We start from the raw sequence: 55,268 nt of genomic DNA on the forward strand, positions 1-55,268 counted from the left end.
CCGATAGACGCATTGGCGCCAGGATCGATCGGAAAGAACAGGCCCATGTCGCGCAGATGTGTGTTCAGTTGCTCGCGCGTGACCCCGGCCTCCACCGTGCAATCGAGATCCTCGGCGCTGATGCGGACGATTTTCGACATGCGCGACAGATCGACCGAGACACCGCCACGCACTGCCGTTAGATGGCCTTCGAGCGAAGTGCCGGTGCCGAAGGCGATGACGGGAACACCTTCAGCGGCGCAAAGCCGCACGGTTTCCGCCACATCATCCGTGCTCTCGGCGAAAACGACGGCATCGGGGATCGCCGGCGTATGGTGGGATTCGCCACGGCCGTGTTGTTCCCGCAATGCCTGCGCGGTGGAAAAACGCTCGCCGAAACGGTTGCGCAAAGCGTTCGAGAGAGCGGGAGGCAGTGCGCTCATCGCGATACTCCGCGCGAAGAGGGCGGGAAAAGAGACATGAGAAACTCCACGGGAATGGTCTGGAGAGAGCCATGGCCGGGTTGCGGCCACGGCGTGACAGTCACCCGGTTTTCGGCTGGGATCAGGCGGCCAGTTTTTCGCCCTTGAGATGACGTTCGAGGAAAGGCAGGCTGTCCTGTCCCCAATACAGTTCGTCCTCGTAGCGGAATGTCGGAAGCCCGAACACACCGGCTGCCTTTGCGGCCTCATAATTGGCTTTCCGGATGTCTTCCACGGCATCGCTTCCGCCGCGTTCGTCCAGCGCCGCACCGTCGAAACCAGCTTTGTCAGCGATTGCGCGGCGAACTTCGGCATTGCCAATATCTTGGCCTCCTTCCCAGAAAGCTTCCTGAAGCGCCTTGGTCAGCCTCAACCAGTCCTCGCGCGCATCGATCGCGGCAATGACCATGAAGCCGGCCGGCGTGGGATCGGAAAGGGCGGCGCGATTGTCGAAGTTAAGGGACTTGCCGCGCAACGCCGCCCATCGCTTCAAATCCTTCGTCCAATAGGCGCGGCGCGCTTCCGGACGGTTGCGTGAGTAGATGGCGCCATTATCCTCGATCAGCGGGATGACATAGGGCCGTATCGTGGCGTTGTGCTCGGCGGCGAGCGCGGCGAAAGGCTCCAGGCCGAGAAAGGCCCAGGGGGAGCCGATGCCGAAGAAGTAGTCGATGGTCTTGGTCATATCTTGTCTCCTGAGGATATCTTGCCGGTGGCGAGATCGAACACCGAGAGCGCACAGTCCCGGGCGATGAGTACGGCATGCGGATCGCGCCCGACCGCGACCGTGGCAAGTGCGCCTTCGTAAAGAAGCGAAAGGTGGGAGGCGGCCTGATCCAGTCGCACCCCCGCTTTAGACATGACGGTCTCGAAAATATCCCGCACCATTCTTTTGTGGGTTCGAGCTACGGTGACGACGCGTTCGGAATCGCCGTGTTCGGCAACCGCGAGTGCAAAGGCGCAGCCCCTGAATTCAGGGCTGTCGGCCTTCTCGTAAAGCCGCTCGAAAATCACCTGCAGCTGGTCCCTTGGATCAATCGTCGCCGTCAGAACATCCTTCAGCGAGCGAATGACACGATCGTGGCGATCCTGAAGATAGGCCGCGACAAGATGATCCTTGGACGGAAAATGCCGATAGAGAGTAGCTTTTGCGACCTTCGCTTCTTCGATGATGCGGTCGATACCGACCGCCCGGATACCTTCGGTATAAAACAGCGCGCCGGCGGCGGTGAGAATCTGGTCTGGAATGGCTTCTCTCATTTTATCGCTTCAGCTTGGTGGTTTCATGGGAAGAACGGGTCGCACGCATCATTGCGCGGCGGCGAGACCGGTTTTGTCGCGCTCGTGGAGCTGCCCGACAAAAGAAAGGATCGCGTCAAGCGGCACCGCCTTCGAGAAGCCGCCCTGATGCGCCAGCCTGCCGCCAAGAGACTGGATAGCCTCGTTATACGGTGTCGCGACGTTATGCAGACGGCCGAGCAGCACAATCTCACCGTTGAGAAAGTCGACCTCGCTGGAAGCGCCCCGGGCAAAGCTCTGCCAGGTCGATTGCTGGCCGGGCTGAATGCCGCTGTTTTGAGCGATGCTCCAGCCTGAAATATCGACAGCCCGTTCAGAGGGAGAGGCGAGATTGTAGCCTGCTATCTCAAGCGTCTGGCGGGCTTCATTGACCAGCGCTTCGGCAATCGATGCTCGCAGATCGTCTTCTCCGTCGAACAGATCCAGCGCGTTGCGGACGTTATGAAGCAGTTTTGCCGATTTCCAGCGGCGGATATCGCTGCTGGTTTCCGCAAGATAATTGGCGCGTGTGAGGTCTGCGGCAATCTCCTTCGCCGTTTCATCGGAACCGGCCGGGAAGCGCCCGATCGTGACCACGCCGACCTGCGGATTGCCGGCCGCCGCAACCGCGCCGGTTTGTGTAAACCGGGCAGGGGTCAGAATACTGGCGCCGTAGACATTGGCGAAGGTCCTGAGCGCCAGCGCTTCCGTCGCCAGACCGTTCTGAAAGGTAACCACCGGCAACTGCGTGGCTGTTAGACCTTCCACGCCGGATACCTGTCGCCATGACCAGTCTGCCAGAGTGGCTGCCGCATCCTGCGTTTTGACGGTCAGCAGCAGGATATCGTCGGGCGCCAGGTCCGGCGGAGCGGATACGTCGAAGGCGTTCAGCCTTATTTGCTGCGTGCCTGAGGGGCGTTGGTAGCTCAGCCCCTGTTCAATGATGGAGGCAATTTGTGCGCCGCGTCCGACCAGAGCATATTTGATGCCGGAAAGCTCGAACTGTGCGGCAAGGCTTGCGCCAACCGCGCCTGCGCCAATGATAACGTATCGTGTCACCTTTTCCTCCAATTCTACCGGGCCGATAATGCGCCAGTATCAATTGCAGCGGTGCAGTTTGCTGGATCGATACGGGATTTCGCTCAACATCGGTCCTCCCTGACGGCGACCAATGATGACAGCTAAACTAGGCATGAGGAGCGCCTCAAGAAAGACAGGTCGTTCTTTTTCTATCTATTTTATAGAAAATAATTCGGCGTAGGGAAAATTTGCGATCACCTTATTCCCGACAGCAGTCCTGGCGCGGTGAAACCCTGGAATAAGCCCCAACGAAGCACACCGTCAGCGCGCATGGGAGAGCATCAACTCGCCGGGATTTTTCAGGAGGCCGCCTTGAAGAGAACCGTGACGACGGTTCCGCCGTCTTGTCGCGGATCTATCTGCAAATCGCTGTCATGCGCGCTTGCGATCGCTCGAGCAATCGACAGGCCGAGGCCGGTGCCACCGGTCTTACGTGCACGCGACGGCTCTGTGCGCCAGAAGAGTTCGATGCCGTGTGCCTCGATGCCGGGGGGAAAACCCGGCCCCTTGTCTTCGATTGTTATGAAGGGACGTCCTTCCCGGACTCCGGTCGAGCAGAAGAGGCTCTTCCCGCTCGCCGCATAGCGGCGTACATTATCCATCAGGATGAGCAGTAGCTGTTGAAGGCGTTGAGGGTCGCCGCTAATTGGAGCCGTCTGCAGCGACATATCGAGACTAATTCCTGCCTCTTCGAGAAGAGGCCGTGCCGCCTCCGCCACGGCCGCGCATTCGGTAGCGAGATCGAGTGGCCGCATCTCCGTAACGAGACTGTTGGTTTCTGCCAGCGAAAGCGTCCGCAGATCGTCGACGAGACGCGCAAGTCCTTCCACATGGCCGATTAGGTGGCGAATGGCCTGCTTGTCGAGCGGAAAGACGTCATCGGCAATGCCGTGTAAACGGCCTTGCAGGATGGTCAGCGGGGTGCGCAGCTCGTGGGCTACCGCCATGGTGTTGAACTTCAACCGGCGCTCCATCATCTGAAGCTCCTGCGTCAAAGTCTCGAAACTGTCGACCAGAAATCCGACTTCGGCGATGCGGCTCGCCTTGATCTTTGCGCCTCCGCTGAAGTCGCCCGTCGCCATGCGCCGCGCCGCGTCGGCAAGTTCGCCGAGAGGTGCTGCAATGCGCCGGGAGATGAAATAACCAAGCAAGCTGCACAGGAAGACACCGAGCAATCCGAAGAGGAACACCGATTTGAGAAGTTCGCTATCTGCCTGGTCCTCCAGGCCCGGTAAAACCTCGATAAGGGCCTGAAGCTGGCGCTGATCCGGCATCACGCCCCGGTCAATATCCGAGAAAGCCTTGGCGGCATCAGGCGACAGTTGGGCAAGGATGCGCTCCTCAATGGTGTCCGAATACCAGGAAACGCCGAAATAGACCAACGCAACCGCAAAGATGAGCATTGTGGTGATTGTGATCGCCGTCATCGTGCGCAGGCGGAGCCGCCGGAACCTCATGATGTCTGCTCCCTGGCAAGTCGGTAGCCGATGCTGCGCACCGACACCAGATAACCGCCAGCACCGTGATCCGTCAGTTTTTTACGCAGATTGGCGATGTGCGTATCGACCGTGCGTGCCAGCGCATCGCTTTCCGGCAGGCAGGCATCCAGAAGATCGGCCCGCTGAAAGGCATAGGTGGGGCGACGCGTCATATGGGCAAGAATTCTGAATTCGCTGAGCGTCAACGGCAGAACGGTTCGTCCCGCATCGCTGCAAACAGCCGCGATGTAAGCTTCGGTATCTATTTCGATGGCGCCGAAACGCAGGATCCCTCCGCCAGTTGGCTGACGCGAGCGTTTTAGAACGGCATTTACCCGGGCGACCATTTCCTGCGGGTTGAAAGGTTTGACGATGTAGTCGTCGGCACCCAGGCGCAGACCGGTCAGCTTGTCCATATCTTCGGCAAGGGCGGTGACCATGATGATCGGCGTATCACGCTCCCGCCGGATGCGTGTCAGCACATCGATGCCATCGAGCTTCGGTAGCCCGATGTCGAGAAGAATGAGATCCGGCCGCAGCATGGAGAAATGCGTCATGGCCGTCTCGCCATCCCCGGCTCTAACGGTTCTGTATCCGTCACGAATGAGATAGGCGTCCAGAATCTGCATGATGTCGGGGTCGTCTTCGACGATGAGAATGAGACCTTTGTCCATGCTGACCTTACGAACTTACTGATATTACCGCTTTATTGCCGGGACGCTAAGCCGACGCAAAGCGCCGGGCAAGAGCCGTCTCACGAGATAGATGCGGCAGGCACGCTTTTCCTCTCAGTCTTGGGACTTCCTCCGCAGAACCTTGACATTTCTACGGAAGAAAGCTGGCCATGCACCAGTATCTCTCCCATAAGACCGAACAGAAATGGCCAGGCCGGCCCGAAAAGCCGAAGTTCCGCTTTGCCGTCATCCCCACGGCGCGCCAGACTTTCGCATGGGTTTCCGGCAGCCCATCTCTGCTCGCGCTTTCGACCACGCTTGCAATGATGGTCTTCTTCACTGTCAGGCCGGATATCGATCTTGACGCCAGTCGCTGGTTCTGGACAGATGGTTTTCGTCTTGGCGAGGATCAATTCTTGATTTCCGTCCGCGATCTGAACCGCGCACTTCCCGCCATTTTATTGTCCACGCTTGTCTGCCTGCTCCTTGCAACGCCATTTGTCTCCGGCGTGCGGCGTGCCATCCGCCCTCACAAACTGCTACTTGTTCTCACCTTTTATGCGCTTGGGCCGGGTGCGACCGTGCATGTGCTGAAAAACCTGTTCGGACGTGCCAGACCGCGGCATATCAGTGAATTCGGGGCAGATTTGTTTTTTACGCCCGTTCTTTCCCTCGATGGCAGCTGTTCGCGCAACTGCTCCTTTCCGTCCGGCGAAAGCGCGTCCGCAATCGCCCTGCTGGCGTTCATCATCTTCCTGCCGGAAAAATTCCGCCTGAGCGCCACGGCGATCTTGATGCCGTTCATCGTGCTTTGCTCCCTAAACAGGGCAGCTATGGGCGCACATTTTCTCTCCGATGTCCTGATTGCATGGCCACTGATGCTCGCCGTGTTCCTCTCACTGCATCGGCTGTTCACGAAGCATGCGGACACAATCGACACTGCGTTTCTGCGCTAATTCATGGGAATACGGCATAGCGCCGAACAAAGGTCATGCCCTGAGCAATAAATTTGTGTTCGGGGTTCGTCCGCCGCCTGCTCAAATCGCACATGCCCGTGCCTGTGGTCTGGTACGGGCATGTGCAGACGAGGACTGCCTTATTTCACCTGGGCTACGACCAGCTTGCCATCCGCACGTTCGGCAATGAACTCGATGTTCGCGCCTTCCTTGAGCTTGGCGAGCAGGGCATCGTCCTTGACGCGGAACACCATCGTCATGGCGGGCATGTCGAGGTTCTTCAGTTCCTCATGAATGATGGTGACTTTCTTGGCGGTAGCGTCGACCTTCTTCACCGTACCCTTGGTGAATTCCTGTGCGAATGCGCCAAAGGGGGCTGTAAGCAACAGAGCGGCTGCAAGGGTAATTTTAACGATCGTCTTCATGGTCAGATTCCTTTTTTCGATTGGTTACTTGGCCGAAACTTTGAGATCGCCGCGCATGCCGGCCTCGTAATGTCCGGGCTTCAGGCAGGCGAATTCGAACATGCCGTCATTGGTGAATTTCCAGATAATTTCGCCACTTTCGCCCGGCGCAAGGCTGATTGCGTTCGGATTGTCGTGTTCCATCTCCGGGGCCTTTGCCATGGCGGCCTTGTGCTCCAGATTTGCGCTCTGTTCGTCGAGAATGAATTCATGGTCCAGCTCGCCGACATTCTTCACGGCAAAGCGAACGGTCTTGCCCTTCTTGAATTCGAACTTGGCGGGCGTGAACAGCATCTTGCCATCAGGCGTTTCCTTCATGGTGACCTGTATGGTCTGGGTTACCTTGGATTTGTCGCCGGGTTCGCCGATCGCCATCGCTTCATGGCCGCCGCCGTGGGTGCCCGATGCGAAGGCGGGTGTGGCAAGAGCGGTGAGAAGCAGTGCAAGTTTCAGTCTGGTCATCGAATTTTTCCTTGGTTCTGGTGGGGATATGGTCTGCACGATCAGCCGTGTTTCATCGGTTTCGGCGTGATCTGTGTTTTCGGATCATTGGTCTTTTCGGTATCCGGCACGTCGCCGGTCCATTCCCAGGCCTGGGTACCGGGCGGGTTTTGGTACCAGCCGGGATCTGAGTAATCGCCCGCGGAAATGCCTTCGCGGACCTTCACCACGGAGAACATGCCGCCCATTTCGATGGGGCCGTGCGGACCCCAGCCGGTCATCATGGGAACGGTGTTCTCAGGGATTTCCATCTCCATCGCGCCCATATCGGCCATGCCGGCTGTACCCATCGGCATGTATTCCGGCCGCACCTTGCGGATCTTTTCGGTGACGGTCTTCTTGTCGACGCCGATGAAGGTTGGGACATCGTGTCCCATCGCATTCATCGTGTGGTGCGACTTGTGGCAATGGATCGCCCAGTCGCCGACATATTTGGCGTCGAATTCATAGGCCCGCATGGCGCCGACGGGGATGTCGATGCTGACCTCCGGCCACCGGGCCTCGGGCCGCACCCAGCCGCCATCCGTGCACGTCACCTCGAAATCATAGCCGTGCATGTGGATCGGGTGGTTGGTCATGGTCAGGTTGCCGACCCTGACACGCACCCGGTCGTCCTTGGAGACCACCAGCGGATCGATGCCCGGAAATACCCGGCTGTTCCATGACCACAGATTGAAGTCCGTCATGGTCATGATTTTCGGAACGTAGGAGCCGGGATTGATGTCGAAGGCGTTGATCAGGAACACGAAGTCGCGATCAACAGGCATGAAGGTCGGGTCCTTTGGATGGACCACGAAAAAGCCCATCATGCCCATCGCCATCTGCACCATCTCGTCTGAATGCGGGTGGTACATGAAGGTGCCGGACTTCACGAGATCGAACTCGTAGACGAAGGTCTTGCCAACGGGGATATGCGGTTGCGACAGGCCGCCGACACCGTCCATGCCTGATGGCAGGATCATGCCGTGCCAGTGGACCGTTGTATGTTCCGGCAGCTTGTTGGTCACGAAAATCCGCACCCGGTCGCCTTCTACGGCCTCGATGGTCGGGCCGGGTGACTGGCCGTTATAGCCCCAGAGGCGGGCGGTCATGCCCTCCGCCATCTCGCGTTCCACTGGCTCGGCGACAAGGTGGAATTCCTTGACGCCATTGTTCATCCGGAAAGGCAGGGTCCAGCCGTTGAGGGTGACGACCGGATTGTAATCGGGACCGGTAGTGGGCTTGACGGGGGCTTGCGTTGCTGCCGTTTCCATCACGGCAGCTTCCGGCAGGCTGCTATTCGATGTCTTTGCCCAGGCCGCCGTGGAGACCATTGCGGCGCCGACGCCCAGAAAGTTTCTTCTATTGAACATGGTCGTTTCCTCTCTCAGTGTCCGCCACCGCTGCCGCCACCAGTGGCGGCAACTTCGGTCTCCGCGCCTGCCGTACCCGCGCCACCGCCGTAGATGGCGGGCGCAAGGCCGGCTTCCGCGAGCCAGAAGTCACGTTTGGCATTGATGGCGAGCAGGTTCGAATTGACCTTTTCGCGGCTGTCGGCGAGCAGTTCGAAGGTGTTGGTGAGCATGCCGTTATAGGTCAGCAGCGACTCCTCCTCGATCTTGGTCCGCAGCGGCACCACGCTGTTGCGATAGTGCCGGGCGATGTCGTAGTTCGAGCGATAGGCCTGATAGGCGGAGCGGGCTTCGGAGCGGATATTGACCGCTTTTTCGGCCAGCAGGTTTGCTGCGCGCATATAGGCGAGTTCGGATTCCCGCATTCTTGCCCGACCGGAATCGAAGATCGGAATGACGAATTCCAGCTCGGCATTGCCCGTCGTCTGTTTGTGTTTTTCGCCGTCTTCAAGTTCGCGTTCGGTCTCGAAGCCGGAACGAAGTTCTAGATCGGTGACGTATCGGGTGGCTTCTGTGAGTTTGAACGACCGGGCGGTCGATTCCAGATCGAGCTTCGCCATCTGCAAATCCACCCGGCGCTGCAGCGCCTCAGCCTCGATCATCTCACGTTTGGCCAGATCCTTTGGAAGCTGGGGCAGGCGGTTGGGGATGGAGTAGTCTATGTCCGCGCCCCACAGGCCCATCAGCCTTGTCAGTTCCTCCTTCGCAAGCCGGGCTTCAAGCCGCGCCTTGGCGATCTGGCCGGTCAGTTCGGCATAGAAGACCTGCTCGCGAGCCTGGCCTTCCTTGTTCAGCGAGCCTGCTTCGCCAAGCTTCCTCGCAAGTTCCGAGGCGGCATCCGCGGCTGTCTGGGCCTGCGCCAGCTGGCCGACATTTTCCCAGGCAGCAACCGCCGTGATCCAGGCGCGGCGGGTATCTGCCGCCAATTGCAACGTCTTCAGCGCGGCTGCGAGCTGCGCCTTTCGGAAGCCGGTATCGGCAATCTCGACATTCTGTTTGAGCGTGGCCAGTGCCAGAATATTGGTGACGATCACACCCTCGATCGCCTTGTAGGCCCGGAGCCCCGGAGTGCCGATCCCCGTCAATCCGATGCCGACCCTCGGATTGACCAGCATGGTCGATTGCCAGGCGGTTGCGGCCGATTCACCCAGATCGGCATAGGCCGCCTGAAGGCCCTTGTTGTTGAGGAGCGCGACCTGAACCGCCGTCTCGACATCGATTGTTTTCGCTGACATCAGCGATTTGACGCGGGTTGCGGTTGCCTGCGCCTCGGCCCGGTTCTGTATCCAGACAGTCTGCTTTCCTGTCGCCTCGGTCGCCCTGGCCGAAACGGTGGTGAAGCCTGCGTTCTTCGAGGTGTAGTCGGTGGCCGTGACGCAGCCGCCAAGAACGAGCGGGACGGAAAGGACGGCCGTGAGTTTGATCACGCGTAGCGTCATGATGCGTCTCCTTTCGGAGCCTGCGCATCGTTCTGATTACGCCAGGGCTTCGGGTCCACCGGAGCACGGTGCGAGTAACCTGTTACCGGTGTCTGATAACGCAGAGGGGTGACGCCGAGCGACGGGTTTGCCGCGTCTTCATACGAGGCGGCCTCGTTCATCGAGGATGTGGCTGTGCAGCCGCCCAGCAAAAGGGGCGCTGCAACCACGATGTAGATAGGGTTCATGGTAATTTCCGAACAGGAGATGCAACGGCGCGACGGCGCTAAAGCCGTTCACGCACGATCATTGCCCGAGAGACGGGCTTTGCCTGTTCAGATATTCGGTGGACGGTGAAGCAGCGGGATCTGGCCCACGGTCTTGCTGTCGTCAAGGAAGGAACGGATGGAATTGACGACTGGTCCGCCAAGGGCGTCATGCGCAATCAGTACCGCCATGCCGAGACAGAAATCGTTGCAGCATTCCGGCTTCACGGGCTTTTTGACGCCGCTGTCGTGGTCTGCCGTATCCATATTATGGTGGTCGCTGGACATCATGGCCGAACCGCCATGGTCCATCATCGCGCCATGATCCATCATCATGGCGGATTGGGTGGTCTGCATTTCCGCGGTATCGGGACCATGCATTGCGGCATTGACGGTGGAAACGCTGTATCCCGCCAGTGACAATATCATCACCAGTCGAAACAGCAGTGCCGTCAATTTCGATGTTCGCAACATCCCACGCATGCCCTGTAGAAGAGCCGCAGTCCTGAAGTTTGTCAATGGATATCGCTCATAACCATCAATAAATAGCACGTCTGCCGGTTCTTAAACCTTACATTGTCTCCATAAAGGCATCGTCGAGAATGAGGAGTTTACGTGCCTGCATGCGGGCATATTCCTCGTAAAAGCCCGTGGAGATCCAGAGAGCGGAACGCCCCTTCCGTCCGCTCCAGCCGATGCCGCCGATCAGTTCGGCCGCGCCAAGCTTGCGCCTGACATGGATTCGGGAAAGGGAGAGCGATGCCGCCAGTTGCGATGCTGTTTTCACATCCGTCAGGTGTCTGCCCTGTTCTGTCGGCTTTTCCCAGTCGATCCCGGCGATCAGGCGGTCCATCAGCAGCCCGCCCGCGTCGAACCAGTTGAAGATGATGGACAGCGGGCCCGGGCAACGTACCTCCGGATTGGAAAGCAGCGCCTGCGCCACGCGGGGATGGATGTGTGCGAGCATGGTTTCGGACCGCTCGATGAACCGAGAGGCCCTGAACCCCTCATCGATGAGGTCCAGCGCCTGAAAATGCACGTCGTACCATTGGGCAAGCATCGCCAGGGTGGACGGTGAAGGCACCACGCCATCGGCCGGCTTTTCGCCGGCTTGGTGCGCCGGTCTCGTCAGGCCGCGTTTCAGCGCCTCTTTGAAGAAGGCATAGGCGACATCATGGCTTGCAAGGCCGTGTTGGAGCGCGAGTTGGCCGAAATCTTCCCGCGTCAGGGCGGGTTCGTCCGTTCTGGTCTTGCGCTTTTGAAAATAGAGCGCCAACAGCGCGTGGCAAAGAAGCCGGCTCTGGCGCGTGGCGAAAAGCGCGGTCATGTCGGGTGAACCTTCGTAGAGGGTGATGAAACTTCCCGCCAGCAGCCGTAGTGCTGCCGCGAAAGCACCCGTTTGAAGCAACCGGTCGATTTCGCTGGGTGGTAGCCTGCGGCCAACGGTAGAGGCGTCCGGCAACCCGGAGATCGCGAAATCGAAAAAATTGGTCATGGGCAGCGCTCCTCGAATTGCCGGCACCACCCTCCTTGCGGAGTGTAATGAGGATTGGATGATCCATCGGCCTTACAGGGGTCGGGATGAGGCGTCTTCTCATTGCGCGCAGAGGTGACACTTTTAGGCCGTCGGCATGCCCGTGGCGCGGGCTTCGCCGGGCGTCATGCCATAGGTGCCGCTGAACACCCGGTAAAAGGTTGGAAGACTGTCGAAGCCGCAGCCATACGCGACCTGCGTGATTGGCAAGGCGGGAGATTCCAGCAGCAGGCGTCGCGCTTCCTCGATCCGCATGGAGGCGAGCGTGCGGGAAAAAGACAGCTCCGCGCCTTCGAAAACGACGTGCAGTTGCCGAAGCGAAATGCCCAGTTCCTTTGCCACTGCGGCAGGCGTGAGGTTCTGCCAGGACTTTTTGCGCATCATGATGTCCTGGGCCGCATAACAAAGCCCGGTGCGGAGTGCGGCGCGCACTTCCGGCATTGCAGGCGAAAGCCGTCCACGCGCCGTCATGGCTAATCGGGCGATATGCGTCACATCGCGCACGGGATCGATGAGCCTGCCGCGTTCGGCGTTCAGCGCGTTGAAGAGCGCCCGGAACGGCCGGGAGAAGGCGGTATTGTCGGCGTAACGCGTGGCAAACAAGTCATCAGCCGGTCGGCCAAGCATGACTTCGTCGTCGACAGGGATCTTGAGCATCTTGTAGTGAAAATCCGCCTCACCGCCGGGTATCGCGTCATAGGGCAAGTCCGAATAGTTGATGGTGAAATCACCGCCGCTGACGGCATGGATCCTGTCTCGACCGGCATGCAGCAACCCCGAACCCTTCACCTGCAAGCCAATGCAGAGGCTGTCGCCGGCAATGCGGGCAATATCGGCTTCCGTGCGGTTGACCCGGTATGAGGAAGCGCGCATTTCGCTTACGACGGCGCCTGCGACAGAGCGCGCCTGAAAAGACCCGCTGAAGGCCCGGCGGCGATCCGGCGCAAGCTCGATCGTTACGCCAAACAGGCTTTTGCCGCGCACTTCGCGCCATTGGTCGAAGCGGTGCTCGGGCCGAAAATCCTCGGTTGCGAAACGGATGATGGTGTTCGTGGCTTGCTCCCCCCAGATGAGCCATGTCCCCGCGGCTTATTGTTCGGTTGCGCGAAACCCAAGATGGACGAGCGGATAGGGCCGTCCCTGCCCGTCGAGGTCGGAGCGTCCCGTCGGCTTGAACCCGAGCCGGCGATAAAAGCCCATGGCCTGCGTATTCTGTTCGTTGACATCGGTTGTCAGCGCGGGGTGTGCGGTAAGCGCTGCCTGCACGAGCGCCTTGCCGATGCCTCTGCCGTGATAATCCGGATCGATGAAAAGCGCTTCCATGTGCCCTTCATGCAGAAACATGAACCCGAGAGGCTTATCCGACGCATCGACGGCTAGCATCAAAGCGGCCTCGGGAAGAAAAGCCGTCACTTCTTCCTCGATTGCGGCGCGATCCGCTCTGTGAAGAAAATCATGGGTAGCGTCTACGGCCTTACGCCATATTTCAAGGATGCGGGCCGTGTCGCGAGCGTTGGCGGGACGAAATGTGATCATCCCTCACCCTTAGCAATTGCGGCGTTTTTGCGCCATGGGTCTTTTCCGCAAGGCGTTTTCCCATTCGCTAAATCCCCGCAGCCAAACGCCGCAGTCTTATCCCGCATATTTCTTCGATCTCCGGTGCCTGACGTTTTTCTCGAAAAAAGTCCTTGCAAAAGGGTCCGATAAAAAAATAGATAAAAATAAGTTCTATCTATTTATTTGAAGGGAAAATCGCCGGATGAATCAGATTATCACAGAAATTGAACAAAATCAGGCGCAGATTCCCTCAATCAAAGCGGATTCTTCACTCGAAGAAGCAAAAATTATCTATAATTTACCATTTAATGACCTCCTGTTCCGGGCACAGCAGGTGCATCGTCGCCATTTCGATGCCAACGCCATCCAGATGAGCCGGCTTTTATCGATCAAGACCGGCGGCTGCCCGGAGGATTGTGGTTATTGCAGCCAGTCCGCCCGCAATCCAACAGGTCTGAAGGCTTCCAAACTCATGGAGGTGGAGCGAGTACTGGCAGAGGCGCGCAAGGCGAAAGAGGGCGGGGCGACGCGCTATTGCATGGGGGCGGCGTGGCGCAACCCTAAGGAGCGCGACATGGAGGCGGTGGTGGCCATGGTCGAAGGCGTCAAGGCGCTCGGCATGGAAACCTGCATGACGCTCGGCATGCTGACGCCGGAACAATCCGAACGTCTCGCTCACGCCGGGCTAGATTACTACAATCACAATGTCGATACGTCGGAGCGGTTCTATTCGGAGATCATCACCACCCGCACCTTCGAGGATCGGCTGGAAACGCTCGCCAATGTTCGTGATGCCGGCATGAAGGTCTGCGCCGGCGGCATTCTCGGCATGGGAGAAACGGTCGAGGACCGTATTTCCATGCTGGTAACCCTTGCTAATCTGCCGGTTCCGCCGGAAAGCGTGCCGATCAACATGCTGATCCCGATCCCCGGCTCGAAGCTTGCCAAGGCCGCTCCGGTTGATCCGATCGACTTCGTCCGCACCATTGCGCTTGCGCGCATCCTCATGCCCCGTTCGCATGTGAGGCTTTCCGCCGGACGTACCGAAATGAGTGATGAGACGCAGGCGCTCTGTTTTCTGGCCGGGGCGAATTCCATCTTCGTCGGCGAGACGCTGCTGACGGCGGATAATCCGGGGGAAGATCACGATACGGCGCTGTTCCGGCGGCTGGGCCTGAAGCCGATGGCGTTGCAAACGGCGGAAGCGGGAGAGACCCGGTGAATTCGTCGGCGCTCTCCGCCTATGAGCTGAAGCTTGCCGGTCTGCACCGCAAGTCGCGCCTGCGGGCGCTAGCGCCCCGGCAGGGTATCGACTTCACCTCCAACGACTATCTCGGGCTTGCCGATGCACCCCGGCTGAAGGCGGCGATCACTGACGCAATCGAGAGCGGCGTGCCTGTGGGTGCCGGTGGTTCGCGGCTGCTTCGCGGCAACCATCCCGAACATGAGGCGCTTGAAACGGAGGCGGCGGTATTTTTCGGCGCTGAGAGGGCGATCTATTTCGGTAGCGGATTTGCCGCCAATGTCGCACTTTTTTCCGCACTGCCGCTGCGGGACGACCTCGTTCTCTACGATGCGCTGATCCATGCCAGCGTGCATGACGGCATTGCCGCCGGCAAGGCGAAGGCGGTCGCTGTGCCGCATAATCAGGTTGAGGCATTCGAACGGGAAATAAACCGATGGCGGCAGGCGGGCGGCAAAGGTCGCCCGTGGATCGCGGTGGAGAGCCTCTATTCCATGGATGGTGACCGGGCGCCGGTTGCTGCCCTTGCCGACCTCGCCGGGCGACATGGCGGCTTTCTCGTCGTCGATGAGGCGCATGCCACCGGCGTGTTCGGGCCGGGCGGGCGCGGCCTGGCCGCTGAACTGGAAGGTCGGGGTAATGTCGTGGCGCTGCACACCTGCGGCAAGGCGCTTGGTCTTTCCGGCGCGCTTATCAGTCTGCCTGCGGTTCTCGCCGATTACCTCACCAACCGCGCCCGCGGTTTCATCTATTCGACCGCGCCGTCACCGCTGATGCCGGCGGCTGTGCGTGAGGCCTTGCGGATCGTCGCCGACGAGCCCTGGCGGCGCATCCGTCTGGAAGAACTGATAAATTTGGCCAGCGAACAATTACGATCCCGGCTGGGCGTGACGCCCGGCGGCTCGCAGATATTGCCGGTGATGATTGGTGACAATGCGCGTGCACTGAAAATCGCCACGCGTATGCGAGACGGCGGCTTCGACGTGCGCGCCATCCGCCCGCCAACGGTACCGGAAGGCACGGCACGCCTGCGCATATCCATTACGCTCAATGTCGAGGAAAGCCAGATCGCCGATATGGTCGGGCTGCTCGCCTTCGCCATGGAGGAGGAACGATGAGCCTCCGTTTCATCGTCTCGGGCACCGATACGGGTATCGGTAAGACGGTTTTTTCTGCGGCGCTTACTCACGCATTGCAAGCCCATTACTGGAAGCCGGTGCAATCCGGGCTCGAGGAAGAGACCGACAGCGAGGTGGTGGAGCGGATGGGTGGCGTGCCGCGCACGCGCATCCTGCCGGAGGCCTATCGCCTGAAAATGCCGGCCTCACCGCATCTTTCGGCCCGCCTCGACAATGTCACGATCGAGCCCGAGCTTTTGCTGCCGCCGGAAACGGATGGGCCGCTGGTGATCGAAGGGGCGGGCGGTCTGCTGGTGCCGCTGACCGACACATTGCTGTTTGTCGATATTTTCGCCCGCTGGCGAATTCCGCTGATCCTGTGCGCCAGAACCTCACTCGGCACCATCAACCACACGCTGCTGTCGCTCGAGGCGCTGCGGCTGAGAGCCATTCCGGTGCACGGCGTGGTCTTCATCGGTGATGAGAACCGGGAAAATCAGCGCATTATCGCCGATATAGGCCGAGTTCGCTCGCTTGGCCGCTTGCCTCGCATACCGGAGATGACTGCCGAGGCGCTGCACCATGCATTCGCTCAACAATTCGATCTCGCCGATTTCCTGGAGGTGCCGGCATGAGCCGTTCCCGCGTCTGGCATCCTTTCACCCAGCACGGGCTGGAACCGCCGATGAAACGCATCGTCTCGGCGGAGGGCGCCTATCTGGTCGATGAGGATGGCCAGCGGTTGTTCGATGCAATTTCATCCTGGTGGGTCATCACTCACGGCCACCGGCACCCGGCAATCATGTCCGCCATCCGCGCAGCGACCGAGACCTTCGACCAGATCATTTTCGCCGAGTTTTCGCACGAGCCGGCCGAAACGCTGGCCAAAGGGCTGATCGAACTCGCGCCTGCCGGCTTGGAACATGTGTTTTATTCCGATAGCGGTTCGACCTCGGTGGAAGTGGCGCTTAAAATGGCGCTCGGTTATTTTCACAATTGCGGTGAAAAGCGAGATCGCATCGTGGTCATGGAGCACGGCTACCACGGTGATACGATCGGCGCCATGTCGACGGGCGAACGCGGCGTGTTCAATGCTGCGTATGAAACACTGCTATTCGGCGTCGACCGACTTGCTTTTCCGGAAGCGGATTGTGAGCAGGAGACGCTCGACATGTTCGAAAGCTTTTGTCGTTCGGGCCGAGTCGCCGCCTTGCTGATCGAGCCGCTTGCTCTAGGTGCCGGTGGCATGAAGATTTACCGCGCGGACGTTCTCGCCGGACTGAAACAAATTGCCGAACGCTACGGTTGCCTTGTCATCGCCGACGAGGTGATGACGGGCTGGGGCCGGACAGGAACCATGTTCGCCTGCGAGCAGGCGGGAGTTTCACCGGATATTCTGTGCACCTCCAAGGGGCTGACCGGTGGCTCCCTGCCGTTGGCAGCGACCTTGTGCAGTGGCGAAATCTTCGACGCGCACTTCTCGACCGATCGCCGCAAGACCTTTTTCCATTCGAGTTCCTACACCGCCAATCCGATTGCCTGCGCTGCCGCTGTCGCCAATCTGCAGGTTTGGCGCGATGAGCCAGTGGTACAGCGCATCGGCCAACTGCAAGAAGTGCTGCGCGACAATCTCGGGCGATTTGCGGATGACAGGCGCTTCACCAACATACGCCAGATTGGAACCATCGCAGCGCTTGACCTCGTCGTGCCCTCTGGCGGTTATCTCGCGGAGGCGGGGCCACGCATGCGGCAATTGTTCCGCGAGCGCGGGCTCATCATCCGCCCGCTCGGCAATGTGCTCTATCTGATGCCGCCCTATTGTTCGACGGCGCAAGACCTCACCCGTGCCTTCGACGCGATGGACGAAGTGGCCTCGATCGTGACTGAAGCCGCTCCGGGGGAACCCGGCGCGGCCGCGATCAAAAACCGTCTCCGAAAGGCCTGACAATGCAGACCCGTTCTTCCCGCATGGCTGGCTTCGGGCATGCCGTGCCAGCGCGATGTGTCCGCAACGCCGAGATTGAGACGCGTCTTGGGCTGGAGGCTGGCTGGATAGAGCGTCGGACGGGGATCCGCACACGTTATTGGGCGCAAGAGGACGAGACGCTGAGCGGCCTTGCCGAAAAAGCCGGCCGCATGGCACTGGAAAACGCGAAAATTGGCGCCAAGGATATCGCACTGACATTGCTTGCGACCTCCACACCAGACCATCTTTTGCCGCCTTCGGCCCCGCTGCTTGCGCACCGGTTGGGCCTCACACAATCCGGGGCGATCGATCTTGCCGGGGCCTGTTCCGGTTTTCTCTATGCGCTCACTCTTGCGGATGGTTTTGTCCGCACCCACGGCCGCGCGGTGCTGGTTGTTGCCGCCAATATCTTAAGCCGTCGTATCAATCCGGCGGAAAGGGCAACTGCGGTTCTGTTCGCCGATGCTGCCGGCGCCGTCGTGCTTGTCCCCTGCCGGGATGCGCAGCGCGGCTTTTTGTCTGCCGATCTCGTTTCGGATGGGAGCGGTTACGACCTGATCCAGATCGCGGCGGGCGGCAGCAGCCAGCCTTTTTCCAATGATACAGAGGCTGAAGATACCCTTATGACGATGCGGGACGGCCGCGAGGTCTTTTCCCGTGCCGTCGCAACAATGACGCAGACCTCACAGCGCGCTCTGCAACGCGCAGAAATGACGGCCACCGATATCCATCGATTCTGTGCCGCATCAGGCCAATGCCCGCATGTTCGATGCCGTCTGCGGCAATATCGGCATCGACCGGCAAAAGACGGTACGTACAGTCGAAACCTTCGGCAACTCTTCTGCCGCCACTATTCCGCTTTCGCTTTCCGTTTCCAATGCTGAGCGGCCCATCACGGAGGGTGAAACGCTGTTATTGACGGCGGCAGGGGCGGGGATGACTGGGGGGCGGTGGTGTATCGAGGCTAGGCCAGCTGGATACGGAAATGTCTGATTCGGATCGAGCCGCGCGTACAACGTTGGCAGATATAGGCAGAGCGCGGTGATGCAGCTCAAGTGCTCGAAACAGTTTGATTTTGTTTGGAGAAATTTGGCTGGGGAACCTGGACTCGAACCAAGATTAACGGAGTCAGAGTCCGTCGTTCTACCATTGAACTATTCCCCAAAAGCCCGAAGCGGGTTACCGCGTTCGCTTTGGTGGGTCGTCATATAGATGATTTCTTGCGAGGCGCAAGTCGAAAAAATCGAAAAATGCGTTTTCGTCGCTCTTTTGCGTCTGTCTCCTGCGTCAGAGCCGCGCACGGGTGGAGCGTGGGGTGGAGAGCAGAAGGCTGGTCTCGCTGCCGGTAATGCCAGGGACAAGGCGGATACGGCGGAGCACCGCGTCGAAATCGCTGAGAGTGGCGGCGTTAAGTTCTACGATCAGGTCCCAGCGACCGTTCGTGCTGTGAATTTCGGATATTTCCGGGAAACCGCCGAGCGTGCGGATGACGCGGTCCGTCACATGGCCTTCAATCTCGATCATCATGATGCCGCGGATCGCCGCCTCCACCGCATCGGCACGCAGGATGACGGTGTAACCGATGATAGTGCCGTCATTTTCCATTTTTTCGATGCGTGAGCGTACCGTTGCGCGCGAGGTTTCCGTCTCGATCGCCAGATCGGAAATGCTGCGTCTGCCGTTATGCCTCAAAAGGGTCACGAGCCGTTCGTCGAGATCATCCATTGGTAGCCATTCTGATAAATAGATTTGACCAAATCGATAGCCTATTTCGATAATATTGCCAATATTTGATGTTCATTCCGCCATGTCTGTGTGGTTTAGTGAGGTTATCGGTTGATAAAAGCGAGGGCTCAAATGGATATCAGGCTGATCGGTGCGCCGTTGCAAATCGGAGCCGGGCAATTGGGGTGTGAGATGGGGCCGAGTGCGTATCGCATCGCCGGTCTCACGCGGGCGCTCGAAGATTTGGGCCATCGGGTGGTGGATACCGGCAATGTGACGCCGGCGCCGCTGAGGGAGTTTAGCCACCCCAATCCGGCGGTGCATCATCTCGCTGAGACGGTGGCCTGGACCGAGGCGCTGACGGAGGCGGCCTATCGCGAAAGTGCTGCCGCCGTTCCGATCTTTCTTGGCGGCGACCACGCAATTTCCGCGGGAACCGTCGCCGGCATGGCGCGGCGGGTGGCGCAGAGTGGCCGGCCGTTTTTCGTGCTCTGGCTCGATGCCCATACCGATTACCACACGCTTGAAACGACGCGCAGCGGCAACCTGCATGGCACGCCGGTCGCCTATTTCAGTGGTCGCGACGGATTTTCGGGTTACTTTCCGCCGCTCTCGCATGCGGTTCCTGAGGAAAATATCGGCATGATCGGCATCCGCAGCGTCGATCCAGCCGAGAGAGCCGCACTGGAAGACAGCGGCATCACCGTTCACGACATGCGCTCGATAGACGAGCATGGTGTCGCGGTTCTGCTGCGCGCGTTCCTTGCGCGGGTGCAGGCGGCAAACGGCCTGTTGCATGTCAGTCTCGATGTCGATTTCCTCGAACCGTCGATCGCGCCTGCGGTCGGCACCACGGTTCCGGGTGGGGCGACGTTCCGTGAGGCGCATCTGGTGATGGAGATGCTGCATGATAGCGGGCTTGTGTGCAGTCTTGATCTCGTGGAGCTTAACCCGTTTCTCGATGAGCGCGGCAGGACGGCGACGCTGATGGTCGATCTGGCTGCCAGCCTGATGGGCAAGCGGGTTATGGACCGCCCGACACGGGCCGGCTGAGGGGGATGATGCAATGACGATTATACCGAACCTTAATATCGTACCTTTCGTCAGCGTCGATCATATGATGAAACTCGTTCTGCGCGTGGGGATCGATACGTTTCTGCGCGAGCTTGCCGACGTGGTTGAAGAGGATTTCCGTCGCTGGGAAAGTTTCGACAAGACGCCGCGCATCGCATCGCATTCCCAAGAGGGCGTCATCGAGCTGATGCCGACCAGTGATGGAACGTTGTATGGCTTCAAATATGTGAACGGCCATCCGAAAAACATGAAGGAGGGCCGCCAGACGGTGACCGCCTTTGGGGTGCTTTCCGATGTCGGCAACGGCTATCCGCTGCTATTGACCGAAATGACCATTCTGACGGCGCTGCGCACCGCTGCTACTTCGGCTGTCGCTGCAAAACACCTTGCCCGCAAAAATGCCCGCTCGATGGCCATCATCGGCAATGGCGCACAGAGCGAGTTCCAGGCGCGGGCCTTCAAGGCCATTCTCGGCATCGACACGGTGCGGCTTTTCGATATCGACCGGACCGCCAGTGAAAAATGCGCCCGCAATCTTGCCGGGCAGGGCTTTACCATCGAAATTTGCGATAGTGCGCAGAGCGCAGTGGAGGGTGCAGATATCATCACCACCGTTACCGCTGACAAGCAATATGCGACAATCCTGACCGACAACATGGTTGGTCCCGGCATTCACATCAATGCCGTCGGCGGCGATTGTCCCGGCAAGACGGAACTGCACCGGGACATTCTGCTGCGGTCGGACATTTTTGTCGAATACCCACCGCAGACGCGCATCGAAGGTGAAATCCAGCAATTGCCCGAAGACTACCCCGTCACTGAGCTATGGCAGGTCATATCGGGTGAAAAGCACGGGCGGGTAAACGACAGGCAGATCACGCTGTTCGACAGCGTCGGTTTCGCGACCGAGGATTTTTCGGCGCTGCGTTATGTGCGCTCGAAACTGGCCGCCACCGGGCTTTATACGGAACTGGATCTGCTGGCCGATCCGGATGAGCCGCGCGACCTGTTTGGAATGCTGCTGCGTTGCGAGGCGACTCTCGCCTGAGAGGACGTTCAACGGGAATGACGTCAGTCAGCCCGCCTGCGTTCCCTGCGGGCAACGGCATGTTCCCGCCAGATGGTAAAGAGACCGGCGGCGATCACGATTGCAGCACCCAGAACCATGTTGGATGTCACGACCTCGCCATAGATGGTAACGCCGATGATGGAGACGAGCACGAGCTGGTAATAGGAAAACGGCTGCACGGAGGCCGCATCCGCCAGCTCGAATGCTTTGATCAGGCAATAATGGCCGCTCATGCCGGTAATGCACAGCGCCAGCATCCAGCCCCAATCCTGGGGTGCGAGGCTAACCCAATAAAACGGACCCACCAGCGTCAGTGCTGCCGCACCGGCCACGCCGGTATAAAAGAAGCTCGTCATCGCTGAATCGCTCTTGCTGCCAAGGCGGGTCAGGACGCTGTAGAGCGCAAGCATGAAGGCGGCGATGAAAGTGATCAGCAGGCGGTTGTCGAACCCTTCGCCATCAGGTTTCAGAATGACGAGAACGCCGATGAAGCCGACAAAAATGGCGCACCAGCGCCGCCAGCCCACATGTTCGCCAAGCAACGGCACGGACAGTGCGGCGACGATCAGCGGCGCCGAAGCGAGGATGGAGTGGCTGTGCGCCAAGCCGACAACGGCGAAGGAGAAAATGGAAAAAACAATCTGTACGGCAAGAAGGACGCCGCGGCTGATCTGCAGCCACGGACGGTTGGCCATGACAGCGCCCCGAATGCCGCCAGAGGACCTTGCAGCCATCAACAAAACGAAGACGGCGAAGGCCCAGTATCGAAGCATGGCGACGAAAACGGGCGGATAAGAACCGCCAAGATGTTTGGATATGCCATCCTGCGCTGCAAAGATCGTGAATGCTATGAGCGCATAAAGATAACCGGTCTTGGGTGATGGCATAAATAAACCACTGTCCGGCTGTTGCCGGCAAAAAGAGGATCTCGGCCTGAATAAGGTGAATAGCAGCCATATGGTCTGGCCGTATCTTGTCAGACAACCTTATTTTCCGAATAGCTGCCATGCAAGTCCGAAGACTGCCTCTGCCCGGTCAAGTTCACGGGTGGCGCCGATGCTGGCGGAAGCTTTGCGAATAGCTGTTTTCCTGTCCGCCATGCGTTAACGCACCGCGGACAGGATGTCGGTTACGGAGTGATTTCTGCGTCGATCAGCCGATCGTCACGGCCGCCTTCGAGGTGACGGATTTCAGCGCAGCGTCGGCCAGTTTCAATGCGATCAGCCCATCCTTGATGGAGGGTGAAGGAGCCACATTGTTTTCGATGCAATCGATGAAAGCGGTAATTTCCGCCGCGTAGGCCGCCGTATAACGCGTCATGAAGAAATCATGCAGCGGCGGGCGGGTGTAGCCCTCAGCATTGGCGATCTCGATGGAGACCGGCCGCTGGTTCTCGGCCGCAGCCGAACCGAGCGAACCATGTACTTCGATACGCTGGTCGTACCCATAGGTCGCGCGTCGCGAATTCGAAATGCTGGCTTGCCTGCCGCTTTTCGTCGTCAGAATGATGCTGGCGCTATCGAAATCGCCGAGTGCACCGATCTCCGGATTGACGAGAACGGAACCGGTGGCGAATACGCTTTCCACTTCCTCGCCGAGCAGGAACCGCGCCATGTCGAAATCATGAATAGTCATGTCACGGAAAATGCCGCCGGAAACCTTGATGTATTCGGCTGGCGGCGGGCCGGGATCGCGGCTGGTGATGGTCACCATTTCGACCTTGCCGATGCGGCCATCCTCGATTGCCTTGTGCACGGCCTGGAAATGCGGATCGAAACGCCGGTTGAAACCGAGCATCACCTTTGCACCGGTTTCCTCAACCACCTTGGCGCAGGCTTCCGCACGGGCCACATCCAGATCGACGGGTTTTTCGCAGAAGATGGCCTTGCCGGCACGGGCGAAACGCTCAATCAGATCGGCATGGGTGTTGGTCGGCGTGCAGATGATGACGGCATCGATCGTCTTGTCAGCCAGAACCTCGTCGATTGTGCTGACCTTGCACTGCGCTTCGCGGGCGATTGCTTCCGCAGCACCGGCAACGGCGTCCACAACGGCCACCAGCTTCGCACGGCTGTCGGTGGTGATCGCCTTGGCGTGGACCTTGCCGATCCGTCCAGCGCCGAGCAGTGCCAATTTCGTAACCATCTTTCCTCCGGTTCCTCACACCCGTCTTCCACTCCCGGAAAGACAGAATATGAACGCAAACAATGTTTCGATATGGAATATATGTTCTATTTTGCTAGATCGACATCGGAGGCGTGTCAAGCGTTTTGACGACGGGCAGGGCAGCCGAAATCATCTCTTCCGGAGGTTGTGCAGCACGGGTGAGCGCTGCGTTGAGAAAGCGTTGAAACGGGAACAAAGTCCTGACCGGCAGTCAGTCGACAGGGGGTGCGAGGACCTCCTGTTGGGGAAGCGCATAAACCTCGACCGGGGTTTCAAGGCCGCGCAGGAGCCATGGGCCAAGATTGTCCAGCTTGTCCTCATGTCCGGCCATACGGACGAATTCTTCGGAAAACAGGACGTTGCGGCCGGTTTCCTTGGTCAGGGTTTCAAGCCGTGATGCGATGTTCACGGCCGGACCGATGACGGTAAAATCGAGGCGGGTTTTCGAGCCGATATTGCCATACATGACATCGCCGACATGGACGCCGATGCCGTAACCCAGAGGGTCATGGCCTTTCTGGCAATTGATGTCGTTGAGGGCAACGAGACTTTTCTGTGCGCTGGCAATGGCTTTCAGCAGGTTTTCACAAGCCTGCGGATCGCTGAGCGGGAAAATCGCCAGCAGCCCATCGCCCATGAATTTCAGGATTTCACCACCGAATTCCTCGATCGGATCGCACATCGCGTCGAAATAACCGTTCAGCAATTCGATCACATCATCGCGCGGCCAGAGGTCGGAAATATGGGTGAAGTTGCGCAGGTCGCAGATCAGGATCGCCGCGCCGACCGTTATGCCGCTGCCGCGCGTCGTTGCGCCATTGAGGATTTTTTCGCCCGCATGCGGCCCGACATAGGTCTCCAGCAGGGTGCGCGTCATGCGGTTTTTCAGGCGAATTTCGCTGACCAGCGCGAGCGCCGGTAGCAGGTTTTTCAACGCAAGGACTTCCGCTTCCAAAAAGCCACCGGGCCGATCGCTGGAAAAAGTGGCGACATGGCGCTTGCCGAACGTATGTTCGATCGGCCAGGCGAAATAATCCGTCAGCCCGTCGGCGCGCAATTCCTCATAGATCGGATAAGCGGATGGCTCGATTTCGTCGCCGGTCAGCCGGTGGCGGATTTCGGTTGCGCCCTGATGGATGTCGTTGATGGGGCTGTTCAGATATTCGGGCGAGCTCTCCGCCCCATAGCCATAGGTGGTGATCTCGGCCGACGATATGCCGGCCTTCCACAGGATGCGCGCGCCAAGCCATTGCGGGTGACGAATGCGGAAGGCAAGTGCGCCCCGCGCTATGGAAATTCCACTTTCGCGCAACCTGCTACACAGCTCGAAGAATATCTCATCGATAAAGCGCTCGTCCTTCGTGCCGGTGACGAGCCAGTCGAGAATTTCCGTTTTCTCCGTTGGCCACAATTCATCCAATGCTGAAGAAACCCGTTCTTCGGTGTTAAGGCTGAGTGTCATGGCAGGATTCCGGAAATTATTGGTGCTCTCGCGCAGGCGGGCCACATGGCGAACATGTCCCGTGCGGACATCATGTGGTGCCGGATAACGGAAATGTTAAGAGAGCGGAGCGGAAAATGTTCCGGAGAGACTTGTAGCGTTCAAACCGTTACGCGCGCCGCCCGGATGTTGCGTGAACATCGTCCCCGGCGGCGCTGAGATTTGGTTCGGATCGTTGTGAACGATCAGATAACGGTTTCGACTGGAATATGCAGGGCGGCGGCAACGCGCCTGATGCGCAGAGGATCGCTGTCTGAGCCGTCTTCCAGGGCGCGGATTTCATTGGCTGTCAGGCCGCAGGTGATGGCAAGCTGATCGACCGTATATCCGGCGAGATTGCGCGCCATCAGGACTTTTCGGGCGAAAGGAGCATCTGTTTCCTGATCGGAATCGAGTTGTGAGACTGAAATTGTCATTTTTTGCATCTCCCTCATGGTGGACACTTTAATGCGGATGGCAAAGAAAGGTTGCCGGAGCCGAATGCGACCGCGTTACCGGAGAAAAATCGTGTTGCAACGCAGCGAGAACATAGCCGCTTCATCCACCTACGCAATAGTTAAATTTTGTTAAGATTCGTGATCGCAGGATTCCTGCGGGATTCATCGCAGGAACAAGGGGTTGAGAAAAATACTATTTTTCCGGGGTTTAGGCGGATGAAGACTGGCGGCTTGTGCTATAGCATGCCCCAGGCACGGGAAGCGGCCGCGGCCCGTAACCTCCCTCAACTCCAGTTGATTGGCGAGCCCTATCGCGCCCTGCGGCGTGGTGCCGAGTTCCCTGACGATCATGGCCGCCGAAACCACCGGCCGGGAGACGACAAGCTCCACCAGGTCTGGAAGACGCGAAGACGAGCGTCGGCCGGCCAGCTTGCGCATCATGCGTTCTCTGGCGTGGGTCAGCCTGTCATGTTCCTTCATGCTGGCCAGTCCCGCCTCGTAAAAGCTGTCGAGAAGGGCGACTAGGCGTTGCGTCTGGTTTCTGGCGTGCCGGCGCTCGCGCGGGACGGCACGAAGACCAGCGCTGAGCGCCGGCAGGTGGTCGGGAGAGACAGCCCCGTCGCGCAGAAAAGCGGCGGCCATGAGCCTGCCGAGCCAGGGGCTGCGTTGCAGAACCTCGATCATATTCCAGGCATCCAGCAGGATCGCGGTGCGCAGGATTGGGGGCAGCTCCTCCGTCTGGCCAAGGACCTGCCGCCATTCCTTCAGCCTTTCCTCCTCGTCCCAATCGGGATCGTTGATCATCGGATGGGCCTCCTCCCGATGTGTCACCGGCGCAAGGGTGGTGCCGGCGGTGATCGCGTCCAAGGTCGCGGCGCTTCGCGCCAGAAGTGCGTCCAGCTCTGAAAAGGCCCCATCCAGCGGTGTCTCGCCGTCTGCATCAGACTCTTCGTTGCCGGAATGATCCACCGTTTCCGGGGTAAATGCCGTCGCGTCGGCGGCAATTCCCATTCTTCCGCGCAGACGGGAAAGGCCTGGTGCAGTGAAGGCCCAGCCTGGCGCGTTTGAAAAAATCAGCCGCCTTGAGCGGACGATCCGGTGCGCCGCCGTCATTTCATGGGTTGGCGCCCGCACATCCATATGGGCGTCATGCAGGACCAGATCTTCCATATGGACAAGTTCGCCATCCACCCACATGGAGGAAATCGCGTCGGTAAAGTCCTGCCTTTCGATGAAGCCGTGTTTCATCGGCGACCGGCTTATCCTCTCGTCCAGTCGTGCCAGCGCTTCACCCGCGCGCGCGGCGGGGATGAGAAGCTTTTCGATATAGATGTCCGATGTATCGTAAATCATTGATATTTTTTAGTTTGAGCACGGCCGGGTGACAAGGCGTATTAGAATGGTCCGGCGCGGAAGATGGCGAGTAGACGCTGCCATTGCCATGCTGCGATGCGGCGTAAACTTGCGCATTGCAATATGGCGGGTATATACCCCCTCCGAGAGCGACAAATTATCACACCTTCCGTTCGCCCTTCCACCTCCAGGCGAGATGAATTGGAGTTTACCGTGAATATTATGGCAAATGGTCCCGCTACGGCACCGGATCAGAAAACCCGTTTGAAATCCATTATCGGCGGATCGGCGGGCAACCTCGTCGAATGGTACGACTGGTACGTTTATTCGGCCTTCACCCTTTATTTCGCGCCGGTGTTTTTCCCTTCCGGAAACCAGACCGCTGAATTGCTGAGCGCGGCCGCCGTTTTTGCCGTCGGATTTCTGATGCGGCCCATCGGTGCGTGGTTCATGGGAACCTATGCCGACCGCAAGGGCCGCAAGGCCGGCCTGACCTTGTCCGTTACCTTGATGTGCCTCGGCTCGCTGTTGATCGCAATTACACCCGGCCACGAGACGATCGGCATTGCAGCGCCTGCCATTCTGGTGTTTGCCCGCCTGCTGCAGGGCATCAGTGTCGGCGGTGAATATGGCGCCAGCGCGACCTATCTCAGCGAAATGGCCGGCAAGAATCGTCGCGGCTTTTTCTCCAGTTTCCAGTATGTGACGCTGATTTCCGGCCAGCTTCTGGCGCTGGCGGTGTTGCTGGTTCTGCAACGGGTTCTGACACCCGAGCAGCTCGGCGCCTGGGGCTGGCGCATTCCCTTCTTCATCGGTGGCGTTCTTGCAATTGCGGTGTTTTACATCCGTCGCGGCCTTGCCGAGACGCAGTCCTTTGAAAATGCCAAGGCGGGCAACGCGGACAAGCCGAAATCGAGCGGATGGGCGCTTTTCAAGCACTACCCGCGGGAAGCGATGATGGTCATGGCGCTGACATCAGGCGGCACGCTCGCCTTTTACGCCTACACGACCTATCTGCAGAAATTCCTCGTCAATACCTCCGGCTTCAGCAAGGAAAGCGCGACCGAAATCACCACGGCAGCCCTCTTCGTCTTCATGCTGTGCCAGCCGATTGCCGGTGCACTGTCGGACAAGGTGGGTCGCAAGCCGCTGATGGTCGGCTTCGGCATTCTTGGAACGCTGTTCACCTATCTCATCTTCACGACGCTGGCGACGACAACCGACCCGATCATGGCTTTTGCTCTCGTTCTGGTCGGCCTGTTGATCGTCACCGGCTACACTTCCATCAATGCGGTGGTGAAGGCGGAAATGTTCCCCGCCCACATCCGGGCGCTCGGTGTGGCTCTGCCCTACGCGCTGGCGAACACGATTTTCGGGGGAACGGCAGAATTCGTAGCCTTGAAGTTCAAGCAGATCGGCCACGAAAACTGGTTCTTCTGGTACGTTACGATCATGATTGCGCTGTCGCTGGTGGTTTATGTGAAGATGCGCGATACGCGCGACCATAGCCATATTCACGAGGATTGAGCGGCCAAAATTATACCAGCGAAAGCCCCGCCCCCTGGCGGGGCTTTTTGTTTTCAGCGGATTCAGGCGTCTTCGACCGGAAGCACGATGCGGGCCTCAAAACCGTCCTGTCTGCCGGGTGCAGGGGAGGATAGCACGAGTTCGCCGCCAATCTGTTCCATCAGGCTTCTGACGATAGCGAGGCCAAGCCCGGTGCCATCAGCCTTGGACGGGCCTCGGACAAAGCGCGTCGTCAGTTTGGGAAGAAGCGCTTTGTCGATCGCCGCGCCGGAATTGACGACGCGGATCGTGCCGTTCTCTTCGGCCAGTATGTGCACCGGGCTTTCCGGCGGACTGTGGATCAGGGCGTTTTCGAGAAGGTTGCGGATGATGATGCCGAAGGCATCCGTGCCCAGCTTGCAGTTCAGGCCGCCTTCGCAGCGATTGGTGAAGCGGATGCGGGACGTGCCGATCGCCGTTCTGCTCATATCGTCGATGATGAGCTCGAGAATGGGGATGAGGTCGGTCGCCGTGTCTGTTACCCCGATCCTTGCTTCCGCGCGCGACATCTGCAGCAGTTTTTCGGCGAGATGGCCGAGATGCATCAGGGCTTTCTCGATATTTTCCACGCGCGGTGCAAGTTCAGGCGGAATATCGGCGTGCAGTCGCTGCGCCTGCGCCAGCGCGCCGGCAATCGGCGTGCGCAATTCATGGGCGCTGTTGGCGGTAAACTCCCTTTCCGCTTCGATTGTCGATCGCAGCCGCCTCAGCAGCAGATTGACCGAGCGGGCAATCGGGTGAAGTTCAGCCGGAAACGGCAGGGTTTCCAGCGGCGCGAGATTGCCGCCGTCTTTTTTCCCGATCTCGTCGCGCAAGGTCTGTATCGGTTGCAGGGTTTTGCGCACCACGAAGATAACGGCAAAGATGCTGGCGGGGATAAGAATGAGAACGGGCAGCAAAATTGCTGTGCCGGCTTCCTCGATTGCCTCACGCCGGTTGGCGAAGGCATCTGCGACCTGAAGGAAGTAATTCCCGTCCGGTGTCGCCACCGTGTAGATGCGCTGGGTCGCCGTTTCAGAAAAACCGGGGTCGAGAGAGACTTCGAAAGGTTCGGTCGAACTGTCATGCGAATGCAGGACGACCTGTCCTTCCCGGTCGCGAACCTGATAGGTCAGATATTCCGCCGCATGTGCAGACTGGTTGAGTTTTTGCGAGGCGGGGCCCGTGTTGTTTTCCCTGAGATCGTCCACCAGCAGTGGCAGCAGTCTTTCGGCTGTTTCCTCAACGCCAGCGTCGAAAATTTCAGCGAACTCGTCCTGCATCACCATGACGCCCAACCCGCAGGCGATAAACCAGGATATGGCGACAACGCTCGTCAGCGCCGTGACGAGCTTGCGGGTCATGCTGGTTGGTCTGGCCATTTCTGTCTACCTGATGGTGTAGCCGACGCCGCGCACGGTCTCGACGCGGTCATGGCCGATCTTCTTGCGCAGCCGGCTGATATAGACCTCGACCGTATTGCTTTCTATTTCCGCGCCGAATTCGTAGAGCGTGTCGTGCAGTTGAGATTTCGAGACGACCGCACCGGGATGCTCGACCAGCTTTTCCAGCACGGCCCATTCTCTGGCGCTGAGCGTTTGCGCTGTTCCGTCAACGACGATATTGCGCGCCACCTGGTTGATTTCGATGCCGGGCAGGCGAATGACGGGGGCGGAGCGCCCCTCGTACCGCCGCGAGACCGCCAGCATGCGTGCCGAAAGCTCGTTGAGATCGAAGGGCTTGACCAGATAGTCGTCCGCTCCGGCATTCAGTCCGGCAATCCGGTCGGACACCTGGTCGTGCGCCGTCAGAATGATCACCGGCGTCGAGTCATCGCGATTGCGCAGTGATTGCAAAAGGGTGATGCCATCGCCGTCCGGCAGCCGCATGTCGAGCAGGATGAGCCCGTAAGCCATGGTCAGCGTCGCCGCCGTGGCGTCGTCGAGCAACTTAAACCAGTCAACGGCGTGGCCTGCCGCGGCGACATGGTCTCGCAGCGCCTCTCCCAGCACATGATCGTCTTCAACAAGCAGAACCCGCAAGACAGCTCCTTTATCGCGTCGTCTTGCGTATCGCTTTCACGGGATAAGCGTCAAGCACTGTATGTTCAGCTATTCTGGCGCTGGGTGCAGCCGCCGAACACGTCCTGCGCGGAATCGTAGACGGAGGTGGAGACGTTCATCATTCCAAGGATACTGTGGAAATAATTGTCGTGCGAGCGCCCGCCCTTTGCTGCGCCTTTTGCAAGGCATGCGCGATCCAGCCCCATTGATTTGGCGAAATCATCATCGAACCAGACGAGAAACGGCACATGGGTCTGCTGGTCGGGTGCCAGCAGATAGGGTGCGCCGTGCAGATAGACGCCGTTCTCGCCAAGCGATTCACCATGGTCCGAGGCGTAGATCATCCCCGTTGCCAGCGTGTTGGAACGTGCCTTCAGCTTGTCGATCACGGTCGACAGGAAATGATCGGTGTAGAGAAGCGTGTTGTCATAGGAATTCACGATTTGCGCGTCCGTGCAATTGCCAAGCTCAGCGGTTCGACAGTCCGGGGTGAACTTCCGGAATTCGTCGGTGTAACGCAGATAGTAGGTCGGCCCATGGCTGCCCATCTGGTGCAACACGATGACACTGTCCTTCTTGACGTTATCGAGCCATGCGTCGAGCTTGTCGAAGAAGATATCGTCGCGGCATTCTCCGCCAGTGCAGAAGCGGGTGTCGTTGGTGGAAGGCAGGTCGAAAAAGGGAATGCGGTCGGCCACGTTCTTGCTGCCGGTGTTGTTGTCCAGCCAGGTTGCACCGACACCGGCATGGACAAGAACATCCATGACGTTCTCGTTGGCGAGCGCCTTGTTGTGGCTATACTCAGAACGCGGGAATTTCGAGAACATGCAGGGAATGGAAATCGCCGTCGCAGTGCCGCAGCTGGTTGTATTAGGGAAATAGATCACGTCGCGCTTTGCCAGTTCCGGGTTGGTGTCGCGCCCATAGCCGTTCAGGGAAAAGTTCGCAGCGCGCGCGGTCTCACCAGCCACGATGACGGTGATGCGTGGCTTGTGGATGCCACCCAGCGCCGGCAGGATTTTCGCATCCTTGCCGATCGGGCTCACCTGTATGTCAGCTTCCTTTTCCGCCTGCGTCAGATAGTGAATGGTGGATATGATCGGCGACAAGGGATTGACGCTTTTGACGATATCCTTGTGCTGGCGCACGGCGGTAGTGAATGTTTTGGAATTCGCAAAGCTGATGATGCCGGCAACGGTGAGGCAGATCAGGATGCTGACGGTGTTCCACAGCAACTTGTCGATGATCGGCCGATGCCGAACCCGGACGGCGGCGATGACGAGCGACGGCACCAGCCCATAGATCGTCAGATGCCAGAAAAGGCCAGGTGTCATCAGATTGCCCGCTTCCGCGCGCGTGGTCTCCACGGCGTTGCGGATCATGTCGCTGTCGATGATGATGCCGTAGCGGTCCATGAACCATGAAGCCGCCGCGGCCGCGAATATCAGCAAGATAAGAAACGGCTTGATGAGATATTTGGCGGAAAGAATGGTGATGAGCGCACCGAAAAGCGCCGCTATGGCGACATAAAGCGCGACGATGGCAACCGGATAGGCGGAAAGATAGGTGTGAACCTTCGACCAGAATGTCCGGTTCGTGAAAAACAGCAGATAGGCCGCCGTCAGCAGGCTGAGCGGCACGCTGCCGATCTCCGGACGATACGTTATTGTTCCCGTCGCTTTCGCGGTAAAAAGAGCCACTGCGAGATCCACCAGATTTCCGATAGGCCGGCGGCAACGAAAAAGGGGCGGGAACGCCGCTGTCCAAGCTGCCGCATGGGCCGATCAATGGCGGATGCTTCATTTTGCTGACATCAACCTGAAAGCTTGTCATGAAAGTGTCACACTCCTTGGTGGGCTTCTGGCGAGGGCTGCGTTTCAGATCGAGGAGATCAGCCGGCGATGGAGCGCTCAATTGAGCCCCAGAATGCCTGTGGCGGTGGTGCGGGTTGCAAATATGCGGGTGGCCCTGACCGGCAGCAGGCTGCCTGCGGGCAGGTTCTGGAAGGTCACCGTCGCGCCGGAAAGCAGGGTCAGGCAGAGATGACCACCATTGCCCACATAGATGGCGCGCGTGGGGGAAGGAAGCGGGTTCGTATCATCAGGAACAACCTCGAAAGCATGGGATGCCGGGGATTCGAGGCCTGCGGCGTGGTGTTCGTAAGTCTCAGCCATTGCTGTCTCCCGTAAATCGAAATCTGCCGCGATTATACGGTGCGCCGCGGCTGCGGGGAAAAGCGGGAACAGAAAATATCCGGACGGGATTTAGGCCTTGCTTCCGGTTTGCCGAAAAGAGCGCCATTCTTTCCGTAATCTCATGTGGTTGCGTCGCTTGGCCTGTTGCCACCGATGCCGCGGAAACGGACGATGACGGGTTTTTCGTCCACGGGATCGGCAGCCGGGTCGTGGATATTCAGCGCATGGGCGGGTGCGGTCGCGTCAATTGCGGGTATGGAGAATGAAGGCCCTGACGGCGGGAGAGGCTTCCGTTTTCCGGTGGGCGATGGCGAGGTCGGAAGTCGTGGCGCTTGCTGCAAGCGGCACGTAGCGCACGCCGGGCAACCGCAGACAATCGAGCGAGCGCGGCACCAGCGCCACACCGAGGCCGATCGCCACCATGCTGGTAATGGTGGTGTAATCCCGGCCTTCCGGGCTTATCGTTGGCTGGAACCCGGCCTCGTTGCAGGCTTCTATCGTATTGTAATGAAAGCCGACATCCGGCGGCTGCCGCGGTGTGATGAAGGTCTCGTCGGCAAGGTTCTTGAGGTCGACCTGCAGCGCAAAGGCCAGGGGATGGTTTTCAGGAAGTGCGGCCACCAGCGGTTCGCGCAGAACCACATGGGTTGTGACACCTTCCGGAACGGGCGCAGGCGGGCGGATGAAGGCAAAATCCAGATTTCCGTCGGCGATCTTGGCGAGTTGCAGCCGCATCTCCATCTCGATCAGTTGCAGTTCCACATCGGGATGAGAGGCGCGGAAACTGGCGATGGACTGGATCATCAGGCCGGAATAGGCGGCCGAAGCGACATAACCGATGGAGATGCGGCCCGTCTCGCCGCGATCGACGCGTTTAAGCGCCGCAAGTGTCGCCTCGGCATTGGCGAGAATTTTGCGGGCATCCTCATAAAGAAGCTGGCCAGGCGTGGTGAGCTTCACCGATCGCCGTGTCCGGTCAAGCAACGGCATGCCGACGATCTGCTCGAGCGCCATGATCTGCTGGCTCAAACCCGGCTGGGCAATGCCGAGGCGGGCGGCGGCGCGCTCGAAATTGCGCTCATCCACCAGCGTGGTGAAATAGCGCAGGTGCCGCAGCTCGAACGCGTCCGCCCGGTTTGCCGGTTTCCTGCCCATCATCACTGCCTTTCCTGACGGATTTGAATAATTCCAAGCTATTATCCGTAAGAATTTTCATAATCAGTAGTTCTGAAAAAATCCAGTTTCACTTATTGGATCACAATCCGCTCCTTGCGTAATAAGATGACTTAAATTCTCCAGAAAAATAACCGTCTCATGGCGGCGCGGTTGATGAAGGGTCTTGGCGTGCAGGGAAAATCTAAACACATTTCCATTCTGGCGGGCGGTTGCGCTGCCATCGCCTATGTGGCGTTCGTGACCTCCGGCGTTGCCCTTGCGCAGGAAGCCGGAACGACGGTGCTGCAGACCATCACCGTGGACGGCGCGAAAAATCAGGACTCCAAGGCGCCGGTGAAGGGCTATGTGGCAAAAACCAGCGCCAGCGCCACCAAGACGGGGCGATCCCTGATCGAGACGCCGCAATCGGTTTCCGTCATCACCAGGGATCAAATGGATGCGCAGAATGTCCGTAATCTCAGCGAGGTGCTGAATTATGTGCCTGGCGTCGTCGCGCAGCCGTTTGGGGCGGATCCACGTTTCGATGCGCCGCGCATTCGCGGCTTTCAGGGTAACCAGCTGCAGTTCCTCAACAGTCTGCGGCTGATGCGCACGGCCGGTGCGCCGTCTTATGAGGTCTACGGTCTGCAGCGGGTGGAAGTCATTCGCGGGCCGGCCTCGGTGCTTTACGGTCAGGGTAATCCCGGTGGCCTCATCAATCTCATCAGCAAGCGGCCGACTTTCGAGCGTTTCGGCGAAGTCGGAGCGCAGATCGGCAGCTTCGATTATTACCAATCGATGTTCGATATTGGTGGGCCGGTCGCGGATAGCGACAGTTTTGCCTATCGCCTGACCGGCCTTGCCCGCAACGCCCATCTTCAGACGGACAATCTGCAGAACGATCGTTATTTCATCGCCCCGGCGCTAACATGGCAGCCCGACGAGGATACGAAACTGACGGTTCTCGCCTCCTATCAGCACGACAATCCGAGTTCGCCGTCTGGCCTGCCGCCGGCGCTGACCTATCTGAGACCAGGCAATATGCTGGACCGCAGCTTTTATGTCGGCGATCCCTCTTTCGATACCTCAAGCCGCAAGTTCACTAATATCGGCTATGAGTTCGAGCACCGTTTCGACGAGACCTTCACCTTCCGGCAGAATGCGCGTTATTCCAATTTCGACTGGTCCTACCGCGCGCTCGGCATGTCTTCGACCAGCGGCGGCATGATCGGCAATCTCATCCGCCGCAATGCGACGTTCCAGGATGAATTGCTGAACACCTTCAACATCGACAACAGCCTGCAGGCGGAGTTCTCCACGGGACCAGTCGACCACACCCTGCTTGTCGGGCTGGATTACCGCTATTTCGACAATAACGTCAAAACCGAATTCTGGGCCGCAACGCCGCTCAATCCCGTCAATCCTGTTTATGGCGGGCCAATTAGTCTCACCTCGCGCACGCTTTATGCCGATGTGAAGACGGATATTTCCCAGATCGGTCTTTATGCGCAGGACGAGATGGCCTTTGAGAACTGGCGGGTCACCGCCGGTCTGCGGCAGGATTGGGCAAGCACCGGCGGCACGACGTTCAACGGAACGACCTACCGCACTCTCGACAAGGACGACCATAAGCTGACGGGCCGTGTCGGGGTCAGCTATCTCTTCGATGGCGGCATCGCGCCGTATGTCAGCTACGCGACCTCCTTCGAGCCCGTGCCGCAGCCGGCTGTCGGTGATGCGCCGAAACCGACCACGGGCGAACAATGGGAAGCGGGCATCAAATATCAGCCCGAGGGCTTTGACGGTTTCTTTTCCGCGGCGATCTACGATCTGAAACAGAAGAACGTCACGACGACGGTGGGCGGGGTGACGCAGCAGATGGACGAGGCGCATGTGAGAGGCCTCGAACTGGAAGGCGTCGCAAGCCTTGCAGACGGGCTCGACCTGCGGGCGGCCTATACCTACATGGACAGCGAGGTCTCCGGCCGTGTGAACAACGGCAAGGAGCTGGATAGTACGCCCCGGCACGCCGCCAGCCTCTGGCTCGACTACACCTTCCCGGAAGATACGGCGCTTGAAGGTTTCGGCATCGGCGGCGGTGTCCGTTATGTCGGAAAACGTTATGGCGATGCGGCCAATGCCTTCGAAATGAAGGGCCTCGCCCTGCTCGATCTCGGCGTGCATTACGAGAAGAACGGCTACCGCGCCTCGCTTCTGGTGCAAAACTTGACTGATAAAGAATATATTTCTAGTTGCTCCACTTTCGGATGCTATTACGGTGACGGCAGAACCGTTATGGGCAAGCTGACCTACCGTTGGTAACGCCATATTAAAGTGAAGCAGCAGGGGCATGACGCGTAAGGATCGATGGATTTCCCCCCTCTGGGGGCGGCGGGAATTTTTAAGCCTGCTCGCCGCCTCGGCTCTTGCGGGCAAGGCGCGGGCAGCAGTGACGCCGCGCATCGCCGCCATCGACTGGGCCATGCTGGAAACATCTGTGGCGCTCGGCGTCATGCCGGTGGCGGCGACCGAACTCATCCAGTTCCGGTCCGGCGCGGTCGAGCCTGATATCCCTGAAACCGTCGCCGATCTCGGCCTGCGCGGCGCTCCGAATTTCGAGCTTCTGCAGCTCACCCGGTCGGAGCTCATTCTGATTTCGCCTTTCTACACACGTTATACCGGCAGGCTGGAAGCGATCGCCCCCGTCTTTTCACTGCCCTTTTACGTGAAGGGTGAGCCGCCTTTCGAAAAGGCGCTGGCGGCGGTCACCGCGCTTGGTGAAAAGCTCGGGCGGGCCGAAGAGGCGCGCAAGGTTCTGGGTGAAACGGAAGCGGCACTGCACGCCATGCGGGCCCGTCTTGCCGGGTTTTCCGCACGGCCGACCTATGTCATCAACATAGGCGACGCCCGGCATTTTCGTGCCTTTGGTGCGGATAGCATGTTCGGGGATGTTCTTGGCCGTCTGGGGCTGACCAATGCCTGGGTGGATCGGTCGCAATTCACCTTCGCGGCCCCGGTGCCGCTTGAAAACCTCGCCGCCTCATCCGATGCGCGCATCGTCATCGTCTCCGATATTCCGGTGGAGGCGCGGGAAACTCTGCGCAACAGTGCCATCTGGCGTGCGCTTCCGGCCGTGCGGGAAAACCGGGTGGTCACCCTCGGTAATGTCAGCCCCTATGGCGGTATCACCGCAGCCATGCGTTTTGCGCGGCTTTTGACCGAGGCTCTGGCAACCCACGGAGAGGCATTGTGACGGCACGGCCTCTCCAGCTTTTCTTCGGCCTCGTCTTTCTTCTGGCCTGCGGGCTTTCCCTGCATGCCGGATTGCTGCGGTTACCCCTCGGCGCTTGGCCCGGCCTGCCGTTCGATGCCGCGTCCATGTCGATGGATCAGGTCATTTTCGCCTTCAGCCTGATGCCGCGTGTGGCGGTTGCCATTCTGGCGGGGGCGATGCTGGGATTGTCGGGTGCGCTTTTCCAGCAATTGCTGCGCAATCCGATTGCCGACCCCTCCACCCTTGGCATCTCTGCCGGCGCCCAGCTGGCAATCGTCATCGCGACCCTGTTCTTCCCCTCGGTGCTGGATGGCAACCGCGCATGGGTGGCGCTCGCCGGCGGTACCGCTGCGGCCTCCGTGGTGTTTCTTCTCGGCTGGCGGCGGTCCTTCGAGCCCGTCACCATGGTGGTGTCGGGACTGCTGGTCGGCATCACCGCCGCTTCCGTTGCCGCCGCGCTGACGCTTGCACGAGGCGAATATCTAATGTCGCTTGTGGTCTGGAATGGCGGTTCCCTCAGCCAGCAGGACTGGTCGAATGCGTTTCTGCTTGCCGCCCAACTTCTCGCTGGTCTGGTTCTCACCGGGCTACTGATAAGGCCATTGACGGTTCTGGGTCTCAGCGATTCCAGTGCGCGATCGCTCGGCGTATCGCTCTTTTCGATCAGGCTGGCGGTGGCTGCCGTCGCCGTGATGCTGTCGGCATTCGTCGCCGCCGCCGTCGGTCTCGTCAGTTTTATCGGACTTGCAGCACCTGCGCTTACCCGTGCGCTGGGTGTGCGACGTGCATCTTCCGTGCTGTTCGTTTCGCCGCTTCTGGGCGGTCTGCTGCTCTGGTTCTGCGACGGTCTCGTGCAGCTTCTGGCGAGTACGACAGCGGAAGTGTTTCCGACGGGTGCGGTCACGGCTCTCATCGGCGGGCCTTTGCTGCTTTGGCTGCTGCCGAAAATCCCGCCTACGAATATCCATCGCAATGAGGGCGGCGATCTCGCGATCAGACGCAGGCTTGCCTCCCTGCTGCCGGTGCTTGTCATCATGGCCGGGCTGGTTTTTGCAGCCCTCGCCATCGGCAAGGGGCCGGAGGGCTGGACGGTGCTGAAAGCTGGCGACCTGCAAAGCCTTCTGCCCTTTCGTTGGCCGCGGTTGATGGCGGCTTGTGCTGCCGGTGGTTTATTGGCGATGGCGGGCGCGCTTCTGCAGCGGCTGACCGGAAATCCCATGGCAAGCCCGGAGGTGATCGGCGTCAGCGGTGGCGCGGGTCTTGGTTTTGCCGCCGCCATCACGCTCTTTCCGGCCGCCGGGCTGTTCGAACTGTTTTGCGGCGCCGGCCTCGGCTCGGCAGCCGTCATGATGCTCGTTCTGTTCTTTTCGGTGCGCCGGCATCTGGCGCCTGAAAAAATACTGCTCGCCGGCATTGCCATCAGTTCGCTCTGCTCGGCGGTACTTTCGGCACTGCTTGCCATTGGTGATCAGCGGGCCTGGCAAATTCTCTCCTGGCTCAGCGGCTCGGGTTCGACGGCGACATCAGGTTCGGCGATCTTTCTTGCGGTGCTTTCCGTCGTGCTCCTGGCCGCTGCCCTGTCGGTGACGCGCTGGCTGGTGATCCTGCCGCTTGGCCGGGATGTGCCGCTCTCACTAGGTCTGCCGCTCGCTACGGCGCGTATTGCAGTCATCGCAGTGGCCGGCATTGCCACCGGTGCGGCCTCACTGCTGGTCGGTCCGCTGAGCTTCGTCGGGTTGATGGCACCGCACATTGCGCTTCGGGCCGGTTTCACCACACCGCGCGACCACCTGTTTGCATCGTTCCTGTTCGGTGCGGTGCTGATGGCGCTTTCCGATCTCGGGGCAAGAACCGTGACCTTTCCTTACGAGTTGCCGCTTGGGCTTTTTGCGGCTCTGGTCGGTGCGCCCTATCTGATCTGGCTTTCAGGCAGGCGATGATGATTTTTCTGAACGATTTACGGAGATGAGAACAATGGGTCAGGCCGCACCTGCCGTAGATTACGACGATATCCCGCTTTTCTTTCTGGAAGCGGTAACCATGGAGGTTCCGGGCAGGACATTGCTGCATCCGCTGACGGCAAGCTTTGCCACCGGCAAGACCATCGGTCTTATCGGCCATAACGGTTCGGGAAAATCGACGCTGCTTAAGATTCTCGCGCGCATGCACGAGCCGACGGCGGGCAAGGTGTCGTTCGAGGGGCAGCCGCTGGGGAGCTGGGGCAACCGCGAATTTGCGCGAAAGCTCGCCTATCTTCCGCAATATACGCCGGCTGCGTCCGGCATGCTGGCCAAGGAACTGGTGGCGCTTGGCCGTTACCCCTGGCACGGCGCGCTCGGCCAATTCACCAAGGCGGATCAGGAGAGGGTGGACGAGGCTATAGAGCTGACCGACACCGTGGCCTTCAGGGACCGGCTGGTGGACACGCTTTCGGGTGGGGAGCGCCAGCGCGTGTGGCTGGCCATGCTGGTTGCCCAGAACGCCGAAAGCCTGCTTCTCGACGAACCCATATCGGCGCTCGACATGGCACACCAGCTCGAGGTTCTCTCGCTGGTGCAAAGACTGTCGCGGGAAAAGGGTCTCGGCGTCATCGTGGTGCTGCACGATGTCAACATGGCGGCGCGGTTCTGCGATGAGATCGTCGCACTGCATTCCGGTAGGCTTATCGCAAGGGGAACGCCGAACGAAATCATGACGCCGGAAACGCTGGAGCGTATCTATGGCGTCCGTATGGATGTCATGACCCATGCTGCGACCGGCTTTCCCGTAGCACTGCCGCTTTGACATCGTTGCAGCAAAACAACGCCCTGACGTACTCGCCTTTAACAGGAATTCCGCAGGCGTTTCCCGCCCTAACAATGTCTTAATGGCATCCTACCGCCAGTAGACATTGTTAACCGTTTTGCTTTCCTTGCACCCAATTCAGTTGTTTTGGATCGATTTCGGGGAACAAACGTTAACAGTGCGGAATTCAATATCCGGAGAGGGCAAGAAGGGCTGCTGCGGGTAGGAATAAAACAGGAGAAAATCAGATGAAAAAGGCTGTTGCCGTAACTTTTGCCGCATTGACGATGGGTCTCGGTGGAACCGTGTCCGCACTCGCTGCCGACCTTGCAAGATATGAGCCGGCTCCGCAGGAGCAGGACGAACGCAATGGCGTCAAGATCGGTTACCTCACCTGCGATATCGGCGGTGGCGTCGGTTACGTAATCGGCTCGGCCAAGGAACTGGATTGCACCTTCCAGTCCACCATGGGCGCGCGTCGCACCGACCATTATACCGGCGCCATCCGCAAGATGGGCGTTGACCTTGGCTTCACCACGCAGGGCCGTCTGGTCTGGGCCGTTTTCGCCCCGACAGCGGGTTACCACCGTGGTTCGCTCGGTGGCCTTTATCAGGGCGCCACGGCTGAAGTAACCGTTGGCCTCGGCGTTGGCACCAACATCCTCGTTGGCGGCACCTCGGGCTCCATCCAGCTTCAGACGGTCAGCGTGACGGGTCAGGTTGGCCTCAACCTCGCCGCAACCGGTACATCCGTGACGCTCACTGCGATGAACTGATCATCGACGTACTGCCCGGCTTATAACGCCGGGCATTCTGTCGCATGTCAAAAAACGCCCTCTTCGTTGTCAGACGGGGAGGGCGTTGTATTATGCGGGGCATGATGATCTCGGCATTCAGAACGCTTCCGGCTTCAATGGCTTTTTTCCTCTGTATTGCTGCGCCGGCATTGGCCGAAGGCGATGCGGTGCACGGGGAAAAAGTTTTCAGCCGCTGTTCCACCTGCCACAGTATCGATGCGCCGCGCACCCGCATGGGACCGCATCTGATGGGCGTGGTGGGCAGGCCGATAGCCTCCGTGGCTGGTTACGGCCATTATTCGCAGGCGCTGAAGGATGCCGGTGCCGCGGGTCGGGTGTGGACGGAGGAGGAGCTGCAAAGTTTTATCTCGAGCCCAAAAAAGGCGATCCCTGGAACCTCGATGCGCTTTTTCGGGCTGTGGAGCGAAACGGATATCGCGGATCTGATCGCTTATCTGAAAACGCATCCGATGCCGCAATAACCTTTAAAGCGGTGCTTCCGAGACGATCTCTTCTGCCTCTTCCACCGTCATCGCCATCACCTTCGCGCCGATTTCGAAGCCGAAGCCGTTGCGGGCGAAGGCAGAAAATTCCTTCGACTTGCGTTTTTCATCAAGCTCGACACGGCGAAAGGGACCGAAGGCGCGCTTGCGCGCAAAGATGACGGCCGCCACCAGATCGTTGGTTTCCTGCAGTGCGACTGCGGCCGTTTCCCGATCAATGCCCTTGATCTGAAGTTTCTGCGCAAGCCCGCGCTTCGACTTGCCGCTGCGCTGGCCACTTCGCACGGCAATTTCTGCATAAGCCGTATCGTCGAGCGCCTTGATGCCATAGGCGAAGGTCACGGCGAATTCGCCAAGCGCCTTTATCTGAGCGGGGCTGATATCCTCGAATTTTTCCCGCGCCTTGCGGGTGATCGCATCGCGCAGCTGCTTTTCCGTCATCATGCGCTGTTCCAGCCGGTAGAGAGCGGAATTGCGCGCCCATGACAGCATGCGGCTGGTGGGTTCGATAGCCTGCGTTTCGCCATCCAGTGCCATGTCGTCGGTCAGGAAGGGGCTGGAATCATCGGTCATCCCGCTTTTATAGCGCAGTGAAGCCGTCTTGCCAGTTCCCGTCTGCTACATGCCCTCCGGTTTTTCCAGCGTATCAGGGCGTCTGCGCGCCGGTTGCGGCGACGTAGACCGAATAGAGCGATTTCGTTGCGGTGATGAACAGGCGGTTTTTCTTCGGGCCGCCGAAGGTGAGGTTTGCGACCGTCTGCGGCACCTTGATCTTGCCAAGCAGCGTACCGTCAGGCGAAAAGCAGTGCACGCCATCGCCGGCACTGGTCCAGAGATTGCCCGCTGTATCCAGACGGAATCCATCAGGCAAGCCATTGTCGAGATTGCAGAATTCCCGGCCGTTTGTGAGCTTCACGCCGTCCACGACATCGAAAACGCGGATATGGCGTGGGCGGGATACATCATGGCTGTAGGAACTGTCTGCGACATAGAGCTTGGTTTCATCAGGCGAGAAAGCCAGACCGTTTGGCTGCACGAAGTCATCGATGGCGATCTTGATTTCACCGGTTGCGGGATCGAGCCGGTAAACATTGCGCGTCTTCTGTTCGGGTTCCGCCTTGTAGCCCTCATAATCGGAAAGAATGCCGTAAGTGGGGTCGGTAAACCAGACGCTGCCATCGGATTTCACCACCACGTCATTAGGCGAGTTCAGCCGCTTGCCGCCGTAGCTGTCGGCAAGAACGGTGATCGAGCCGTCGACTTCGGTGCGGGTGACGCGACGGCCGCCATGTTCGCATGAAACCAGCCGTCCCTGCCGGTCGCGCGTATTGCCATTGGTGAAGTTGGAGGGGTGGCGGAATACCGAAATCCCGCCATTCGGCACCCATCGCAACATGCGCTCATTGGGAATGTCGCTGAACAGCAGGCAGCTCAGATCAGAAAACCACACCGGGCCTTCCGCCCAGCGGCAGCCGGAATAAAGCTCTTCCAGTTCCGCATTGCCGACAATCAGAAGGCGGAAGCGTTCATCGTGGATTTCGTAAGGGGAGGCGTTGTCTGTGGTCATGAGCGTGGTCCGCTTGAGGGCTTTTCGTTCGGGGTTCAGCGTGTGGCCTTGGGGCCGCTAGCCAGAAGAATGACGGAAATGATGATGAGGCCGGTGAGGATGAGGCGGATGCCCGCGCCGAAACCATAGGTGTTCAGCATCGAGACCACCAGGAACATGAACAGCGAAGCGCCCCAGATACCGGGTACGTTGGAATCGCCGCCCGCAACCGCCGTGCCGCCGATCACCACCACCGCGATGGACATCAGCAGATATTCCGATCCCATGTTGAGTGCTGCGCCGCCGGAGAAGCTGGCGAGCAGATAACCCGCGATCGCCGCCAGTACCGCGCAGAGCACATAGGTGACGAAGCGTGCTCCATCCACTGGAATGCCGGTCATGCGGGCGGCGAAAGTGCTCTGGCCGATGGCGGAAATCCAGCGTCCGTAAAAGGTGCGGTCGAGCAGCAGCCAGGCGATGACCGAGAGGACAAGGGCGACGAGGGCAACATTCGGAATGCCGAGAGAGCTCGACGTGGCAAAGGTGGCGAGTGTTTCCGGCGGCTTGATCCGCAGGCCGCGGTTGGACCAGATGGCGATAGACTGCACGATGAAGCTCATCGAAAGCGTCGCGATGATCGGTGGGATGCGCAGAAGCTTGATCAACGTATAGTTGCCGATGCCGATGGCGATGCCGATCAGGATGGCGATCAGCAATCCCGGCAGGATGAGACCATCGGACACATCCATGAATTTGAGCGCCAGCGTGCCTGATAGCGTCATCGTGGCGGGAACGCAGAGGTCGATATTACCCGGCCCGAGCGTGATGACGAACATCTGGCCGATACCGACGATCACGGAAAAGGCCGCGAAGGTCAGGGCTGCGTGCGACAGGCCGAAGGAGCTGGCGCCGCCGGTGAACATGACGGTAACGATCCAGACCGCGGCCGTTGCGGCGAACGACCAGATCCATGGTTTTTTCGAGAGAGACGAAAGCCCGTTCATTGGTTTTTCTCCCGCTTTTCGAGACGGTTGAGCAGGATGCGGAGCGCCAGCACGATGATGAGGATCGCCCCTTGTGCGCCTATCTGCCAGTCCGGCGAAATGCGCATGAAGGACAGGAACGAGCCGGCAAGGGTGAGCGTCAGCGCGCCGATGACAGCACCGATGGGCGAGACCCGACCGCCGACGAATTCGCCGCCGCCCAGAATAACGCCGGCAATCGACAGCAGCGTGTAGCGAAGCGCGATATTGGCATCTGCCGATGTCGTTAGCCCGACGAGCGCTATGCCCGACAACACCGCGAAGAAACCGGCCAGCGCGAAGGTGGCAGCACGTATGCCGATGACCGACCAGCCGGAGCGCTCGACGGAGCGGAAGTTACCGCCGACGCCGCGCATCAGCACGCCGAAGGAGGAGCGCATGACGATGTAGTGGGCGACGACCGCAATCACGATGCTGGCAACGATGGCAATTGGCACGAGCGGCGGTTTTGCCGTCATCAGCGCCCGGATGAAGGCTGGCGCCTGGCCGCCGGGTGAGGGGAGGATGAGGACGGCAAGGCCGCCCCAGACAAAGCTCATGCCAAGCGTGACGACGATTGAGGGCAGGGCGCGGATGTGGATGATGGCGCCCAGCATCGCATAAACCGCAATCGCACCGGCGAAGATCGCGATACCGAGCAGTGGCGTCGTTTGCAGGAAGGTGGCGGTGACGCAGGCGCAGAAACTGACGAAGGTACCCATCGACAGATCGAGATCGTTGACGGACATGATCAGCATCTGCGCAATGGTGGCAAGTGCAATCGGCACCGCCAGATTGAACAGCAAGTTGAGTCCGTTATAGCTCATGGCGCGCGGCTGCATGTAAAAGACGGCGGCGAGCAGGAAGGCGAGCGAGGCGGCGGGAATGATGAGACGAAGGGCACTGGCGGAGAGTTTCATGCGTGGTCCTCTCCGGAAAAGGAAGCGGCCAGCACATTCTGTTCGGTGATGTCCTCTCCCACCAGTTCCGCCTGAATGGCGCCGTCGCGGAAAACATAGACCCGGTCGCAAAGGCGGATTTCATCCATCTCGGTGGAGTACCAGATGAAGGTGCGGCCGTGGGAGGCTTCGGTTCTCAAGATATCGTAGACCTCCTGTTTGGTGCCGATATCGACGCCACGCATCGGGTCGTCCATCAGCACGGTGCTAGCCGTGGTGGCGAGCGCGCGGGCGAAAAGCACCTTCTGCTGGTTGCCGCCGGAGAGCGAAAGGATTTTGTTGCCCATGTCGGGCGTGCGGATTTCGATGCGCTTTTTCCACTGCGCGCCAAGCTCGGTTTCCTTGCCCCTGTCCACCATGCCGGCGGATGAAATATCCCGCAGCGAGGCGATGGAAAGGTTTTTGAGGATGCTCCACAGCGGGAAGGTGCCGTTCAGACTGCGATCACCCGCCACGAAGGCGATGTCGGTCTTGCGCGCGGGCAGCCAGCTGCTGTTGCGGGCAAGGTAGAGATCGAGTAGCGCTTCGGTCTGCCCGTGGCCGCCGAGACCGGCAAGGCCGATGATTTCACCGCGGAAAGCCTCGAAGGCGAGGCCTTCGCCCCGGCGCGCCGGCATCGAAAGCACCTTCTCTCCCGCCTTGCGGTTTTCGCCCTTTTGCCTGTCCTGTTCCTTGACGACGCTGCCCATGGCTTCCACCAGCGTGCGCGTCGTGAACTCGCCCGCTGCCCGATCAGCGACCACTCGGCCGTCCTTCATCACCACGATGCGGGTTGCTGTCGACAGAATCTCGCCGAGAATATGCGAGATCAGCAGCACGGAGCCGCCGGTGCGCACGAAACTGCGAACATAATCCATCAATTGTTCCGCAAGACCCGCATCAAGCGAGGAAGTCGGTTCATCGAGGATTACCAGTCTCGGCGCATCCGGGGTTCGACAAAAATTGATGGCGATTTCTACCATCTGCCGCTCGGCGATGGAGAGTTCCGCGATCGTCAATTCGCAATCGATACCGTGGCCGGGAAAAATCTCGTCCAGCGTATGCCGGATCATGGCGAGCGCACGTCCGCGCCAGTTCCGCCCGTTCATCGCGGCATGCATGATGCGGACGTTTTCGCTGATCGTCAGGTTCGGGCAGAGCGACAATTCCTGAAACACGCAGCGAACGCCGCTGGCGCGTGCTGCCGCGATTCCTTGACGGCCTTGTTCGCCGCGATAGGAAATGGACCCCTCATGCGGCGTCAGCCCGCCATTGATGATGTTGACGATGGTGGATTTTCCCGCACCGTTATGGCCGACGAGCCCCAGGCATTCGCCCGAACGGATGACGAGATCGGCCCCATCAAGCGCCCTTACCGCGCCGAACACGACCTTCACGCCGCGCGCGGCAACGACTTCTTCCGCCTCGATGATGTCATTCATGAGCATTCACGCCAGTGATCTGAAACTTGGATAATATAGGTGGCAGTTGCGGCGCCCGTTCAGGGAGCGCCGCAATCGCTTGTGTCCGGAAATTGTCCGGCCTATTTGGCGGAGGCGATGGCCTTCTGGGCGTCTTCCTGTGAATATTCCACATTCGCGACGCCGCCCTTCTGGGTGTTCTTGAGGTTTTCCTCAAGATTGCCCTGATCGATGCGCAGGAAAGGTACGGTCAAATCCTTTTTGACATCCTTGCCGTCGAGGATTTGCTGCGCCACCCAGAAAGCGAGCGTGGAAACGCCGGGGGCGATGGAGACCGACATGGTCTCGTAGCCGCTGGCATCCTTCTGCTGCTTCCACCATTGCAACTCGTCTTCGCGGTTGCCCATGACGATGGTGGGTGTCGGGCGCTTGGCGGCGGCAAAAGCCTGTGCTGCACCGTAACCGTCACCGCCCTGCGTCACGACTGCCGCAACTTCGGGAAGGCTCGGCAGAATGCCGGCGACAGCGCGCTGTGCGACGTCCTGCGCCCAGTCGCCATTGACCGAACCGACAATCTTGAACTGCGGGTTCTTGGCGACGGCGTCGACGATGCCGGCATGGATTTCATCGTCCACCGAAACGCCCGCGAGGCCGCGGATTTCGAGCAGGTTGCCACCCTTCGGCATCGCCTTGGCGAGATAGTCGATCTGGCTTGCGCCCATCGCCTTGAAATCAACGGCGATACGCCAGGCGCAAGGCTCGGTGACGATGCCATCGAACGAGACGACGGTAATGCCGGCGTCACAGGCTTCCTTGACAGCACCGTTAAGAGCGGTGGGCGAGGCGGCGTTGATGACGATGGCGTCGTAACCCTGAAGAATGAGGTTCTGGATCTGCGCCGCCTGTTCGGTCGCCTGATTTTCGGCTGTCGTGAAGGCGTCAGCGGCAGCGACCTGCTTGTCTGCAACTGCCTGCTTGGTGATTTTGTCCCAGCTCGTCAGCATTGCCTGACGCCAGGAATTGCCCGCGTAATTGTTCGAAAGCGCGATTTTTTTAGCCGAGGTATCGGCGTGAGCGGTGATCGGCAAAGCTGCGCATGCGACAGCGGCCGATGCCAGAAGCATCTTTCTGAAAGCCATTGATTTTCCTCCCTGGTGGCTTGCCCTTTTTGAGCTCGGAACCCGCTTTCCCGCAAATCTCCTCGGCGGCAGGCGGAATTCCTTTGCACTGGAGCTCCTTTCCCCAGTAAAAGCGAGAATGACCAAGAAGGTTTGGCTTGTACAGGCGGATAACGGCAATCTTCCTGCGGGTTTCCGCAGAAAGGATGCGGGAACCCGCAGGACGAAACGCCACCGCCGGGCGCAGAATAGCCGATACGGGGCAGGTCGCGCCGCCACAAGTTGACAAGGCAGGCGCTTGGGAGGGTGTCCGCACATGCTGGATACGCCGAAAAGCGCTCTTTTCCATCACTACATGGGCATTTCGCGGCTGCTCGCCGGGCAGCTCGAATTCAACGCCATCATTCAGGCGGTCGCTACCGAAATCACCCATATAATTCCTCACGTCCACATGGATGTCTGCATCAAGCAGCTGGATGACAAATTTCACATCGCCTATGAAAGCGGTCTGGCAAGCGCCTGGAGCCGCCAGCCGCCCGCCCTTCTGTCCGGCAGTCCCATCCGTTCCGTGCTCTCGGGCGAGGTGGAATATCTTTTGAGCGGCGACGCCTGCGCCGATCCGCGCTTCCATTTCGAAGGCGCATTTTCCAGCCCGATCATCGAGCTTGAACTGCATAGCCGCCTGCACGTGCCGATGAAGGTGCATGGCGACATTATCGGCGCGCTCAGTTGCTCCTCGCACCAGTCGGATGCCTATACGATGGAGGATGTCGCCAATGCCCGCGCGGTTGCGGATTTGCTGGCGCCCTATTTTTACGCCATCCGCGCCGCCGAACAGGCCAAACGGTCTGCGATCGAGGAGGCGCGCGCCAATGCCCGCGAGGAGGGGTTGCGGCTGGGTGCCCTGCAATTGACCGAAGCGCTGGAGGCCGAGCGACAGCGGATCGGCATGGATTTGCACGACCAGACGCTGGCGGACCTGACGCGGCTTGCACGGCGCATCGAGCGGATGAGCCACGCACCGGACGTGTCGGGCGAGATGCTGGAACCGGTGGTGCGCAGCCTGCAGCACTGCATGCAGGATCTGCGCGAGATCATTGAGGAGGCGAAACCCTCCATCCTGCAATTGTTCGGCGTCGTGCAGGCCATCGAGACCTATGTGGATCGCTCCGTGCGCGACAGCGGCTCTTCTATCGACTGGTCGGTTACGGACGAGACGGACGGTCTTGTTGAGACACTCGACAAGACCGTTGCCATCTCGCTGTTCCGCATCGTGCAGGAGGCGGTCAACAACGCCATCCGTCACGCGCAGCCGGAAACGATTGCGGTGACACTGTCGTTAACGGATGGCGGGTTGCGGGTGACCGTGAGCGATGACGGTAGCGGCCGTGGCGAGGGGGCTGTCTCTGGTGGACTAGGCATCGGCAACATGAAGACGCGGGCACGGCTGATTTCAGCCAGATCTGATATTGGTGGCAATGGCAAAGACGCTGGAACCCGCATTACCGTGACGTTGCCGGAAGGCGCTTTCGACCGGCGGGAGGAAATATGACATGGATGTGCTGATCGTTGAGGACGATGCGCTACACCGCGCCTATCTGAACGAGGCGGTGAGAGCCGCCCTGCCGGAATGCGACAAGGTGCTGGAGGCGGCAAACGGCAGAACCGGCGAAAAGCTGGCGCGGGAAAACCGCGCCGCCCATATCGTCATGGATTTGCAGATGAACGAACGCAACGGCATCGAGGCGGCGCGCACCATCTGGAAGGAGCGGCCGGACACCCGCATCCTGTTCTGGTCCAACTATTCCGACGAGGCCTATGTGCGCGGTGTTTCCCGCATCGTGCCCGAAGGTGCTGCCTATGGCTACGTGCTGAAATCAGCATCTGACGACCGGTTGCGGCTGGCGTTGCGCAGCATCTTCATCGAGGCGCAATGCGTGATCGACAGGGAAGTGCGCGGCCTACAGGAAAAAAGCCTTGGCAAGGCGCATGGCTTCACCGATTCCGAATATGAAATCCTTGTTGATGTTGCGCTGGGCCTGACGGACAAGGCGATTGCGCGCCGCCGTAACCTTTCGTTGCGCAGCGTGCAGAACCGGCTGCAAAGCCTCTACGAAAAGCTGAACGTCCATCAGGCGGCCGGTGATGACGAGGCGGAAGGCCGTTATAATCTTCGAACCCGCGCCGTCACCGTCGCTTTCCTGCGCAAGCTGTTGAATTACAGCGCGCTCGAAAGGGCCGAGCGGGAATTGGGCGAATGGGCGACTGGCCGCTGATTATCACGGCAGGAAGGCAAGCAGACGTCTTTCATCGGCCCTGAGGCCCGAGACCGGCTTTGCGCCCACCTTCAGAATACGGCCAAGCTTCTTCTGCGCCTTCTCCTCCGTCGCTATATCGAGAACGGTAGGATGTACGTAGCTCTTGCGGCAAATGGCGGGTGTGTTGGACAGTTCCGTCGCCGCTGCCTGACACATACCCTTGATGCTGGGTTTTTCACCCGCAGCCACATGTTTCATCGCATGACAGAAGGCCGCAAGCGTTCCGCCCCAGGTACGGAAAGTCTTGGCAGAAATGCCTTGTCCGCCGACGCGGGAAAGATAGGCGTTGAGATCGCTTGAATCGACGGAGTGAACCCGGTTTTCACTGTCCTGCCAGACAAACAGCTCCTTGCCGGGCAGATCGGCGATTTCCTCGAGGATTTTTTGAAGGCGCGGGTGGCGCAATTGCCGTTTCACCTTCTGCCCGCCCTTGGCTGCAAAGCGCAATTCGATTGTCTCGCCGAAGGACACGTGGCGCTTGAGCAATGTGGTTGCGCCATAGGTACCGTTGGTTTCAAGATAAGAACGGTTGCCGACGCGCAGATAGGCGGCATCGAGAAGCAGCGTCAGGGCCGCCAGTGTCATGTCCTGACCGTGATCCTGTTTTGCAATGTCAGCCATGGCGCGTCGCCGGATGGCAGGCAGCGCCTTGCCGAAGCTTTTCAGCTGAAAGAACTTCGTCTCACCGCGCAATGCGTGCCAGTCGGGATGGTAACGATATTGCTTTCGCCCGCGCGCATCAAAGCCCGTTGCCTGCAAATGCCCGGATGGGTCGATGCATATCCAGACATCTTTGTAGGCAGGCGGGACGCCGAGCGATTTGATGCGCTTCAACTCCACGTTATCGGACAGAAGTTCGCCGCCCGGCAACCGGTAACAGAAACCGCGCCCGCGCCTTTCTCGGGCTATGCCCGGCTCCTGATCGTTGACATAGGCAAGTCCGATTTTGGCAAGAAGGCGGGTGGGCGGTTGTGGCATCGTTTTTTCCGGCAGGTTTAAGGTTGCAGGAAACGAGGAACAGGCCGCCTTCGTTCCGGCGGCCTGCTGTTCCGGTCATGACTTTCTCAGCCGGCCTTGGCGATCCGCAAAATTTGCGAGTTGCCGCCGCCGCGCTCTTCGGTCACGGCATAGACGGCGCCATCCGGACCCACTTTCACATCACGAATGCGCGCTTCCAGCGGCAATCGGCTTTCCGTCGCAACCTTGTCGCCGTCAATGTGCAGGATGACGAGGCCCTGGCTCACCAGACCGCCTACGATGAAGGCTCCCTTCCACTCGGAAATCTGGTCGGCGTCGTAAAAGGCCATGCCGGACGGGCCGATGACGGGGTCCCAATAATAAACCGGCTGTTCCATGCCTTCCTTGGCGGTGGCACCTTCGCCAACGGACCGACCGCTATATTCGACACCGTAGGTGATGACCGGCCAGCCATAATTGAGGCCCGCCTTCGGCAGGTTCATCTCGTCGCCGCCTTTCGGGCCATGTTCCACTGTCCAGAGCCTGCCCTGTCCATCCAGTGCTGCCGACTGGAGGTTACGGTGGCCATAGCTCCATATCTCGGGGAGGGCGTTCTGCTGGCCGGCGAAGGGGTTGCCCTCGAAGGCCTTGCCTTCGGCATCAATGCGGAAGACCTTGCCAAGCCCGCTCGACAGGTCCTGCGCCTGCACACGCGGCGTTGCGTCTGAACGTTCACCGACGGTGACGTAGAGCTCGTTGTTCTGGCCGAAGACCAGGCGGGAGCCGAAATGCTTATCGCCATCATAGGTCGGCATCTGGCGGAAGATCACCGAGACGTCTTCCAGTTTTGCTGCTCCACCCTCTTCGGTCAACTTGGCCGATGCGACGGAGGTGCCGTTGCCGCCATCCCGTGGCTCGGAAAAAGAGAAGAAGATTTTACGGGAGGTTTCGAAATCGGGAGCCAGCGCGATGTCGAGCAGACCGCCCTGTCCGTCGGACGCTACCTCCGGCACGCCTTCGATCGCTGGGCCAGCTTTGCCGTCTGCGACGATGTGCATTGCGCCTTCCTTGGCCGCCACGATCATGCGGCCATCGGGCAGGAATTCCATCGACCAGATATGCGGTAGGCCCTCGGCAATGACGGTTTTTTCGACATCCGGCTGAGTGGCGGCTTGCGGCGCACGGGTCTGACCCTCGAAAGCCGGTTTCTGATCCGGCGCATTGGGCCGTTTCGTCTCGACTGCCGGGGCGGTCTGTGCGTGGGCGCCGCCGGCAAGTGGTACGGCCAGCAGCGCGAATAGCATCGTCGAACTCAGAAATCGGTTGTTGCGGAACATGGGTCTCCCTTCCTTTGTCTGCATCGGGCAGAGAACCATTTGGGGAGGAATTCGTTTCTTGCGATAGTTTCAAGAAAACTTGATGAGGCCGTGTACGGGCGGCATCCTCTTTTTTCATCCATGTAAACTTACAGGGAACCGCAAGCCCACGCCTACGTTTTCCCCCTGGTTACACGGAGGGCGCCGCCATGCAGATCATCGACAACAAGAACATAGACGGGAACAGAGCCAAGCCAATTCTCAATGTTGCGGAGTTTTGCCGCCGTTACCGGCTGGACAAGGCCGAGGAGACACGGTTGAGAAGGCTGTTCGGAGAATTCGCATCCCGGCACGAGCTTTTAATGAACGCTCAGCGCAAGCCGAACTTCCGCTGATCAGTCCTCCGGATCGAGAGATTTTCCGAAAATCATGAAAACATCATATCGGGTGTTCTTTCCCGTTATCTGGTGCGAAGGCTTGCGAATGCCGGGCATAGGTTCGGCGCGCAGAGGCCATTTTAGAACCACCCGCTTCGTCGCATGTTCAAGCGCAGCCTCCATAAGCTCTACCTGATCGGGATCGGATCCCACCAGTTCCCGCAGCACCCGCATCTCCTTTTTCACCAGCGCCGTGTTGTGGCGCGGCGGATGCATTGGGTCGACGATCACCACCTCCGGTGAAAGTTCTTTCAGCAGAAGCCGGGAATCGCCCTGCAGCAGCGTCATGCGGGAGGCAGCCTCGGCATAGGCTCCACCCGCCTCCAATGCGCGGCGAATGCCGTCAGCAAGGTGGGCGTGCATACCGGGTGAACGCTCTATCAGCGTAACTTCGGCTCCGAGTGACGCCAACAGAAAGGCATCGCGCCCGAGCCCTGCCGTAGCATCGACGATTTTTGGCGTGCGGCCTTTGGTGAAGCCCGCGGCCTTCGGCAGAGCCTGTCCGCGCCCCTCGCCGGAGCGGAAACGGTGACCGACCGCACCGCCAACAAAATCCACCACGAAGCTTTCGTCTTGTTCTTTCATCGCAGGCCTCAGAAGGGGCAGGGCACGGTATAGGTGACGTCGCGGCCATCCGGGTGACGAAAGCCCACCGCCTCGGCATGCAGCATAAGACGCGGCGCGGCGGCGAGCGCTTCACCTTCTGCATAAAATTCATCGCCAAGGATAGGGTGGCCGAGAGCCTTCATATGCACCCGCAATTGATGGGTGCGGCCGGTGAGAGGGGCAAGTGCGAGCCTCGTAGCGGGAAGCGGCAATCTTTCCAGCACGCGCCAAAGGCTTTGCGCCGGCTTGCCATGGTCGTGGTCCACCCGGTGGCGGGGCTTGTTCTCGGGGTCGATCGCAAGTGGCAGGTCCACCTTGCCCTCTTCACCCTCGACTTCACCCCAGACGACGGCAACATAGGATTTGCGGGTCTGGCGGTTCTCGAACTGGGCGGCGACGGTCGCGTGCGCCTTGCGGTTCAGGGACATCAACACGATGCCTGATGTATCCTTGTCCAGCCGGTTGATCATCAGTGCTTTTGGAAACTGTTTCTGCACGCGCGTCAAAAGACTGTCGGAGAGCGCGGGATCGCGTCCCGGCACCGAAAGAAGTCCGCTCGGCTTGTCCAGCACCAGTAGATCGTCATCCCGGTGCACGATAGTGAGCCACGGTTCGAGCGGCGGATTATAGACGGGGTTGGAAAGCTCAGATGACATTGCGCTTCCTTAGCACAAATCGGGCATGGGGCCAGATGCCCACCGCGCAATATGATTAGTCCGGAATATGAAGATTGACGCGGCCACTGGTCAGATCGCTGATGAGCCGTGTCAGACGCTCGGCTTCCTCTACGGGAACCGAAAGCTGCATATCCGCGCCGGTGCCGGTGAAGTCCTCCTTTTCCACTCGCAGGTTTTGCGTGGCGGCGAGGCGCGATTTTACCAGGGCCAGATCGGAGAACGGGCAGCTCAAGGTCGCGCTGACATAGGCGATGACCGGTGACGTCTCGCCAAGCCGAAGGCAGGCCGCCGCCGTGCCGCCATAGGCGCGCATGAGGCCGCCGCTGCCGAGCAGAATGCCGCCGAACCAGCGGATGACGAGGACCGCGACATTGTCCAGGGCCTGACCGTCGATAGCCTGAAGGATTGGCTTTCCCGCCGTGCCGGAAGGCTCGCCGTCGTCACTGAAACGATAGGTCTGGCCGGTTCGCCATGCCCAGCAATTGTGGTTTGCGTCGAAGTCAGAATGCGCCGCAAGGAAGCTTTTCGAATCCTCCTCGCCAGTGACAGGTGCTGCAAAGGCAATGAAGCGGCTTTTCTTGATATCCTGCGAAAAGGTGACGGGTCGGTCGAGCGTGAACATGCGCGCTTCAATATCGCATATATTCGCCCGCGGAAATCGGTATAAGGCCACAATGGCGAAGATGCGATGGAGCGGGTTTTGAAGAAGGCAAGGCAGGTCGCGATTGTCGGCGGCGGGCCAGCGGGCCTGATGGCGGCCGAAGTGCTGTCTGCGGCTGGCCATGCCGTAACGGTGTTCGAGGCCATGCCGACCGTCGCGCGCAAATTGCTGATGGCCGGAAAATCCGGTCTCAACATCACCCATGCCGAAGACTACGACATTTTCCTCCACCGTTTTGGCGACGCGGAGCAAAAGCTGCGCGCCGCCCTCGATGATTTCACGCCCGGCGCGCTGCGTCACTGGGCGCAAGGTCTGGGGCAGGAGACCTTCGTCGGCACGTCAGGTCGGGTGTTTCCGACGGTCATGAAGGCCTCGCCGCTGTTGCGGGCATGGCTTGCCCGGCTGGAGGCACACGGCGTTATCATCAAGACGCGGCATCGCTGGATGGGTTTTTCCGCAGACGGGCTGGTTTTCGCGACACCGGAGGGCGATGTCTTCATGAAGGCCGATGCCGTTCTTCTGGCGCTCGGCGGCGCAAGCTGGCCGCATCTGGGTTCGGATGCGGCATGGGTGCCGGCACTCGCGGCTGAAGGCGTGGAGCTTAACCCTTTCCGCCCCGCCAATTGTGGCTTTGATGTCGATTGGAGCGATGTCTTCCGGCAGCGTTTTGCCGGTGAGGCGTTGAAATCCGTCACCACCATTTCCCCGGCCGGAGCGTTTCAGGGTGAGTTCGTGGTGACGCAGCACGGCATTGAGGGCAGCGTCATCTATGCCCATTCCGCCGCACTTCGCGACCAGCTGGAACACACGGGAAAGGCGACACTCGCTGTCGATCTGGCGCCGGGACGTACCGTGGAGCGCCTTGGCCGGGATCTGGCAAAGCTTGGCCGCAAGGAGAGTTTTGCAAACCGGTTGCGGAAGGCCGTGGGCCTCTCCGCCGTCAAGGTCGGACTTCTGCGGGAAATCTTTCACGATATCTCGGCGATGCCGGATGATCTGGTCGCCGCAAGAATCAAACATGCGGAGATACCGCTTGCACGGACGAGACCGATTGCCGAGGCGATTTCATCGGCTGGGGGCGTTGACTGGCAAGGTATCGATGAGAACTACATGCTGAAAAAACTCCCCGGCATTTTTGCTGCCGGGGAAATGCTGGACTGGGAGGCGCCGACCGGCGGTTATCTGCTGACCGCCTGTTTTGCCACTGGCAAGGCCGCCGCCAAGG

At 59.5% G+C, this 55,268-nt stretch carries 54 protein-coding genes, 1 tRNA gene and 2 pseudogenes (2 of these 57 running past the window's edge); 19 read left to right on the forward strand and 38 right to left on the reverse strand.

Annotation, left to right across the window (positions count from 1 at the left end):
* From RBH71_RS08960 to RBH71_RS08985, 6 genes are all read right to left on the reverse strand, one after another.
* A protein-coding gene (locus RBH71_RS08960; RefSeq protein WP_004431566.1) for an FAD-binding oxidoreductase crosses the window boundary here: on the reverse strand, positions 1–422 show its 5' portion. Its footprint begins 985 nt before the window's first position; only the first 422 of its 1,407 coding nucleotides appear in the window; the start codon lies at positions 420–422; its stop codon lies beyond the left edge, outside the window.
* A 121-nt stretch (positions 423–543) separates the two neighbouring features.
* On the reverse strand, positions 544–1,146 hold the full coding sequence (locus tag RBH71_RS08965; RefSeq protein WP_004431567.1) for a 2-hydroxychromene-2-carboxylate isomerase: 603 nt from the start codon (positions 1,144–1,146) through the stop codon (positions 544–546).
* On the reverse strand, positions 1,143–1,721 hold the full coding sequence (locus RBH71_RS08970; protein WP_004431568.1) for a TetR/AcrR family transcriptional regulator: 579 nt from the start codon (positions 1,719–1,721) through the stop codon (positions 1,143–1,145). The genes RBH71_RS08965 and RBH71_RS08970 overlap by 4 nt, the downstream gene beginning before the upstream one ends.
* 48 nt (positions 1,722–1,769) lie before the next feature.
* The gene (locus tag RBH71_RS08975) at positions 1,770–2,798 is read right to left on the reverse strand and encodes a ketopantoate reductase family protein (protein WP_004431571.1); all 1,029 of its coding nucleotides are present in this window, start codon (positions 2,796–2,798) and stop codon (positions 1,770–1,772) included.
* 320 nt (positions 2,799–3,118) lie between these two features.
* Positions 3,119–4,276 carry an ATP-binding protein gene (locus RBH71_RS08980; protein WP_323687254.1) on the reverse strand — a complete coding sequence of 386 codons (1,158 nt, stop codon included), beginning with the start codon at positions 4,274–4,276 and terminating at the stop codon, positions 3,119–3,121.
* Positions 4,273–4,971 (reverse strand): response regulator, encoded by a 699-nt coding sequence (locus RBH71_RS08985; protein WP_004431575.1) that lies wholly within the window; start codon positions 4,969–4,971, stop codon positions 4,273–4,275. The genes RBH71_RS08980 and RBH71_RS08985 overlap by 4 nt, the downstream gene beginning before the upstream one ends.
* Before the next feature lie 170 nt (positions 4,972–5,141).
* Here RBH71_RS08985 and RBH71_RS08990 point away from each other — a divergent pair, with 170 nt between their 5' ends.
* A complete protein-coding gene (locus RBH71_RS08990) occupies positions 5,142–5,927 on the forward strand; it encodes a phosphatase PAP2 family protein (protein WP_004431576.1) in 786 nt (261 codons plus the stop codon).
* A 140-nt stretch (positions 5,928–6,067) separates the two neighbouring features.
* Here the strand turns inward: RBH71_RS08990 and RBH71_RS08995 are convergent, their stop codons facing one another.
* The 9 genes from RBH71_RS08995 to RBH71_RS09035 all read right to left on the reverse strand — a co-directional run bounded on the left by RBH71_RS08995 (position 6,068) and on the right by RBH71_RS09035 (position 13,037).
* Positions 6,068–6,352 (reverse strand): copper-binding protein, encoded by a 285-nt coding sequence (locus RBH71_RS08995; RefSeq protein WP_004431579.1) that lies wholly within the window; start codon positions 6,350–6,352, stop codon positions 6,068–6,070.
* A gap of 24 nt (positions 6,353–6,376) precedes the next feature.
* A complete protein-coding gene (locus RBH71_RS09000) occupies positions 6,377–6,853 on the reverse strand; it encodes a cupredoxin domain-containing protein (protein ID WP_004431582.1) in 477 nt (158 codons plus the stop codon).
* Between the two features lie 41 nt (positions 6,854–6,894).
* The gene (locus tag RBH71_RS09005; protein WP_004431584.1) at positions 6,895–8,244 is read right to left on the reverse strand and encodes a multicopper oxidase family protein; all 1,350 of its coding nucleotides are present in this window, start codon (positions 8,242–8,244) and stop codon (positions 6,895–6,897) included.
* Between the two features lie 14 nt (positions 8,245–8,258).
* Positions 8,259–9,722, reverse strand: coding sequence for a TolC family protein (locus RBH71_RS09010; protein WP_004431586.1), 1,464 nt, complete (start codon positions 9,720–9,722; stop codon positions 8,259–8,261).
* Entirely contained in the window at positions 9,719–9,949 is a 231-nt protein-coding gene (locus tag RBH71_RS09015) for a hypothetical protein (RefSeq protein ID WP_004431588.1), read from the reverse strand. The genes RBH71_RS09010 and RBH71_RS09015 overlap by 4 nt, the downstream gene beginning before the upstream one ends.
* An 87-nt stretch (positions 9,950–10,036) precedes the next feature.
* Positions 10,037–10,450, reverse strand: coding sequence for a hypothetical protein (locus RBH71_RS09020; RefSeq protein WP_035252624.1), 414 nt, complete (start codon positions 10,448–10,450; stop codon positions 10,037–10,039).
* An 88-nt stretch (positions 10,451–10,538) separates the two neighbouring features.
* Positions 10,539–11,462, reverse strand: coding sequence for a hypothetical protein (locus RBH71_RS09025; protein WP_004431592.1), 924 nt, complete (start codon positions 11,460–11,462; stop codon positions 10,539–10,541).
* Positions 11,463–11,585: 123 nt separating this feature from the next.
* Positions 11,586–12,485 (reverse strand): helix-turn-helix transcriptional regulator, encoded by a 900-nt coding sequence (locus RBH71_RS09030; RefSeq protein ID WP_004431594.1) that lies wholly within the window; start codon positions 12,483–12,485, stop codon positions 11,586–11,588.
* 105 nt (positions 12,486–12,590) lie between these two features.
* A complete protein-coding gene (locus RBH71_RS09035; RefSeq protein WP_004431596.1) occupies positions 12,591–13,037 on the reverse strand; it encodes an acetyltransferase in 447 nt (148 codons plus the stop codon).
* A gap of 223 nt (positions 13,038–13,260) precedes the next feature.
* Between RBH71_RS09035 and bioB the strand changes: the two genes are divergently transcribed.
* The 5 genes and pseudogenes from bioB to RBH71_RS09060 all read left to right on the forward strand — a co-directional run bounded on the left by bioB (position 13,261) and on the right by RBH71_RS09060 (position 18,353).
* On the forward strand, positions 13,261–14,280 hold the full coding sequence (bioB, locus tag RBH71_RS09040; RefSeq protein WP_004431599.1) for a biotin synthase BioB: 1,020 nt from the start codon (positions 13,261–13,263) through the stop codon (positions 14,278–14,280).
* Positions 14,277–15,419, forward strand: a complete 1,143-nt coding sequence (locus tag RBH71_RS09045; protein ID WP_004431602.1) for an 8-amino-7-oxononanoate synthase — start codon at positions 14,277–14,279, stop codon at positions 15,417–15,419. Before bioB ends, RBH71_RS09045 begins: the two co-directional genes overlap by 4 nt.
* A complete protein-coding gene (gene bioD / locus RBH71_RS09050) occupies positions 15,416–16,054 on the forward strand; it encodes a dethiobiotin synthase (RefSeq protein ID WP_004431604.1) in 639 nt (212 codons plus the stop codon). Before RBH71_RS09045 ends, bioD begins: the two co-directional genes overlap by 4 nt.
* The gene (locus RBH71_RS09055) at positions 16,051–17,364 is read left to right on the forward strand and encodes an adenosylmethionine--8-amino-7-oxononanoate transaminase (RefSeq protein WP_004431606.1); all 1,314 of its coding nucleotides are present in this window, start codon (positions 16,051–16,053) and stop codon (positions 17,362–17,364) included. The genes bioD and RBH71_RS09055 overlap by 4 nt, the downstream gene beginning before the upstream one ends.
* 2 nt (positions 17,365–17,366) lie before the next feature.
* Positions 17,367–18,353 (forward strand): annotated as a pseudogene (locus RBH71_RS09060) (beta-ketoacyl-ACP synthase III).
* Between the two features lie 122 nt (positions 18,354–18,475).
* Here the strand turns inward: RBH71_RS09060 and RBH71_RS09065 are convergent.
* Both RBH71_RS09065 and RBH71_RS09070 read right to left on the reverse strand, forming a co-directional pair.
* Positions 18,476–18,549: transfer RNA gene (locus RBH71_RS09065), tRNA-Gln, on the reverse strand.
* Between the two features lie 123 nt (positions 18,550–18,672).
* A complete protein-coding gene (locus RBH71_RS09070; protein ID WP_004431612.1) occupies positions 18,673–19,110 on the reverse strand; it encodes an Lrp/AsnC family transcriptional regulator in 438 nt (145 codons plus the stop codon).
* Between the two features lie 132 nt (positions 19,111–19,242).
* On the opposite strand from RBH71_RS09070, the gene rocF reads away from it, so the two are divergent.
* Together rocF and RBH71_RS09080 are read left to right on the forward strand one after the other, a co-directional pair.
* Entirely contained in the window at positions 19,243–20,163 is a 921-nt protein-coding gene (gene rocF / locus RBH71_RS09075) for an arginase (RefSeq protein WP_004431622.1), read from the forward strand.
* A gap of 13 nt (positions 20,164–20,176) precedes the next feature.
* Positions 20,177–21,232 carry an ornithine cyclodeaminase gene (locus RBH71_RS09080; RefSeq protein ID WP_004431625.1) on the forward strand — a complete coding sequence of 352 codons (1,056 nt, stop codon included), beginning with the start codon at positions 20,177–20,179 and terminating at the stop codon, positions 21,230–21,232.
* A gap of 23 nt (positions 21,233–21,255) precedes the next feature.
* Here the strand turns inward: RBH71_RS09080 and RBH71_RS09085 are convergent, their stop codons facing one another.
* The 5 genes and pseudogenes from RBH71_RS09085 to RBH71_RS09105 all read right to left on the reverse strand — a co-directional run bounded on the left by RBH71_RS09085 (position 21,256) and on the right by RBH71_RS09105 (position 26,710).
* The gene (locus RBH71_RS09085) at positions 21,256–22,140 is read right to left on the reverse strand and encodes a DMT family transporter (protein ID WP_004431626.1); all 885 of its coding nucleotides are present in this window, start codon (positions 22,138–22,140) and stop codon (positions 21,256–21,258) included.
* Between the two features lie 265 nt (positions 22,141–22,405).
* Positions 22,406–23,398, reverse strand: coding sequence for an inositol 2-dehydrogenase (gene iolG, locus RBH71_RS09090; RefSeq protein WP_004431628.1), 993 nt, complete (start codon positions 23,396–23,398; stop codon positions 22,406–22,408).
* Positions 23,399–23,630: 232 nt separating this feature from the next.
* The gene (locus tag RBH71_RS09095; RefSeq protein WP_004431631.1) at positions 23,631–24,881 is read right to left on the reverse strand and encodes an adenylate/guanylate cyclase domain-containing protein; all 1,251 of its coding nucleotides are present in this window, start codon (positions 24,879–24,881) and stop codon (positions 23,631–23,633) included.
* Positions 24,882–25,105: 224 nt separating this feature from the next.
* Positions 25,106–25,336: a helix-turn-helix domain-containing protein gene (locus tag RBH71_RS09100; RefSeq protein ID WP_004431634.1), complete on the reverse strand. Its 231-nt coding sequence runs from the start codon at positions 25,334–25,336 to the stop codon at positions 25,106–25,108.
* A 257-nt stretch (positions 25,337–25,593) separates the two neighbouring features.
* Positions 25,594–26,710: pseudogene (locus RBH71_RS09105) on the reverse strand (RHE_PE00001 family protein).
* 222 nt (positions 26,711–26,932) lie between these two features.
* On the opposite strand from RBH71_RS09105, the gene RBH71_RS09110 reads away from it, so the two are divergent.
* Positions 26,933–28,237, forward strand: a complete 1,305-nt coding sequence (locus RBH71_RS09110; protein ID WP_004431639.1) for an MFS transporter — start codon at positions 26,933–26,935, stop codon at positions 28,235–28,237.
* 62 nt (positions 28,238–28,299) lie between these two features.
* Here the strand turns inward: RBH71_RS09110 and RBH71_RS09115 are convergent, their stop codons facing one another.
* The 5 genes from RBH71_RS09115 to RBH71_RS09135 form a co-directional block, all read right to left on the reverse strand.
* Complete coding sequence (locus tag RBH71_RS09115) at positions 28,300–29,637, reverse strand: sensor histidine kinase (RefSeq protein ID WP_035252629.1); 1,338 nt, start codon at positions 29,635–29,637, stop codon at positions 28,300–28,302.
* Positions 29,638–29,643: 6 nt separating this feature from the next.
* A complete protein-coding gene (locus tag RBH71_RS09120) occupies positions 29,644–30,297 on the reverse strand; it encodes a response regulator transcription factor (RefSeq protein ID WP_004431644.1) in 654 nt (217 codons plus the stop codon).
* A gap of 65 nt (positions 30,298–30,362) precedes the next feature.
* Positions 30,363–32,030: a phosphoethanolamine transferase gene (locus RBH71_RS09125; protein WP_004431646.1), complete on the reverse strand. Its 1,668-nt coding sequence runs from the start codon at positions 32,028–32,030 to the stop codon at positions 30,363–30,365.
* A 198-nt stretch (positions 32,031–32,228) separates the two neighbouring features.
* Entirely contained in the window at positions 32,229–32,492 is a 264-nt protein-coding gene (locus tag RBH71_RS09130; RefSeq protein ID WP_003508451.1) for a spike base protein, RCAP_Rcc01079 family, read from the reverse strand.
* Positions 32,493–32,756: 264 nt separating this feature from the next.
* On the reverse strand, positions 32,757–33,671 hold the full coding sequence (locus RBH71_RS09135) for a LysR family transcriptional regulator (RefSeq protein ID WP_004431656.1): 915 nt from the start codon (positions 33,669–33,671) through the stop codon (positions 32,757–32,759).
* Positions 33,672–33,827: 156 nt separating this feature from the next.
* On the opposite strand from RBH71_RS09135, the gene RBH71_RS09140 reads away from it, so the two are divergent.
* The 6 genes from RBH71_RS09140 to RBH71_RS09165 all read left to right on the forward strand — a co-directional run bounded on the left by RBH71_RS09140 (position 33,828) and on the right by RBH71_RS09165 (position 41,005).
* The gene (locus RBH71_RS09140) at positions 33,828–35,990 is read left to right on the forward strand and encodes a TonB-dependent siderophore receptor (protein ID WP_323687255.1); all 2,163 of its coding nucleotides are present in this window, start codon (positions 33,828–33,830) and stop codon (positions 35,988–35,990) included.
* 28 nt (positions 35,991–36,018) lie between these two features.
* Complete coding sequence (locus RBH71_RS09145) at positions 36,019–36,921, forward strand: iron-siderophore ABC transporter substrate-binding protein (RefSeq protein ID WP_004431662.1); 903 nt, start codon at positions 36,019–36,021, stop codon at positions 36,919–36,921.
* Positions 36,918–38,882, forward strand: a complete 1,965-nt coding sequence (fhuB, locus tag RBH71_RS09150) for a Fe(3+)-hydroxamate ABC transporter permease FhuB (protein WP_323687256.1) — start codon at positions 36,918–36,920, stop codon at positions 38,880–38,882. The genes RBH71_RS09145 and fhuB overlap by 4 nt, the downstream gene beginning before the upstream one ends.
* Positions 38,883–38,916: 34 nt before the next feature.
* Positions 38,917–39,726 (forward strand): ATP-binding cassette domain-containing protein, encoded by an 810-nt coding sequence (locus RBH71_RS09155; RefSeq protein ID WP_004431665.1) that lies wholly within the window; start codon positions 38,917–38,919, stop codon positions 39,724–39,726.
* 248 nt (positions 39,727–39,974) lie between these two features.
* Positions 39,975–40,502, forward strand: a complete 528-nt coding sequence (locus RBH71_RS09160; protein ID WP_004431668.1) for a DUF992 domain-containing protein — start codon at positions 39,975–39,977, stop codon at positions 40,500–40,502.
* A gap of 92 nt (positions 40,503–40,594) precedes the next feature.
* Entirely contained in the window at positions 40,595–41,005 is a 411-nt protein-coding gene (locus RBH71_RS09165; protein ID WP_004431671.1) for a c-type cytochrome, read from the forward strand.
* Positions 41,006–41,008: 3 nt separating this feature from the next.
* Here RBH71_RS09165 and recX read toward each other — a convergent pair whose 3' ends face one another.
* The 6 genes from recX to RBH71_RS09195 all read right to left on the reverse strand — a co-directional run bounded on the left by recX (position 41,009) and on the right by RBH71_RS09195 (position 47,092).
* A complete protein-coding gene (recX, locus tag RBH71_RS09170) occupies positions 41,009–41,599 on the reverse strand; it encodes a recombination regulator RecX (protein ID WP_004431673.1) in 591 nt (196 codons plus the stop codon).
* A 73-nt stretch (positions 41,600–41,672) separates the two neighbouring features.
* Positions 41,673–42,593 (reverse strand): SMP-30/gluconolactonase/LRE family protein, encoded by a 921-nt coding sequence (locus RBH71_RS09175; RefSeq protein WP_004431678.1) that lies wholly within the window; start codon positions 42,591–42,593, stop codon positions 41,673–41,675.
* 35 nt (positions 42,594–42,628) lie between these two features.
* Entirely contained in the window at positions 42,629–43,576 is a 948-nt protein-coding gene (locus tag RBH71_RS09180; RefSeq protein WP_004431681.1) for an ABC transporter permease, read from the reverse strand.
* A complete protein-coding gene (locus RBH71_RS09185) occupies positions 43,573–44,514 on the reverse strand; it encodes an ABC transporter permease (protein ID WP_004431684.1) in 942 nt (313 codons plus the stop codon). Before RBH71_RS09185 ends, RBH71_RS09180 begins: the two co-directional genes overlap by 4 nt.
* Complete coding sequence (locus RBH71_RS09190; protein ID WP_323687257.1) at positions 44,511–45,974, reverse strand: sugar ABC transporter ATP-binding protein; 1,464 nt, start codon at positions 45,972–45,974, stop codon at positions 44,511–44,513. The genes RBH71_RS09185 and RBH71_RS09190 overlap by 4 nt, the downstream gene beginning before the upstream one ends.
* Positions 45,975–46,075: 101 nt before the next feature.
* Positions 46,076–47,092 (reverse strand): ABC transporter substrate-binding protein, encoded by a 1,017-nt coding sequence (locus RBH71_RS09195; RefSeq protein WP_004431691.1) that lies wholly within the window; start codon positions 47,090–47,092, stop codon positions 46,076–46,078.
* A gap of 295 nt (positions 47,093–47,387) precedes the next feature.
* Between RBH71_RS09195 and RBH71_RS09200 the strand changes: the two genes are divergently transcribed.
* Together RBH71_RS09200 and RBH71_RS09205 are read left to right on the forward strand one after the other, a co-directional pair.
* Entirely contained in the window at positions 47,388–48,623 is a 1,236-nt protein-coding gene (locus tag RBH71_RS09200) for a sensor histidine kinase (protein WP_323687258.1), read from the forward strand.
* A gap of 1 nt (position 48,624) precedes the next feature.
* The gene (locus RBH71_RS09205) at positions 48,625–49,347 is read left to right on the forward strand and encodes a response regulator transcription factor (protein WP_004431697.1); all 723 of its coding nucleotides are present in this window, start codon (positions 48,625–48,627) and stop codon (positions 49,345–49,347) included.
* Positions 49,348–49,350: 3 nt separating this feature from the next.
* On the opposite strand, the gene RBH71_RS09210 is transcribed toward RBH71_RS09205, so the two are convergent.
* Positions 49,351–50,367, reverse strand: coding sequence for a DNA topoisomerase IB (locus RBH71_RS09210; RefSeq protein ID WP_004431700.1), 1,017 nt, complete (start codon positions 50,365–50,367; stop codon positions 49,351–49,353).
* Between the two features lie 86 nt (positions 50,368–50,453).
* The gene (locus RBH71_RS09215) at positions 50,454–51,683 is read right to left on the reverse strand and encodes a PQQ-dependent sugar dehydrogenase (RefSeq protein WP_004431704.1); all 1,230 of its coding nucleotides are present in this window, start codon (positions 51,681–51,683) and stop codon (positions 50,454–50,456) included.
* A 188-nt stretch (positions 51,684–51,871) separates the two neighbouring features.
* Here RBH71_RS09215 and RBH71_RS09220 point away from each other — a divergent pair, with 188 nt between their 5' ends.
* A complete protein-coding gene (locus RBH71_RS09220) occupies positions 51,872–52,057 on the forward strand; it encodes a hypothetical protein (protein WP_004431706.1) in 186 nt (61 codons plus the stop codon).
* On the opposite strand, the gene RBH71_RS09225 is transcribed toward RBH71_RS09220, so the two are convergent.
* The 3 genes from RBH71_RS09225 to RBH71_RS09235 are packed head-to-tail and all read right to left on the reverse strand — an operon-like array spanning position 52,058 to position 54,004.
* A complete protein-coding gene (locus RBH71_RS09225) occupies positions 52,058–52,684 on the reverse strand; it encodes a class I SAM-dependent methyltransferase (RefSeq protein WP_004431708.1) in 627 nt (208 codons plus the stop codon). It abuts the gene before it with no gap.
* Positions 52,685–52,692: 8 nt separating this feature from the next.
* The gene (locus RBH71_RS09230) at positions 52,693–53,361 is read right to left on the reverse strand and encodes a pseudouridine synthase (protein WP_004431711.1); all 669 of its coding nucleotides are present in this window, start codon (positions 53,359–53,361) and stop codon (positions 52,693–52,695) included.
* Positions 53,362–53,416: 55 nt separating this feature from the next.
* Positions 53,417–54,004: an IMPACT family protein gene (locus RBH71_RS09235; RefSeq protein WP_004431713.1), complete on the reverse strand. Its 588-nt coding sequence runs from the start codon at positions 54,002–54,004 to the stop codon at positions 53,417–53,419.
* Between the two features lie 66 nt (positions 54,005–54,070).
* On the opposite strand from RBH71_RS09235, the gene RBH71_RS09240 reads away from it, so the two are divergent.
* Positions 54,071–55,268, forward strand: the 5' portion of a protein-coding gene (locus tag RBH71_RS09240) for a TIGR03862 family flavoprotein (RefSeq protein ID WP_004431716.1). Its footprint extends 32 nt past the window's final position; 1,198 of the gene's 1,230 nt are visible here — the first part of the coding sequence; its start codon is at positions 54,071–54,073; its stop codon lies off the right edge, out of view.

Source organism: Rhizobium sp. AN68, assembly GCF_030758035.1.
Classification (GTDB): domain Bacteria; phylum Pseudomonadota; class Alphaproteobacteria; order Rhizobiales; family Rhizobiaceae; genus Agrobacterium; species Agrobacterium tumefaciens.

What these genes read in the sequence shown, in the direction of transcription:
- RBH71_RS08965 (WP_004431567.1), bottom strand. Translation starts at nt 1,146, where the DNA reads ATGACCAAGACCATCGACTACTTCTTCGGCATCGGCTCCCCCTGGGCC.
- RBH71_RS08970 (WP_004431568.1), bottom strand. Translation starts at nt 1,721, where the DNA reads ATGAGAGAAGCCATTCCAGACCAGATTCTCACCGCCGCCGGCGCGCTG.
- RBH71_RS08980 (WP_323687254.1), bottom strand. Translation starts at nt 4,276, where the DNA reads ATGAGGTTCCGGCGGCTCCGCCTGCGCACGATGACGGCGATCACAATC.
- RBH71_RS08985 (WP_004431575.1), bottom strand. Translation starts at nt 4,971, where the DNA reads ATGGACAAAGGTCTCATTCTCATCGTCGAAGACGACCCCGACATCATG.
- RBH71_RS08990 (WP_004431576.1), top strand. Translation starts at nt 5,142, where the DNA reads ATGCACCAGTATCTCTCCCATAAGACCGAACAGAAATGGCCAGGCCGG.
- RBH71_RS08995 (WP_004431579.1), bottom strand. Translation starts at nt 6,352, where the DNA reads ATGAAGACGATCGTTAAAATTACCCTTGCAGCCGCTCTGTTGCTTACA.
- RBH71_RS09000 (WP_004431582.1), bottom strand. Translation starts at nt 6,853, where the DNA reads ATGACCAGACTGAAACTTGCACTGCTTCTCACCGCTCTTGCCACACCC.
- RBH71_RS09005 (WP_004431584.1), bottom strand. Translation starts at nt 8,244, where the DNA reads ATGTTCAATAGAAGAAACTTTCTGGGCGTCGGCGCCGCAATGGTCTCC.
- RBH71_RS09010 (WP_004431586.1), bottom strand. Translation starts at nt 9,722, where the DNA reads ATGACGCTACGCGTGATCAAACTCACGGCCGTCCTTTCCGTCCCGCTC.
- RBH71_RS09015 (WP_004431588.1), bottom strand. Translation starts at nt 9,949, where the DNA reads ATGAACCCTATCTACATCGTGGTTGCAGCGCCCCTTTTGCTGGGCGGC.
- RBH71_RS09020 (WP_035252624.1), bottom strand. Translation starts at nt 10,450, where the DNA reads ATGCGTGGGATGTTGCGAACATCGAAATTGACGGCACTGCTGTTTCGA.
- RBH71_RS09025 (WP_004431592.1), bottom strand. Translation starts at nt 11,462, where the DNA reads ATGACCAATTTTTTCGATTTCGCGATCTCCGGGTTGCCGGACGCCTCT.
- RBH71_RS09035 (WP_004431596.1), bottom strand. Translation starts at nt 13,037, where the DNA reads ATGATCACATTTCGTCCCGCCAACGCTCGCGACACGGCCCGCATCCTT.
- bioB (WP_004431599.1), top strand. Translation starts at nt 13,261, where the DNA reads ATGAATCAGATTATCACAGAAATTGAACAAAATCAGGCGCAGATTCCC.
- bioD (WP_004431604.1), top strand. Translation starts at nt 15,416, where the DNA reads ATGAGCCTCCGTTTCATCGTCTCGGGCACCGATACGGGTATCGGTAAG.
- RBH71_RS09055 (WP_004431606.1), top strand. Translation starts at nt 16,051, where the DNA reads ATGAGCCGTTCCCGCGTCTGGCATCCTTTCACCCAGCACGGGCTGGAA.
- RBH71_RS09070 (WP_004431612.1), bottom strand. Translation starts at nt 19,110, where the DNA reads ATGGATGATCTCGACGAACGGCTCGTGACCCTTTTGAGGCATAACGGC.
- rocF (WP_004431622.1), top strand. Translation starts at nt 19,243, where the DNA reads ATGGATATCAGGCTGATCGGTGCGCCGTTGCAAATCGGAGCCGGGCAA.
- RBH71_RS09080 (WP_004431625.1), top strand. Translation starts at nt 20,177, where the DNA reads ATGACGATTATACCGAACCTTAATATCGTACCTTTCGTCAGCGTCGAT.
- RBH71_RS09085 (WP_004431626.1), bottom strand. Translation starts at nt 22,140, where the DNA reads ATGCCATCACCCAAGACCGGTTATCTTTATGCGCTCATAGCATTCACG.
- iolG (WP_004431628.1), bottom strand. Translation starts at nt 23,398, where the DNA reads ATGGTTACGAAATTGGCACTGCTCGGCGCTGGACGGATCGGCAAGGTC.
- RBH71_RS09095 (WP_004431631.1), bottom strand. Translation starts at nt 24,881, where the DNA reads ATGACACTCAGCCTTAACACCGAAGAACGGGTTTCTTCAGCATTGGAT.
- RBH71_RS09100 (WP_004431634.1), bottom strand. Translation starts at nt 25,336, where the DNA reads ATGACAATTTCAGTCTCACAACTCGATTCCGATCAGGAAACAGATGCT.
- RBH71_RS09110 (WP_004431639.1), top strand. Translation starts at nt 26,933, where the DNA reads ATGGCAAATGGTCCCGCTACGGCACCGGATCAGAAAACCCGTTTGAAA.
- RBH71_RS09115 (WP_035252629.1), bottom strand. Translation starts at nt 29,637, where the DNA reads ATGGCCAGACCAACCAGCATGACCCGCAAGCTCGTCACGGCGCTGACG.
- RBH71_RS09130 (WP_003508451.1), bottom strand. Translation starts at nt 32,492, where the DNA reads ATGGCTGAGACTTACGAACACCACGCCGCAGGCCTCGAATCCCCGGCA.
- RBH71_RS09135 (WP_004431656.1), bottom strand. Translation starts at nt 33,671, where the DNA reads ATGATGGGCAGGAAACCGGCAAACCGGGCGGACGCGTTCGAGCTGCGG.
- RBH71_RS09140 (WP_323687255.1), top strand. Translation starts at nt 33,828, where the DNA reads ATGGCGGCGCGGTTGATGAAGGGTCTTGGCGTGCAGGGAAAATCTAAA.
- RBH71_RS09145 (WP_004431662.1), top strand. Translation starts at nt 36,019, where the DNA reads ATGACGCGTAAGGATCGATGGATTTCCCCCCTCTGGGGGCGGCGGGAA.
- RBH71_RS09155 (WP_004431665.1), top strand. Translation starts at nt 38,917, where the DNA reads ATGGGTCAGGCCGCACCTGCCGTAGATTACGACGATATCCCGCTTTTC.
- RBH71_RS09160 (WP_004431668.1), top strand. Translation starts at nt 39,975, where the DNA reads ATGAAAAAGGCTGTTGCCGTAACTTTTGCCGCATTGACGATGGGTCTC.
- RBH71_RS09165 (WP_004431671.1), top strand. Translation starts at nt 40,595, where the DNA reads ATGCGGGGCATGATGATCTCGGCATTCAGAACGCTTCCGGCTTCAATG.
- recX (WP_004431673.1), bottom strand. Translation starts at nt 41,599, where the DNA reads ATGACCGATGATTCCAGCCCCTTCCTGACCGACGACATGGCACTGGAT.
- RBH71_RS09175 (WP_004431678.1), bottom strand. Translation starts at nt 42,593, where the DNA reads ATGACCACAGACAACGCCTCCCCTTACGAAATCCACGATGAACGCTTC.
- RBH71_RS09180 (WP_004431681.1), bottom strand. Translation starts at nt 43,576, where the DNA reads ATGAACGGGCTTTCGTCTCTCTCGAAAAAACCATGGATCTGGTCGTTC.
- RBH71_RS09185 (WP_004431684.1), bottom strand. Translation starts at nt 44,514, where the DNA reads ATGAAACTCTCCGCCAGTGCCCTTCGTCTCATCATTCCCGCCGCCTCG.
- RBH71_RS09190 (WP_323687257.1), bottom strand. Translation starts at nt 45,974, where the DNA reads ATGAATGACATCATCGAGGCGGAAGAAGTCGTTGCCGCGCGCGGCGTG.
- RBH71_RS09195 (WP_004431691.1), bottom strand. Translation starts at nt 47,092, where the DNA reads ATGGCTTTCAGAAAGATGCTTCTGGCATCGGCCGCTGTCGCATGCGCA.
- RBH71_RS09200 (WP_323687258.1), top strand. Translation starts at nt 47,388, where the DNA reads ATGCTGGATACGCCGAAAAGCGCTCTTTTCCATCACTACATGGGCATT.
- RBH71_RS09205 (WP_004431697.1), top strand. Translation starts at nt 48,625, where the DNA reads ATGGATGTGCTGATCGTTGAGGACGATGCGCTACACCGCGCCTATCTG.
- RBH71_RS09210 (WP_004431700.1), bottom strand. Translation starts at nt 50,367, where the DNA reads ATGCCACAACCGCCCACCCGCCTTCTTGCCAAAATCGGACTTGCCTAT.
- RBH71_RS09215 (WP_004431704.1), bottom strand. Translation starts at nt 51,683, where the DNA reads ATGTTCCGCAACAACCGATTTCTGAGTTCGACGATGCTATTCGCGCTG.
- RBH71_RS09220 (WP_004431706.1), top strand. Translation starts at nt 51,872, where the DNA reads ATGCAGATCATCGACAACAAGAACATAGACGGGAACAGAGCCAAGCCA.
- RBH71_RS09225 (WP_004431708.1), bottom strand. Translation starts at nt 52,684, where the DNA reads ATGAAAGAACAAGACGAAAGCTTCGTGGTGGATTTTGTTGGCGGTGCG.
- RBH71_RS09230 (WP_004431711.1), bottom strand. Translation starts at nt 53,361, where the DNA reads ATGTCATCTGAGCTTTCCAACCCCGTCTATAATCCGCCGCTCGAACCG.
- RBH71_RS09235 (WP_004431713.1), bottom strand. Translation starts at nt 54,004, where the DNA reads ATGTTCACGCTCGACCGACCCGTCACCTTTTCGCAGGATATCAAGAAA.